Source organism: Variovorax atrisoli 110B (assembly GCF_000382045.1).
Taxonomy (GTDB): domain Bacteria; phylum Pseudomonadota; class Gammaproteobacteria; order Burkholderiales; family Burkholderiaceae_C; genus Variovorax; species Variovorax atrisoli.
Genome location: NZ_KB907452.1, coordinates 509,667 through 567,337, shown reverse-complemented (window position 1 = coordinate 567,337; position 57,671 = coordinate 509,667). Strand labels below are relative to the sequence as shown.

General features: G+C 69.0%; 44 protein-coding genes and 2 pseudogenes (2 of these 46 cut by a window edge). 28 read left to right on the top strand and 18 right to left on the bottom strand.

All coding sequences use genetic code 11. The features are described 5' to 3' along the window. A protein-coding gene (gene glmS / locus G369_RS0113675; RefSeq protein ID WP_019654569.1) for a glutamine--fructose-6-phosphate transaminase (isomerizing) crosses the window boundary here: on the top strand, positions 1 to 1,215 show its 3' portion. It extends 666 nt beyond the left edge of the window; only the last 1,215 of its 1,881 coding nucleotides appear in the window; the start codon falls outside the window, past its left edge; the stop codon is at positions 1,213 to 1,215. A gap of 234 nt (positions 1,216 to 1,449) precedes the next feature. Further along, positions 1,450 to 1,905 (top strand): carboxymuconolactone decarboxylase family protein, encoded by a 456-nt coding sequence (locus G369_RS0113670; protein WP_019654568.1) that lies wholly within the window; start codon positions 1,450 to 1,452, stop codon positions 1,903 to 1,905. A 45-nt stretch (positions 1,906 to 1,950) separates the two neighbouring features. Here G369_RS0113670 and G369_RS0113665 read toward each other — a convergent pair whose 3' ends face one another. Then, positions 1,951 to 2,889 carry a LysR family transcriptional regulator gene (locus tag G369_RS0113665; protein WP_019654567.1) on the bottom strand — a complete coding sequence of 313 codons (939 nt, stop codon included), beginning with the start codon at positions 2,887 to 2,889 and terminating at the stop codon, positions 1,951 to 1,953. A 151-nt stretch (positions 2,890 to 3,040) separates the two neighbouring features. On the opposite strand from G369_RS0113665, the gene G369_RS0113660 reads away from it, so the two are divergent. From G369_RS0113660 to G369_RS0113645, 4 genes and pseudogenes are all read left to right on the top strand, one after another. After that, positions 3,041 to 3,775: an SDR family NAD(P)-dependent oxidoreductase gene (locus G369_RS0113660; RefSeq protein WP_019654566.1), complete on the top strand. Its 735-nt coding sequence runs from the start codon at positions 3,041 to 3,043 to the stop codon at positions 3,773 to 3,775. A 36-nt stretch (positions 3,776 to 3,811) separates the two neighbouring features. Further along, positions 3,812 to 4,060: pseudogene (locus G369_RS0113655) on the top strand (tautomerase family protein); the annotation flags it as partial. A gap of 138 nt (positions 4,061 to 4,198) precedes the next feature. Next, entirely contained in the window at positions 4,199 to 6,397 is a 2,199-nt protein-coding gene (gene katG, locus G369_RS0113650; protein ID WP_019654564.1) for a catalase/peroxidase HPI, read from the top strand. Positions 6,398 to 6,498: 101 nt separating this feature from the next. Further along, on the top strand, positions 6,499 to 6,891 hold the full coding sequence (locus G369_RS0113645) for a carboxymuconolactone decarboxylase family protein (protein WP_019654563.1): 393 nt from the start codon (positions 6,499 to 6,501) through the stop codon (positions 6,889 to 6,891). Between the two features lie 18 nt (positions 6,892 to 6,909). Here the strand turns inward: G369_RS0113645 and putA are convergent, their stop codons facing one another. Next, positions 6,910 to 10,629, bottom strand: a complete 3,720-nt coding sequence (gene putA / locus G369_RS0113640) for a trifunctional transcriptional regulator/proline dehydrogenase/L-glutamate gamma-semialdehyde dehydrogenase (protein ID WP_019654562.1) — start codon at positions 10,627 to 10,629, stop codon at positions 6,910 to 6,912. Between the two features lie 170 nt (positions 10,630 to 10,799). Between putA and G369_RS0113635 the strand changes: the two genes are divergently transcribed. From G369_RS0113635 to G369_RS39425, 4 genes are read left to right on the top strand one after another with little or no spacing between them, the layout of a single operon-like run. Then, the gene (locus tag G369_RS0113635; protein WP_019654561.1) at positions 10,800 to 11,912 is read left to right on the top strand and encodes a hypothetical protein; all 1,113 of its coding nucleotides are present in this window, start codon (positions 10,800 to 10,802) and stop codon (positions 11,910 to 11,912) included. Between the two features lie 60 nt (positions 11,913 to 11,972). Further along, positions 11,973 to 12,584: a helix-turn-helix domain-containing protein gene (locus G369_RS0113630; RefSeq protein ID WP_019654560.1), complete on the top strand. Its 612-nt coding sequence runs from the start codon at positions 11,973 to 11,975 to the stop codon at positions 12,582 to 12,584. Further along, entirely contained in the window at positions 12,581 to 13,123 is a 543-nt protein-coding gene (locus tag G369_RS0113625) for a GNAT family N-acetyltransferase (RefSeq protein WP_019654559.1), read from the top strand. The genes G369_RS0113630 and G369_RS0113625 overlap by 4 nt, the downstream gene beginning before the upstream one ends. Then, complete coding sequence (locus G369_RS39425; protein ID WP_019654558.1) at positions 13,120 to 13,938, top strand: class I SAM-dependent methyltransferase; 819 nt, start codon at positions 13,120 to 13,122, stop codon at positions 13,936 to 13,938. Before G369_RS0113625 ends, G369_RS39425 begins: the two co-directional genes overlap by 4 nt. A 24-nt stretch (positions 13,939 to 13,962) precedes the next feature. Here the strand turns inward: G369_RS39425 and G369_RS39420 are convergent. Beyond that, positions 13,963 to 14,228: pseudogene (locus tag G369_RS39420) on the bottom strand (CPBP family intramembrane glutamic endopeptidase). A gap of 187 nt (positions 14,229 to 14,415) precedes the next feature. Here G369_RS39420 and G369_RS39415 point away from each other — a divergent pair. Then, complete coding sequence (locus tag G369_RS39415; protein ID WP_019654555.1) at positions 14,416 to 14,592, top strand: hypothetical protein; 177 nt, start codon at positions 14,416 to 14,418, stop codon at positions 14,590 to 14,592. A gap of 147 nt (positions 14,593 to 14,739) precedes the next feature. Here G369_RS39415 and G369_RS0113600 read toward each other — a convergent pair whose 3' ends face one another. Both G369_RS0113600 and G369_RS0113595 read right to left on the bottom strand, forming a co-directional pair. Beyond that, a complete protein-coding gene (locus tag G369_RS0113600; protein WP_019654554.1) occupies positions 14,740 to 15,879 on the bottom strand; it encodes an NADH:flavin oxidoreductase/NADH oxidase in 1,140 nt (379 codons plus the stop codon). Next, positions 15,876 to 16,856, bottom strand: a complete 981-nt coding sequence (locus G369_RS0113595) for a DMT family transporter (protein ID WP_019654553.1) — start codon at positions 16,854 to 16,856, stop codon at positions 15,876 to 15,878. Before G369_RS0113595 ends, G369_RS0113600 begins: the two co-directional genes overlap by 4 nt. A gap of 141 nt (positions 16,857 to 16,997) precedes the next feature. Between G369_RS0113595 and G369_RS0113590 the strand changes: the two genes are divergently transcribed. The 4 genes from G369_RS0113590 (at position 16,998) to G369_RS0113575 (ending at position 24,894) form a co-directional block, all read left to right on the top strand. Beyond that, positions 16,998 to 17,876 carry a LysR family transcriptional regulator gene (locus G369_RS0113590; protein WP_019654552.1) on the top strand — a complete coding sequence of 293 codons (879 nt, stop codon included), beginning with the start codon at positions 16,998 to 17,000 and terminating at the stop codon, positions 17,874 to 17,876. A gap of 174 nt (positions 17,877 to 18,050) precedes the next feature. After that, complete coding sequence (locus tag G369_RS0113585) at positions 18,051 to 22,844, top strand: CapA family protein (protein WP_020723067.1); 4,794 nt, start codon at positions 18,051 to 18,053, stop codon at positions 22,842 to 22,844. Beyond that, on the top strand, positions 22,841 to 23,779 hold the full coding sequence (locus tag G369_RS0113580; RefSeq protein ID WP_026346362.1) for an alpha/beta hydrolase family protein: 939 nt from the start codon (positions 22,841 to 22,843) through the stop codon (positions 23,777 to 23,779). The genes G369_RS0113585 and G369_RS0113580 overlap by 4 nt, the downstream gene beginning before the upstream one ends. A gap of 11 nt (positions 23,780 to 23,790) precedes the next feature. Beyond that, positions 23,791 to 24,894, top strand: coding sequence for an aldose epimerase family protein (locus tag G369_RS0113575; RefSeq protein WP_019654550.1), 1,104 nt, complete (start codon positions 23,791 to 23,793; stop codon positions 24,892 to 24,894). 12 nt (positions 24,895 to 24,906) lie between these two features. Here the strand turns inward: G369_RS0113575 and G369_RS35780 are convergent, their stop codons facing one another. From G369_RS35780 to G369_RS0113555, 4 genes are all read right to left on the bottom strand, one after another. Continuing rightward, positions 24,907 to 26,769 carry an ATP-binding response regulator gene (locus tag G369_RS35780; protein WP_080647834.1) on the bottom strand — a complete coding sequence of 621 codons (1,863 nt, stop codon included), beginning with the start codon at positions 26,767 to 26,769 and terminating at the stop codon, positions 24,907 to 24,909. Positions 26,770 to 26,806: 37 nt separating this feature from the next. After that, the gene (locus tag G369_RS0113565) at positions 26,807 to 27,889 is read right to left on the bottom strand and encodes a hypothetical protein (protein WP_244164315.1); all 1,083 of its coding nucleotides are present in this window, start codon (positions 27,887 to 27,889) and stop codon (positions 26,807 to 26,809) included. A gap of 284 nt (positions 27,890 to 28,173) precedes the next feature. Next, positions 28,174 to 29,301, bottom strand: coding sequence for a 3-deoxy-7-phosphoheptulonate synthase (locus tag G369_RS0113560; RefSeq protein WP_019654547.1), 1,128 nt, complete (start codon positions 29,299 to 29,301; stop codon positions 28,174 to 28,176). Positions 29,302 to 29,372: 71 nt separating this feature from the next. Continuing rightward, positions 29,373 to 30,305 (bottom strand): SMP-30/gluconolactonase/LRE family protein, encoded by a 933-nt coding sequence (locus G369_RS0113555; RefSeq protein WP_019654546.1) that lies wholly within the window; start codon positions 30,303 to 30,305, stop codon positions 29,373 to 29,375. A 139-nt stretch (positions 30,306 to 30,444) separates the two neighbouring features. Between G369_RS0113555 and G369_RS0113550 the strand changes: the two genes are divergently transcribed. After that, entirely contained in the window at positions 30,445 to 31,218 is a 774-nt protein-coding gene (locus tag G369_RS0113550) for an SDR family NAD(P)-dependent oxidoreductase (protein WP_019654545.1), read from the top strand. Positions 31,219 to 31,285: 67 nt separating this feature from the next. Here the strand turns inward: G369_RS0113550 and G369_RS0113545 are convergent, their stop codons facing one another. After that, on the bottom strand, positions 31,286 to 32,251 hold the full coding sequence (locus G369_RS0113545; protein WP_026346361.1) for a LysR family transcriptional regulator: 966 nt from the start codon (positions 32,249 to 32,251) through the stop codon (positions 31,286 to 31,288). A 155-nt stretch (positions 32,252 to 32,406) separates the two neighbouring features. Between G369_RS0113545 and G369_RS0113540 the strand changes: the two genes are divergently transcribed. The 10 genes from G369_RS0113540 to G369_RS0113495 all read left to right on the top strand — a co-directional run bounded on the left by G369_RS0113540 (position 32,407) and on the right by G369_RS0113495 (position 45,384). Beyond that, on the top strand, positions 32,407 to 33,861 hold the full coding sequence (locus tag G369_RS0113540; RefSeq protein WP_019654543.1) for an aldehyde dehydrogenase family protein: 1,455 nt from the start codon (positions 32,407 to 32,409) through the stop codon (positions 33,859 to 33,861). A gap of 77 nt (positions 33,862 to 33,938) precedes the next feature. Continuing rightward, positions 33,939 to 34,904: an ABC transporter substrate-binding protein gene (locus tag G369_RS0113535; RefSeq protein WP_019654542.1), complete on the top strand. Its 966-nt coding sequence runs from the start codon at positions 33,939 to 33,941 to the stop codon at positions 34,902 to 34,904. Positions 34,905 to 35,041: 137 nt separating this feature from the next. Next, a complete protein-coding gene (gene chvE / locus G369_RS0113530) occupies positions 35,042 to 36,112 on the top strand; it encodes a multiple monosaccharide ABC transporter substrate-binding protein (protein WP_019654541.1) in 1,071 nt (356 codons plus the stop codon). Between the two features lie 38 nt (positions 36,113 to 36,150). Next, positions 36,151 to 37,680 (top strand): multiple monosaccharide ABC transporter ATP-binding protein, encoded by a 1,530-nt coding sequence (gene mmsA, locus G369_RS0113525; RefSeq protein WP_038114688.1) that lies wholly within the window; start codon positions 36,151 to 36,153, stop codon positions 37,678 to 37,680. Next, positions 37,667 to 38,884, top strand: a complete 1,218-nt coding sequence (gene mmsB / locus G369_RS0113520) for a multiple monosaccharide ABC transporter permease (RefSeq protein ID WP_019654539.1) — start codon at positions 37,667 to 37,669, stop codon at positions 38,882 to 38,884. Before mmsA ends, mmsB begins: the two co-directional genes overlap by 14 nt. A gap of 10 nt (positions 38,885 to 38,894) precedes the next feature. Beyond that, the gene (locus G369_RS0113515) at positions 38,895 to 40,415 is read left to right on the top strand and encodes a sugar ABC transporter ATP-binding protein (protein WP_019654538.1); all 1,521 of its coding nucleotides are present in this window, start codon (positions 38,895 to 38,897) and stop codon (positions 40,413 to 40,415) included. A gap of 166 nt (positions 40,416 to 40,581) precedes the next feature. Beyond that, positions 40,582 to 41,631: an ABC transporter permease gene (locus G369_RS0113510; protein ID WP_019654537.1), complete on the top strand. Its 1,050-nt coding sequence runs from the start codon at positions 40,582 to 40,584 to the stop codon at positions 41,629 to 41,631. Next, a complete protein-coding gene (gene yjfF / locus G369_RS0113505; protein WP_019654536.1) occupies positions 41,628 to 42,662 on the top strand; it encodes a galactofuranose ABC transporter, permease protein YjfF in 1,035 nt (344 codons plus the stop codon). The genes G369_RS0113510 and yjfF overlap by 4 nt, the downstream gene beginning before the upstream one ends. Before the next feature lie 39 nt (positions 42,663 to 42,701). Next, positions 42,702 to 44,450: an IlvD/Edd family dehydratase gene (locus G369_RS0113500; protein ID WP_019654535.1), complete on the top strand. Its 1,749-nt coding sequence runs from the start codon at positions 42,702 to 42,704 to the stop codon at positions 44,448 to 44,450. Positions 44,451 to 44,466: 16 nt separating this feature from the next. Further along, positions 44,467 to 45,384 (top strand): dihydrodipicolinate synthase family protein, encoded by a 918-nt coding sequence (locus tag G369_RS0113495; protein ID WP_019654534.1) that lies wholly within the window; start codon positions 44,467 to 44,469, stop codon positions 45,382 to 45,384. A gap of 76 nt (positions 45,385 to 45,460) precedes the next feature. Here the strand turns inward: G369_RS0113495 and G369_RS0113490 are convergent, their stop codons facing one another. From G369_RS0113490 to G369_RS0113470, 5 genes are all read right to left on the bottom strand, one after another. Continuing rightward, entirely contained in the window at positions 45,461 to 45,757 is a 297-nt protein-coding gene (locus G369_RS0113490; protein WP_019654533.1) for a hypothetical protein, read from the bottom strand. A 137-nt stretch (positions 45,758 to 45,894) separates the two neighbouring features. After that, positions 45,895 to 46,356 (bottom strand): hypothetical protein, encoded by a 462-nt coding sequence (locus tag G369_RS0113485; RefSeq protein WP_019654532.1) that lies wholly within the window; start codon positions 46,354 to 46,356, stop codon positions 45,895 to 45,897. Between the two features lie 98 nt (positions 46,357 to 46,454). Beyond that, positions 46,455 to 46,865 carry a hypothetical protein gene (locus G369_RS0113480; RefSeq protein WP_019654531.1) on the bottom strand — a complete coding sequence of 137 codons (411 nt, stop codon included), beginning with the start codon at positions 46,863 to 46,865 and terminating at the stop codon, positions 46,455 to 46,457. Between the two features lie 257 nt (positions 46,866 to 47,122). Continuing rightward, a complete protein-coding gene (gene cphA / locus G369_RS0113475; protein WP_019654530.1) occupies positions 47,123 to 49,690 on the bottom strand; it encodes a cyanophycin synthetase in 2,568 nt (855 codons plus the stop codon). 44 nt (positions 49,691 to 49,734) lie between these two features. Next, the gene (locus G369_RS0113470; protein WP_240649907.1) at positions 49,735 to 51,972 is read right to left on the bottom strand and encodes a cyanophycin synthetase; all 2,238 of its coding nucleotides are present in this window, start codon (positions 51,970 to 51,972) and stop codon (positions 49,735 to 49,737) included. Between the two features lie 139 nt (positions 51,973 to 52,111). Between G369_RS0113470 and G369_RS0113465 the strand changes: the two genes are divergently transcribed. Continuing rightward, positions 52,112 to 54,415, top strand: a complete 2,304-nt coding sequence (locus G369_RS0113465; RefSeq protein WP_019654528.1) for a cyanophycin metabolism-associated ABC transporter — start codon at positions 52,112 to 52,114, stop codon at positions 54,413 to 54,415. Continuing rightward, on the top strand, positions 54,412 to 54,885 hold the full coding sequence (locus G369_RS0113460) for a cyanophycin metabolism-associated DUF1854 family protein (protein ID WP_019654527.1): 474 nt from the start codon (positions 54,412 to 54,414) through the stop codon (positions 54,883 to 54,885). The genes G369_RS0113465 and G369_RS0113460 overlap by 4 nt, the downstream gene beginning before the upstream one ends. Before the next feature lie 132 nt (positions 54,886 to 55,017). Here G369_RS0113460 and G369_RS0113455 read toward each other — a convergent pair whose 3' ends face one another. The 3 genes in view from G369_RS0113455 to G369_RS0113445 are tightly spaced (at most 32 nt apart) and all read right to left on the bottom strand, a layout consistent with a single transcriptional unit that may run on beyond the window. Beyond that, complete coding sequence (locus tag G369_RS0113455; protein WP_019654526.1) at positions 55,018 to 55,737, bottom strand: hypothetical protein; 720 nt, start codon at positions 55,735 to 55,737, stop codon at positions 55,018 to 55,020. After that, positions 55,734 to 57,269, bottom strand: a complete 1,536-nt coding sequence (locus G369_RS0113450) for an alkaline phosphatase (RefSeq protein ID WP_026346360.1) — start codon at positions 57,267 to 57,269, stop codon at positions 55,734 to 55,736. The genes G369_RS0113455 and G369_RS0113450 overlap by 4 nt, the downstream gene beginning before the upstream one ends. A gap of 32 nt (positions 57,270 to 57,301) precedes the next feature. Next, a protein-coding gene (locus G369_RS0113445) for an alkaline phosphatase (RefSeq protein ID WP_019654524.1) crosses the window boundary here: on the bottom strand, positions 57,302 to 57,671 show its end. The gene runs 1,115 nt beyond the window's last position; 370 of the gene's 1,485 nt are visible here — the last part of the coding sequence; its start codon lies off the right edge, out of view — the gene reads right to left on this strand; it ends in the stop codon at positions 57,302 to 57,304.

The following is a 57,671-nucleotide window of genomic DNA, read 5'->3' as shown; positions in this document are numbered from 1 at the left end:
GTCGACGTGCAGCCCGGCAAGTACTGGATCGTCGACAGGAACCACAAACCCGTCACCCGCCAGGTGCGCACCGTGCTCGCGCACAGCGGCGCCGCCGAACTCGGCCCCTACCGCCACTACATGCAGAAGGAAATCTTCGAGCAGCCGCGCGCCATCGGCGACACGCTCGAGGGCGTGGAAGGCATCGTGCCGGAGCTGTTCGACGGCATCGGCCAGGACGGCGCCACCGGCGCGAGCGCGCACCGCGTGTTCCAGGACATCGACAAGATACTCATCCTCGCGTGCGGCACCAGCTACTACAGCGGCTGCACCGCCAAGTACTGGCTCGAAGGCATCGCGAAGATCTCCACGCAGGTCGAGATCGCGAGCGAATACCGCTACCGCGAGTCGGTGCCCGACCCGAAGACGCTGGTCGTCACCATCAGCCAGTCGGGCGAGACGGCCGATACGCTGGCCGCGCTCAAGCACGCGCGCTCGCTGGGCATGGAGCAGACGCTGACCATCTGCAACGTCGCCACCAGCGCGATGGTGCGCGAGTGCAAGCTGGCGTACATCACGCGTGCCGGCGTGGAAATCGGCGTGGCCTCGACCAAGGCCTTCACCACGCAGCTCGCGGGACTCTTCCTGCTCACGCTCGCCATCGCCCAGGCCAAGGGCAGGTTCAGCGATGCCGACGAGGCACGCTACCTGAAGGAGATGCGCCACCTGCCGGTCGCGCTGCAGTCGGTGCTCGCGCTGGAGCCGCAGATCATCGGCTGGGCGGAAGACTTCGCTCGCAAGGACAACGCGCTCTTCCTCGGCCGCGGGCTGCACTACCCGATCGCCCTCGAAGGCGCGCTCAAGCTCAAGGAAGTGACCTACATCCATGCCGAGGCCTACGCCGCCGGCGAACTCAAGCACGGCCCGCTCGCGCTCGTCACGAGCGAGATGCCCGTGGTGGCCGTGGCCCCCAACGACGCACTGCTCGAGAAGCTCAAGAGCAACCTGCAGGAAGTGCGCGCCCGCGGCGGCGTGCTCTACGTGCTGGCCGACGGCGACACCAGGATCAAGAGCGGCGAGGGCCTGCACGTGATCCGCATGCCCGAGCACTACGGCGCCCTCTCGCCGATCCTGCACGTGGTGCCGCTGCAGCTGCTGTCGTACCACACCGCATGCGCGAGGGGCACCGACGTCGACAAGCCGCGCAATCTGGCGAAGAGCGTGACGGTGGAGTGAGCTGAGCGAGCGGCAGCGCATCATCGATCGAGCGAGCGCCTGGACGGCGCGGATGCCTCTGATCAATGCGCAGTCCCGTTGGGCGGGTCGTCCCCCCACGCCTCGACGCGCGGATGTCCCGGCGTTCAGGCGAGTTTTGCTGGACTTGTCACAACGGCCTGCGCTCGACCGTCTGGCAGTTGATGGACCGGCATGGTGCCGGCTCCTCAGCTTCTCTGAAAGGACGGTGAAAACATGAAACGCGCCAACTGGTTTGCTGTTTCTCCCGAGGGTGCCAAGGCCGTTGGCGGTCTGCATCACTTCGTCACGACAGGCACCGCGCTGCCGCCCAGGCTGATCCACCTGGTGTTCCTGCGAGTCTCCCAGATCAACGGTTGTGCCTACTGCATCGACATCCACACGCGCGATCTCATCAAGCAGGGCATGTCCGTCGATACGGTCGTGCTAGTGCCGGTGTGGCATGAGGTGCCCCGCCTGTTCTCGGATCAGGAGCGCGCTGCGCTCGCCTGGGCCGAGGAAGTGACCCGGGTCAGCGAAACGCATGCCTCCGAGGAGGCCTACGCGGCAGCGGCGGCGGCTTTCTCGGAGAAGGACCTGGTCGATCTCACGCTGACCATCGCCGCCATGAATGCCATGAACAGGATGGGCGTGAGCTTTCGCCTGAAGCCGCGCGCCATCGCCGACGCCTGAGACGGCGAGCCCTTCCCGCTGCTGCGGCTGTCTCGGAGATAGTTTTCAAGATACGGCTTCCGTCTGCGGCGGCGGCGCCGAGCCGCGCTCCACCAAGAATTCCACGAACGCCCGCACGCGCGAAGGCAGCAGCCGTGCATGCGGATAGATCAGGCTCACCGGACGTGAGCGCCCTGCATAGGGCTGCAGAACCTCGACCAGGTCGCCGCGTGCCAGGTCTTTCTCGACGACGAAGCCGTAGGTCTGGAACAGCCCGGCGCCGGCGCGGGCCAGCGTCACGCCCGCGAGCACGTCTTCGGCGCAGCTGTAGTTGCCGCCGGAGAGCATCTCCTTCTCGCGGCCTTCGTCCATGAACAGCCAGGGAATTTGCCGGCCGCTGCTGGGCAGGTCGAACTGGATGCACTCGTGGTGCACAAGATCGTCCAGCGTTTGCGGCTGTCCCGCGCGCAGAAGGTAGCCGGGGCTGGCGACCACCACGAGCTTCGCGTCTTCGAGGTGGCGCGCCACCATCGTCGAATCCGGCTGGGCGCGAAAGCGGATCGCGATGTCGAAGTTTTCCTCGTGCAGGTCGATGTTGCGGTTGCTGATGTGCGCCTCGACCTTGATCAGCGGGTAGCGCGCGCGGAACTCTGGCAGCAGCGGTAGCAGCCGGTGATGGCCGTAGGTGGTGGGTGCGCTGATGCGCAGCGTGCCCGAAGGCTGCACGTGCTCGCCGGTGAGCTTGTGCTCGGCCTCCGCCAGCTGGTGCAGGGCGGTGCGGCACTGCTCGAAGTATTCCCGGCCGCCTTCGGTGAGGCGGATGCTGCGCGTGGATCGCACGAACAGGCGCACGCCCAGGCGCTTTTCCAGTCGCGCGATGGAGCGGCTCACTGCGGCGGGCGTGACGCCCGCCGCGTTGGCCGCGGCCGTGAAGCTGCCGGCTTCCGCCGCCAGGCAGAACAGCTCGATGCTGCCCAGGAGAACGTCGTCGAATTGGCGCTGCATATTGATTACATGGCGTATCAAGACAAGTGTAGTTGCGTGTGTTTATTGCTTTTCAGGTCATCAATAAAGTTCTGTCCAACCGGTGGCGAAACGCGGATTCCGCACCGGCCATTCGAACTTTTCCTGAAACCGAACCTGATCGAGGACCACCATGAGCAAGTCTGAAAACACCGTCGTCATCACCGGAGCCACCAGCGGCATCGGCCTGGGCCTGGCAGAGGCCTTCCTGCGCGAGGGCTACAACGTCGTAGGCACCGGCCGCACCGAACAGCGCCTGCAGGCCGCGGCCGAAAAGCTGAACGCGGGCGTGCGCTTCCTCGGCGTGGCGGGCGACGTCGGCCGGTCCGAATCTGCGCGCGAGCTGTTCGCGCAGGCCATCGCGCGCTACGGCCATGTCGACGTGCTGGTGAACAACGCCGGCATCTTCACCGCCAAGCCTTTCGTGCAGTTCACGCCGCAGGAGATCGAAGAGAACATCGCGACCAACCTGAAGGGCGTGCTCTACGCGTCGCAGGAAGCGGCGAAGCACATGAGCGAGCGGCGCGCCGGCAGGATCATCAACATCACCGCCGCGATCGCGATGCAGCCCCACAGCGGCGTGCCGGCGCTGCTGGCGGTGGCGCTCAAGGGCGGCGTCAACGAGGCCACGCGCGCGCTGGCGCTCGAGCTCGCGCCGTACGGCGTGACGGTCAATGCGGTGGCGCCCGGCGTGGTCGACACGCCCATGCACAGCGCCGAGAACCACGCGGCGCTCGCGGGGCTGCATCCGCTGGGCCGCATCGGTACCACGCGCGACATCGACGAGGCCGTGCTCTACCTCGCGCGCGCCGGCTTCGTGACCGGCGCCGTGCTGCCGGTGGACGGCGGCTTCAGCGCCGGGCGCTGAGCGCCGAGCGGCGAAGAGACAAGGAAATACAGACAAGGAGATCAGGCCATGCCATTCGTCAGCATCCGCATCACCCGAGAGGGCAACACCGCCGAGCAGAAGGCGCAGGTCATCCGCGAGGTCACCGACACGCTCGAACGCGTGCTGCACAAGCCGCCCGAGTGGACGCACATCGTCATCGAGGAGGTCGACACCGACAACTGGGGCTTTGGCGGGCACACGACCACCGCAGTCCGCCAGGGGTTGGCCGCCGTGCCCGGCTCCCGGGCGAAGACGGACGGGTAGACCTTCATCGGGGGGAGGGTAGTGGGGCATAGCCCTTCGCTATTCACCCAATGAACCCAATTTGGTTGATGGATGAGCCCGGCATACCTAGACTGAGCCGGCTCCACCCCGAGCACCCGACAACCAAAGGAGAACCCCTTGTCCGATGAAGCCAAATGCCCGTTCCCGGGCCATGCAACCACCGGCACCGCCCGCCGCGCCGCGGCGAACACCGACTGGTGGCCCAACCAGCTCAACCTGAAGCTGCTGCACCAGCACTCCACCAAGTCCAACCCGATGGGCGAGGACTTCGACTACGCCAAGGAGTTCGCGACCCTCGACCTCGATGCGGTCGTCAAGGACCTCCACGCGCTGATGACCGATTCGCAGGACTGGTGGCCCGCCGACTACGGCCACTACGGTCCGCTCTTCATCCGCATGGCCTGGCACTCGGCCGGCACGTACCGCACCTTCGACGGCCGCGGCGGCGGCGGTGCGGGCGCGCAGCGCTTCGCGCCGCTCAACAGCTGGCCCGACAACGGCAACCTCGACAAGGCGCGCCGCCTGCTGTGGCCGATCAAGCAGAAGTACGGCCGCAAGCTCTCGTGGGCCGACCTGATGATCCTCACCGGCAACGTCGCGCTGGAGTCCATGGGCTTCAAGACCTTCGGCTTCGCCGGCGGCCGCCCCGACATCTGGGAGCCGGAAGACGACGTCAACTGGGGCGCCGAGACCAAGTGGCTGGGCGACGAGCGCTACAGCGGCGACCGCGAGCTCGCCAACCCGCTGGCTGCCGTGCAGATGGGCCTGATCTACGTGAACCCCGAAGGCCCCAACGGCAACCCCGATCCGCTGAAGTCGGCCCGCGACATCCGCGAAACCTTCGCGCGCATGGCGATGAACGACGAGGAGACCGTGGCGCTCACCGCCGGCGGCCACACCTTCGGCAAGGCGCACGGCGCGGGCGATCCGTCCAAGGTGGGTGCCGAGCCCGAAGGCGCCGGCATCGAGGAGATGGGCCTGGGCTGGCGCAACGCCTTCGAGAGCGGCATCGGCGTGCACGCCACCACCAGCGGCATCGAAGGCGCCTGGACGCCCACGCCCACCAAGTGGGACAACAGCTACTTCGAGACCCTCTTCGGCTACGAATGGGAGCTCACGAAGAGCCCGGCCGGCGCGCACCAGTGGAAGCCCAAGGGCGACACCGGCGCCAACACCGTGCCCGACGCGCACGACCCGTCGCGCCGCCACGCCCCGATGATGACCACCGCCGACATGGCGATGCGCGTGGACCCGGCCTACGAGAAGATCTCGCGCCGCTACATGGCCAACCCGCAGGAGTTCGCCGACGCCTTCGCCCGCGCCTGGTTCAAGCTCACGCACCGCGACATGGGCCCGCGCGCCCGCTACCTCGGCAAGCTGGTGCCGAAGGAAGAGCTGATCTGGCAGGACCCGATCCCCGCCGTCGACCATCCGCTGGTCGATGACAAGGACACCGCCGCGCTCAAGGCCAAGGTGCTGGCCTCGGGCCTGGGCATCGGCGAGCTGGTGCGTACCGCCTGGGCCTCGGCCTCCACCTTCCGCGGCAGCGACAAGCGCGGCGGCGCCAACGGTGCGCGCATCCGCCTCGCGCCGCAGAAGGACTGGGAAGTCAACCAGCCGGCAGAGCTGTCGAAGGTGCTGTCGGTGCTCGAAGGCATCCAGAAGGAGTTCAACGCGGCGCAGTCCGGTGGCAAGAAGATCTCGCTGGCCGACCTGATCGTGCTGGCGGGCAACGCGGGCGTCGAGGCGGCCGCGAAGAAGGCCGGCCAGGACGTGACCGTGCCCTTCTCGCCGGGACGCATGGACGCTTCGCAGGAGCAGACCGACGTCGAATCCTTCGCCGTGCTGGAGCCTCTGGCCGACGGGTTCCGCAACTACCTGCGCAAGGGCACCAACCCCGCGGCCACCGCCGACCTGCTGCTCGACAAGGCGCAGCTGCTGCGGCTGAGCGCGCCCGAGATGACGGTGCTCGTCGGCGGCCTGCGCGTGCTGGGCGCCAACTACGGCCAATCGCCCAACGGCGTCTTCACCAAGCGGCCCGAGACGCTGAGCAACGACTTCTTCGTGAATCTGCTCGACATGCGCACCGGCTGGAAGAGGCCGGCCGCCGACGTCGACCTGCTCGAAGGGCGCGACCGCACCAGCGGCGAGGTGAAGTGGACCGCCACCACCGCCGACCTGGTGTTCGGCTCGAACTCGCAGCTGCGCGCGATCGCCGAGGTCTACGGCGCCGGCGACGCGCAGCAGGTGTTCGTGCGCGACTTCGTGGCCGCCTGGGCCAAGGTGATGGACCTCGATCGCTTCGACCTGAAGTGATCGGCTGGGCACGGCGGCCGGCTGCGGCCGGTCGCCGTGCGCGAGCTGTGCTGCGAAGGCTGGTACCGTCGGCCAGCCTTCAACACCAGCAGGAGCCTCGCATGAAACCCCAGCCCATCGAGTACGCGGCAGCTTCGCCGGAAGTGCGCGCGGTCTTCGACGACATCAAGACCACGCGCAACGTACCCGACGTCAACAATTTCTGGAAGTACCTCGCCAACGATCCCGCCACCCTCAGGCGCACCTGGAGCAGCCTGAAGGAGGTGATGGCGCCCGGCGCGCTCGACCCCGTGGTGAAGGAGATGGTCTACCTCGCCGTGAGCGTGACCAACGGCTGCGGCTACTGCACGGCGAGCCACCACGCCGGCGCCGAGAAGGCCGGCATGACGCCCGCGATGTTCGCCGAGCTCATGGCCGTGGTCGGCATGGCCAACGAGACCAACCGGCTCGTCAACGGCTACCGCGTGCCCGTCGATCCCGCGTTCGACAAATAGCAGGCAGGGCGGGCGCGCTCAGCCGATCGTCATCAGGCTCGCGTTGCCGCCCGCCGCCGCGGTGTTGGTGCTGACGGCGCGCTCCACCACCAGGCTTTCGAGCGGGATGCGTGCCTCGCCCGGCGCGAAGCCGCGCACGCCGACGATCGGGCCCGGCCGAGCGGCGATGCGCCGCAGCACTTCCGACAGCCCCTGCGCATCGCCGTGATGCAGCGCCGCGTCGAACGCCACCGTGTCCGAACTCCAGTCGTTTGCGATCGCCACGCATTGCTGCACCTCGGCCGGCAGCGATGCGCGCAGGCTCTGCGCTGCGGCATCGGCGGGCCAGATCGCGCTGCTGCCCGCCGCGAGCACGGCGGCCAGCTGCGTCAGCCGGTCGGCCTCGGCACCGGCCAGGCACAGCACGGCCTCGCGCGGCTCCAGCTTGTAGACGTTGCGCTCGCCGGTCGGCCCCGCCAGCGTGCGCGAGCTGCCCGAGCGTGACTGGGCCACAAAGCGAGCGCACAGCGTCGACAACTCGGTGCGGCCGGTGGCATCGGCCCAGCGGGCCAGTGCAGACAGCGCGGGTTGCGCTGCCGGCGGAGCGCCAGCTACGGCGCGCGCCATCGCGTCGTCGGGCCGCGTCGCCAGCATGCGCAGCATGTACAGCGGCCCGCCCGCCTTCGGTCCCGTGCCCGACAGGCCCTCGCCGCCGAAGGGCTGCACGCCCACCACCGCGCCCACGATGTTGCGGTTCACGTAGACGTTGCCGGCCTTCGCGTTCTCCACGACCTGCGCGATGGTCTCGTCGATGCGCGTGTGCACGCCCAGCGTGAGGCCGTAGCCGGTGCCGTTGATCTGCCCGACCAGCGCGCCGAGGTCGCGGCGGCGGTAGCGCACGAGGTGCAGCACCGGGCCGAACACTTCGCGCTGCAGCTCGCCGATGCTGTCGAGCTCGATCAGCGTGGGCATCACGAAGGTGCCGTGGCGCGTGTCGTCGCCATGCTCGCGGGCCTGGCGGAACACCGCATGGCCGCGCGAGCGCATCGCCTCGACGTGGCGTTCGATGCCGTCGCGCGCCTCGGCGTCGATCACCGGGCCCACGTCCACCGAGAGGCGCGCGGGGTTGCCGATGGCGGCCTCGGCCATCGCACCCTTGAGCATCGCGACCACGCGGTCGGCCGCCTCTTCCTGCACGCACAGCACGCGCAGCGCGGAGCACCGCTGGCCGGCGCTGTCGAAGGCGGAGGCCATCACGTCGGCCACCACCTGCTCCACCAGCGCGGAGGAGTCGACGATCATCGCGTTCTGCCCGCCGGTCTCGGCGATGAGCGGCACCGGCGCGCCGTGCGCACCGAGGCGGTGCGAGAGCGTCTTCTGCAGGATGCGCGCGACCTCGGTGGAGCCGGTGAACATCACGCCCTGCACGCGCGCATCGGCCACCAGTGCCGCGCCCACCGTCTCGCCGCGCCCGGGCAGCAGCTGCACCGCCGCGCGGGGAATGCCGGCCTCCCACAGCACGCGCACTGCCTCGGCCGCGACCAGCGGCGTCTGCTCGGCCGGCTTGGCCAGCACCGGGTTGCCGGCCGCGAGCGCCGCCGCCACCTGGCCGGTGAAGATCGCCAGCGGAAAGTTCCACGGGCTGATGCAGGCCATGGGGCCGAGCGCGCGATGCGTGTCGTTGGAGAAATCGCTGCGCGCCTGCGCCGCGTAGTAGCGCAGGAAGTCCACCGCCTCGCGCACTTCCGCGATGGCGTTGGCGTACGTCTTTCCGGCCTCGCGAGTGAGCAGGCCGAGCAGGCGCGGCATCCCTTGTTCGAGGATGTCGGCGGCGCGCTCGAGCAGCGCCGCGCGTTCCGATGGCGGCGTGGCGGCCCATGCCGGCGCGAAGGCGTGGGCCTGCGTGATGGCCGATTCGACCTCGGCGAGCGTGGCCTCGCGCACGCGGCCAACGATGTCGCGATGGTCGGCGGGGTTCTGCACCTCGGCCGTTTCGCCATCGGCGGGCGCGGCTTCGGCGAGCATCGGCTCGGCGTGCCGCTGCTCGCCCGAGCTCTCGCTCAACGCATGGCCCAGCGCGCGCAGGCTGTCGTCGCTCGCGAGGTCGAGGCCGCGAGAGTTGGCGCGCTGCGTTCCGTAGAGCGCCGCCGGCAGCGGGATGGCCGGATGCGGCAGGCCGGCAGTGCCCTCCTGCGCCGCCATGCGCTCCACCGTGGCGACCGGGTCTTCCACCAGCACGTCGAGCGAGATGGTCGGGTCCGCGATGCGGTTCACGAAGGAGGTGTTGGCGCCGTTCTCCAGCAGCCGTCGCACCAGGTAGGCCAGCAGCGTCTCGTGCGTGCCCACCGGCGCATAGATGCGGCAGGGCCGCGCGAGCGGGCCCACCACCTGCTCGTAGAGCGGCTCGCCCATGCCGTGCAGGCACTGGAACTCGTACTGCCCCGGCTCGTAGCGCGATGGATCCGCCATCGTGTAGATGGCGGCCAGCGTGTGGGCGTTGTGCGTGGCGAACTGCGGATACACCGCCTCGGGCGCGTCGAGCAGCTTGCGTGCGCAGGCCAGGTACGACACGTCGGTGTAGGCCTTGCGCGTGTAGACCGGGTAGCCGTCGAGACCGTCGAGCTGTGCGCGCTTGATCTCGCTGTCCCAGTAGGCGCCCTTTACCAGCCGCACCATCAGCCGGTGGCCGCTGCGGCGCGCGAGGTCGACAACGAAGTCGATCACGAAGGGGCAGCGCTTCTGGTAGGCCTGCACCACGAAGCCGATGCCGTTCCAGCCCGCGAGTTCGGGCTCGAAGCACAGGCGCTCCAGCAGGTCGAACGAGAGCTCCAGCCGGTCGGCCTCCTCGGCGTCGATGTTCAAGCCGATGTCGTACTGCCGCGCCAGCAGCGCGAGTTCGCGCAGCACCGGATACAGCTCGGCCATCACGCGCGAATGCTGCGCGCGGCTGTAGCGCGGGTGCAGCGCCGAGAGCTTGATCGAGATGCCCGGACCCTCGTACACGCCGCGCCGCGCCGACGCCTTGCCGATCGCGTGGATCGCCTGCTCGTACGCGACGCGGTAGCGCTTCGCGTCCTCCATGGTCAGCGCCGCCTCGCCGAGCATGTCGTACGAATAGCGAAAGCCCTGCGCCTCCAGTTCGCGCGCGTTGGCGAGCGCCTGAGCGATGGTCTCCCCGGTGACGAACTGCTCGCCCATCATCCGCATCGCCATGTCCACGCCCTTGCGGATCAGCGGCTCGCCGCCCTTGCCGATGAGGCGCGTGAGCACCGTCGACAGGCTGCTCTCGCTGTGCGTGGCCACCAGCTTGCCGGTGAGCAGCAGGCCCCAGGTCGCGGCGTTGACGAACACCGAGGGGCTGCGGCCCGCGTGCGACTGCCACTGGCCGTGCGCGATCTTGTCGCGGATCAGCGCGTCGCGCGTGCCCGCATCGGGAATGCGCAGCAGCGCCTCGGCCAGGCACATCAGCGCCACGCCTTCCTGCGACGACAGCGCGTATTCCTGCAGCAGGCCCTGCACGAGGCCGGCGCGGCCGCTCGCACTCTTGCGCTCGCGCAGCTGCCGGGCGATGCGATGGGCGAGTTCCTGCGCCTCTCCCGCCTGGCCGTCGGGCAGCCGGGCCTGCGTGAGCAGCGGTGGCAGGGCTTGCGGCTCGGGCGTGCGGCATGCCGCGGTGATGCGAGCGCGCAGCGGTGGGGGCTCGGATGGCAGTCCGTCGGCGAACGTGTCGAAGGAGGAGGGAAGGGGGTCGGGGTTCATGGTGCCTGGTGGTGGAATTTGTTGGATGATCCGTGTCCCGCAGCCGAATTTGTGTTCGAAGAGTGGCGTTCCGGCAGAGTAAATCTCAGGTAAACCAGCGCACCGGTCAGGTTGATGCGAAGGGGCGGGCAGAGAATCCGCGTTCCGTCGATTCCGGGAGTGACACGAACATGCCCAGCAGCCGCAGATGGTTCCTCTCCGTGGCCCTTGCCGCTTCGTTCATCGCGCCATGGCAGGCGCATGCGGCGACGGCCGAAGCCTCCACATGCCAGGAATCGGCCGCCGCGGAGTGCTTTCGCAGCTTCACGCCGCCGGGGGCTGGAGGCGCGCTTCACTACTACTCGTCGCTCGATCCCGATGCTCCCGATGCGCCGGCAGCGGGCGGTAGCGCCGGGCCGACCAGAGCGCTCATCGCCATGCACGGCCACTCGCGCGATGCCGACAAGACCTTCGAGGCCGCGCTGCGCACCCTGCGCAACGCCGATGCGCTCGGCGACACGCTGGTGGTCGCGCCGCTCTTCCAGGTCGCGGCCGACAAGGCGGTGGCCGGCCGCTGCAACACCGTGGGCGTCCCGGTCGCGCAGCCTGGCGACCTGCTGTGGACCTGCGGCTCGTGGCTCGAAGGCGCGCGCTCCGTATCGGGCAGCAACGTCGGCTCCTTCGCGGCGATGGACGCGCTGGTCGATGAACTCGCGCGGCGCTGGCCCGGCGTGCGCACCATCACCGTCGCGGGCTTCTCGGCCGGCGGGCAGTTCGTGCAGCGCTACATCGCCTTCACGCGGCACGACGGCACGGCAGCGGGCAGGCCGGCGATGCGCTACGTGGTCGCCGACCCGAGCACCTGGCTCTACTTCGACCCGGTGCGCCCGCAGTTCTCGGCCGACGGCGCCTCGGTCACCGGCTTCGCCGTGCCCGACGCAGCGGCATGCCCGCAGATGAACCGCTGGAAGTACGGCACCGACGACCTGCCCGCCTACCTGGGCCGCACCGCCGCGCAGGCACGCCGGCAGTACGCGCAGGCCGACATCAGCTATCTCGAAGGCGCGCTCGACAGCAGCGATGCCAGGGGCACCGCCTACCGCGTGCTCGACAAGTCGTGCGCCGCGCTCGCGCAGGGCCCGTTCCGCATGCAGCGCGGACTGGCCTATGCGGCGTACGACCGCAAGCTGCTCGCGCCCGACAGGCGCCGCGAGGTCGTGGTGGTGCCGGGCTGCGCGCACGACGTGGCCTGCGTCTTCCCCTCCAAGGCCGCGCGCGCCGCGCTGGTCGGGCCGACGCGCTGACGGCAGGAGCCCGCCGGCGGGCTTGACGCGATTTCCTGAATGGTGGATATTTCATCCACTATGACGGAAATCAAGGAATCGGCCGGCACGGAAAGCCCGTCCGGTCTCAACCATCGCATCGCCCAGCGCGTGCGCGATCTGCGCGCAGCCCGGGGACTGTCGCTCGACGCGCTCGCCACGCAATGCGGCGTGAGCCGTTCGATGATCTCGCTCATCGAGCGCGGCGAGAGCAGCCCCACCGCCGTGGTGCTGGAGAAGCTCGCTGCCGGCCTCGGCGTCTCGCTGGCCTCGCTGTTCGAGGCGCCTGCGCCGGCCGCCGACCCGGTCTCGCGGCTGGCCGACCAGCTGCAGTGGCGCGATCCGCATTCCGGCTACCTGCGCAGGAACGTGTCGCCCAGCGGCTTTGCATCGCCGATCCAGATCGTCGAGGTGGAGTTTCCGCCCGGCGCGCGCGTGGCCTACGAGACCTCGGCGCGCGAGCCGCTCATCCACCAGCAGGTGTGGGTGCTCGACGGTGTCATCGAAGTCACGCTGGGCGAGGAAAGCCACCGGCTCGAAACCGGCGATTGCTTTGCCATGGTGCTCGACCGTCCCATGAGCTATCACAACCCCTCGCGCAGGAACACCCGCTACGTGGTCGTGATCGCGACCGCCCCTTCTTCCTGGAGATGAACATGACGACCGTTTCCGCCGGGACCGCCCCGGCCATCCGCCTGCTGGACAACGTTTCCGAAGCGCAGCTGCGCGGCCTTGCCGCCGTTCTGGTCGATTGCGTCGACGGCGGCGCCTCGGTGAGCTTCATGCACCCCCTGAGCGAAGAGCGCGCCCAGGCCTTCTGGCGCAACGTGGCCGCCGGTGTGGCCAGCGGCGAACGCGCGCTGCTGGTGGCCGAGGACGAAGATGGCATCCTCGGCACGGTGCAGGTGGTGCTGGCGCAACCCGAGAACCAGCCGCACCGCGGCGAGGTCGCCAAGATGCTCGTGCATCGCCGCGCTCGCCGCCGCGGCGTCGGCGGGCTGCTGATGAAGGCGGCCGAGCAGGTGGCACGCGAACGCGGCAAGACGCTGTTGGTGCTCGACACATCGAGCGCCGACGCCGAACGGCTCTACGAGCGCTCGGGCTGGGTGCGCGTCGGGTCCATTCCCGGCTTCGCGCTGCTGCCGCAGGGCGAGCCTTGCGACACCACCTTCTTCTATCGCGAGCTGAAGTGAACGCCGGCGCGACGCAGGGCCGCTTCGACGAGCTGCTGCAGCAGGCGCAGGCCAGCCCTCTCGTCGGCTGGGACCTCTCCTTCGGCGGCCGCGTCACCACGACGCCGCCGCCATGGAATTTCGAGCGCATCGTCGAAGCGCATGCGCGCCGCTCGCCCGACATGCTCGACCTGGGCACGGGCGGCGGCGAATGGCTCGGCCGCCTGGCCTTTCGTCCGCCGCGCACCGTGGCGACCGAGGGATGGGCGCCCAACGTCGTCGTCGCGCGCGAACGGCTGGCGCCGCTGGGCGTGGAGGTGGTCGAGGTCGAAGGCGCGGACGACAACGCATCGCAGCAGGATGGCGCGGAGCAGGCGCACCTGCCGCACCTGCCGCACCTGCCTTTTGCCGATGCGTCGTTCCACCTTGTCGTCGACCGGCACGAGTCCTTCGTGCCGTCCGAGGTCCATCGCATCCTTGCGCCGGGCGGGCGCTTCGTCACGCAGCAGGTCGCGTCCGACTTCAATGCCGACTGCTACGCGTTGCTCGGCCTGCCGATGCCCGCGCAGCCGCGCTGGCAGCGCGACACCGCCGCGGCGCAGCTGGAGCGCGCAGGCTTCGCCGTGGAGGACGGCGCGGAAGGCACCGAGCTGATCGCCTTCGCCGACATCGGTGCCTTCGCGTGGTACCTGCAGCAGGTGCCGTACGTCTGCCCCGAGTTCGGCATCGACGCGTGCCGGCCCGCACTGGAGCGGCTGCACCATCGCATCGAAGGCGGCGAGCCGCTGGCGATGCGGCAGAAGCTGTTCTGGCTGAGTGCCCTCAGGCCGGCCTGAGCAGCGGCTGCGCGGCAGGCTGGTTCAGAGAAAGGGCAGGGTGTCCGCGAGCATGTGCGCGAACACCACCGGCCAGAGCCAACCGGTGCGCAGGTAGAACACGCCGAACACGATGCCGACCACCGCCAGCGACAGCGCGCCGGCCCCTGGTAGAGGTGGTAGAGCACCCGCACCAGCACGCTCACTCCCAGCGCGAAGGAGGCGCCGTGGTGGCGCAGGCCCTTCTGCAGGTAGCCCAGCAGGAACACTTCCTCGTACAGGCCGTTGACCACCGACAGCGCGAGGACCATCGCCATCGACGGGCGCGCCGTCTGCATCATGCGTTCGATCGGCTGCGTCGCCGCGCCGTCGGCCAGCAGAGAGACCGCGATGAGGCTGGCCAGCACGGCGACGAGGTAGAGCAGCGCTCCCACGCCGCAGCCCTTCAGCGACGGCACGGGAAGCAGGTCGCGCACCGAGTAGCCCCGGCTGCGCAGGATGAGCAGTGCGATCGGCCCCACGAACAGCTCGAAGGCCACGATGCCGAAGAGCGATGCGTCGTCGAACGCGGCGTCGCGGAAGCCGGCGCTCACCGACCACAGCGAGCCGATGATGAACCAGCCGAAGCACAGGGTCACGATGCCCAGTGCTTCCAGCGGCGTGGCGGTCGGCTGAGGGGAGGGTTGCTTCATGCGCGTCGGATGGGGATCGATGAACGCGCTCATGCCGGCCTGCATGTTGCGCTGGCCGGCATGTTAAGGGGTCGAGGGGGCCGAGCGTCGGCGGCCCGGTCTGGCCCGGTCTGGCCCGGTCTGGCCCGGTCTAACGCGCGCCGAAGGCCGCGTTCTCGAACAGGTCCTTGAACTCGCGCGGCTGCGAGCGCCAGTACTGGTGGGGCGCCTTCACCTGGGCGCCCAGCGCCGCCGCCGCATGCCAGGGCCAGCGCGGGTCGTACAGGATCGCGCGCGCCAGCGACACCGCATCGGCCTGCCCGTTGGCGATGATGGCTTCGGCGTGCGCGGGTTCGGTGATCAGCCCCACCGCGATGGTCGGCAGGCCGACCTCGGCCTTGATGCGTTCCGCGAACGGCACCTGGTAGCCCGCGCCGAGCGTGATCGCCTGTTGTGGCGACACGCCGCCGCTGGACACGTGGATGGCCGCGCAGCCGCGCGCCTGCAGCGCGCGCGAGAAGGCGACGGTGCTGTCGAGGTCCCAGCCGCCGGGCACCCAGTCGCTGGCCGACACGCGCACCCACACCGGCCGATCGGCGGGGAACTCCTTGCGCACCGCATCGAATACCTCGAGCGGGAAGCGCAGGCGGTTCTCCAGGCTGCCGCCGTATTCGTCTTCGCGATGGTTGGCGATGGGCGAGAGGAACTGGTGCAGCAGGTAGCCGTGCGCCGCATGCAGCTCGATGCCGTCGATGCCCAGCCGCGCGGCGCGGCGGGCCGCGGCCACGAAGGCGTTGCGCACCCGGGCCAGCCCGGCGGCATCGAGCGCGATCGGCGCGTCTTCGCCCGGCGCATGCGGCACGGCCGAGGGTGCCCAGGCCTTCCAGCCGCCGGGCTCGCCGGGGCGGATCTGGCTGCCGCCTTCCCAAGGCGCTCGGCTCGACGCCTTGCGCCCCGCGTGGCCGAGCTGGATGGCGACCTTGATCGGCGAGTGCGCCCGCATCGCCTGCAGCACCTTCGCGAGGCCTTCCTCGTTGGCGTCGGAATACAGGCCGAGGTCGCCGGGCGAGATGCGGCCGTCGGCCTCCACCGCCGTCGCCTCGATGATGAGCAACCCGGCGCCCGAGAGCGCGAGGTGGCCCAGGTGGATCAGGTGCCAGTCGCCCGGCGTGCCTTCGGTGGCGGAGTACTGGCACATCGGCGCGATGACGATGCGGTTGTCGATCTTCAAGGGGCCGAGCTGCAGGGGCTCGAAAAGATGGCTTCGGGGGGTGCTGTCGCTGATGCTCATGAGGGTGTGGCTCCGCAGGTCCGGTAATTCTGCTGTGGCCGCGCGATCGGCGCAGCCGCGGCCGCGGAAGCCTTGCGGCTCGATGCGGTATGGATCAGCAGCGCCGCGATCACCATCGCCATGCCGGCGGCCTCGCCCGCCGTGGGCAGGTGGCCCAGCGCCGCGCTCATCAGCAGCGCCGACACCGGCACGAAATTGAGGAAGGCCGTGCCCGTGACCGCGCCGAGCGCGCGCACGCCGTAGTTGAAAGCCAGCACCGAGATGGCCGAAGGCACCACGCCGACGAAGAGCAGCGCATGCCACGACAGGCGCAGCCCTTGCATGCTCGGCACCGCGGACCAGCCCAGCGCCGAAGCGCCGATGGCCGCCGCCAGCAGCACGGGCCACGAGGCCAGCACCGTGAGCGCGGTGTACTCGATCACGTCGAGATCCGGAAAGCGCGTGGCGCCGCGCGTGTACCAGACCCAGCCCAGCGTGCCGACGAAGGCGATCGCGTCGCCCATCAGCATGCTCGCCCCGCCGGGGGAGCCCGCGCCGCCGGCCAGCAGCCCCGAGACGGTCGCCACGCCCAGCAGGGCGAGCGCGCTGGTCAGCAGGGTGGTGCGCGTGGGGCGCACGCCGTCGAGCAGCCAGCGCACGAGCTGCGTGGTCATGGGCGTGGTGGCGATGATGACCGCGCCGTGCGAGGGCACCGAATGCGCCAGCCCCACCAGCAGCATCACGCTGAACACGCCGAAGCCGGCGGCGCCGCGCAGGGCCAGCGGCCCGGCATGCCGCCGCAGCTTGCGCCAGGGCGCCGCCCCGCGCGGCAGGATCAGCAGCACGAACAGCAGCGCCGACAGCGTGTAGCGGATCAGCGTGAACCACACCGGTTCGACGTGGTGGAGCACGCCCTTGCTCACGAGGAACAGGGAGCCCCACCCGGAGGTGGCGAGCAGCAGCGCGGCGGTGCCGGCGATGCGTTGGCGAGTGGACATGGGGAGCCAGCCTTTTCTTTGCGATGGATCGATGCCTCAAGAATCGTGGCTGCGGGCCGCCATTGCCATTCGCATCTTTGGACAGGGGGCTCCAAAAAAGCGAACGGACTCCCTCGGCGCCGGAGCTCACAATCGGCAGCCATGGAGCTCTACCAACTGAAGACCTTCGTCGCCATCGCCCGCGAGGGCAGCCTGACCCGCGCCGCCGAGCGCGTGTTCACCAGCGCGCCCGCGGTGAGCGCCCAGCTCAAGGCACTGGAGGACGAACTCGGCGTGAAGCTGTTCGAGCGCACGCCGCGCGGCATGTCGCTCACCGAGGCCGGCGTGCGCCTGCTCGACGAGGCCGAGCGCACGCTGGCCTCAGCGATGCGCATGCGTTCGGCCGCCGACCAGCTGCGCGGCGCGGCGCAGGGCGTGGTGCGCTTCGGCACGGTGGTCGATCCGGTCGCGCTGCGGCTCGGGGAGGTGCTGGTGAAACTGGCCCAGCGCCATCCGCAGGTGACGCTGCAGCTGAAGCAGGGGCTGTCGTACGAGACGCTGTCGGCCGTGCAGCGCGGCGATCTCGACTGCGCCTACGTGCTCAGCGACGCCGAGCACATCGAGGGAATGGAGCTGCACCGCCTGGGCGCGGTCGACCTCGTCGTGGCGCTGCCGCCGCCGGTGGCCGAAGCGCATCCCGATCTGTCGCTCGACGAGCTCACGAACCTGCCGTGGGTCGGCACGCCGCCCTCGTGCATCCTGCGCGTGCATCTCGAGAAGCTCTTCGCGGGCGCGGGCCGCGAATACCGCCAGGGCCGCACGGCCGACGGCGAGAGCGCCATCCGAAGCATGGTCGCCAGCGGCATGGGCGCGGGGCTGATCCGGCTCGACCAGGCGGAGCAGGGCGAGCGCAACGGCGAGCTCGCGATCTGGAAGGGCTGGCGCTCGCACACGTGGTTGTGCTGGGTGGCGCCTGGCGGTGCCCGGCAGGCCGTCGCGGTCGAGGCGGTGAAGGAGTCCGTGATGGAGGCCTGGGCCTGACGCTGCGCCTCGCGCCGCACCCGGCATGCGCAGGCAGTGCTGCGCCAAGAACCGGCGCGCTGAACCGCTGAAGCGCCGGGCGGCAACATGCCGGCCGTGGCGCGGTCAGCCCACGGTCAGGCTCGGCGCAGATCCCATGGATTGACGGGATGGCGGCCCGTGCCGGGGCCTGTCATGATTCGCGGCTGCATGAATCACGACGCGAAGAATCCTCTTGCAGATCTGTTGAACCGCGCCAGGCAGGCCCTGGCGGATCCGGCGGGCGCGATGCCCGCCGCGGCTGCGGCCACAGCGGAAGCGGGTTGCGTGGTCTTCTTCGCCATCGGCGAGGACGGCAGCCGGGCCCGCGTGGCCTCGGGCCGCGGCGCCGACGTCGGTGCGGCATGGCGGGCCGCCGCCGAAGCCATCGCCACGCAGGCCAGGCGAGGCGCGCAGCCTCCGCAGCGCTTGCGCGCGGAGATCGTCGACAAGGTCGTGCCGATGAACTGGGGCGAGCTGAAGGCCAGGCTCGCGCGGACCAAGCGCAACTACTTCAATGAGGGCATCGCCTTCGACGCGCGCTTCGAGTTCGCCCTGCTCGCGCAGGAGATGCACGGCAGCGCCGTGCTCTACAACGGCGACGTGGACCATGCCGAGCCCAACACCGGCAACCTGCGGCTGCACACCAGGAGGCGCTTCGGCCGCGAGCTCGACTTTCCTTCGGACGACGCGGCGCCGGTGTGGTGCTTCACCACGCGGGCCGTGTACGTCGATGCGAAGGGCGCGTGGCCCATCACCGCCGAAGGGCAGGCCGCGGGCTTTCGCGAACTGAGCGACTGGAACGCGCAGCAGGTGCATGCGCTGATCGACGACGCGGGCAACTACCTCGCCGCGCAGGTCAAGCCCACGGGCGAGTTCCACTACGGCTGGTTCCCCTGCTTCGACCGCACCATCCCGACCTACAACACGCTGCGCCACGCGAGCTCGACCTACGCGATGCTGGAGGCCTGGGAGCTCACGCGCAACGACACGCTCAAGGCCGCCATCGACCGCTCGCTGGCCTTTCTCACCGGCACGCTGATCCGCCCGGCCAACCTGCCCGACGGCACGCGCGCGGCCTACCTGCTGGACATCGGCAGCGAGATCAAGCTCGGCGGCAATGCCGTGTGCCTGCTCGCGCTGGTCAAGTACACCGAGCTCACCGGCGACGAGCAGTACCTGCCGCTGCTGGAGCAGCTCGCGCTGGGCATCCGCCACATGCAGGATGCGCAGACCGGCAGCTTCGTGCACGTGCTTAATGCGCCCGCGCTCGACGTGAAGGACAGGTTCCGCGTCATCTACTACGACGGCGAGGCCGCCTTCGGGCTGATGCGCCTGTACGGCCTCACGCGCGATGCGCGCTGGCTCGCGGTGGTGGAGAAGGCCTTCGAGCACTTCATCGCCGCCGAGCACTGGCGCGCGCACGACCACTGGCTGAGCTACTGCGTCAACGAGCTCACGCGCTACCGGCCCGAGCTGCGCTATTACCGCTTCGGCCTGCAGAACGTGGCGGGGTATCTCGACTTCGTGCTCGAGCGCATCACCACATTCCCCACGCTGCTCGAGCTGATGATGGCCGCGCGCGACATGGTGCTGCGGCTGGAGGCCGACCCCGAGCTTCGCCCGCTGCTGGCCGGGCTCGATCGCGACCGCTTCGACCGCGCGCTCGAATACCGCGCGCGCTACCTCGCCAACGGCCACTTCTGGCCCGAGCTGGCGATGTTCTTCCGCAACCCTGCGCGCATTGCGGGCTCGTTCTTCATCAAGCACCACAGCTTCCGCGTGCGCATCGACGACGTGGAGCACTACCTCTCGGGCTATGTGGCGTACCACCGCATGCTGAAGGCGGGCGAGGCCGCCGCTGCAGCAACAGATGCCGATGCCGTGGGCGGTGCCACGGGCACCGTCGCATGGGGCGGCGACGTGAACCTTGCGCGCCGCCAGCACTACCGGCTGAAGGACCTCGGCGGTGCGCACAGGATGCTCGGCGACATCGCCGCGCTGCGCGAGGCCGACCTGGGCATCGTGAACCTCGAATGCGTGGTCGCCACCGTTGGCGAGCAGGGCGTGGACAAGGGCGAGACCGGCCCCTACTACTACCGCGCGCGCCCCGAAATGCTCGCGGTGCTGACCGATGCCGGCATCGGCATGGTGGCCACCGCCAACAACCACAGCGGCGACTACGGTCCCGAAGCGTTGATGGAACAGCAGGCCCTGCTGGCGGTCGCGGGCATCGCGCACGCAGGCACAGGCCGCACGCCCGAGGCCGCGCTGCGCCCGGCCTTCCGTCGCGCGGGCGGCGTGCGCGTGGCGCTGTTCTCGCTGGACGCCACGCAGCCGAGTTTCGCCGCGACCGCGGAACGCGCGGGTGCCGCATGGCTGTCGCTCGAAGACCCCGCCGCATGGACCGCCACGCTCGCGCCGCGCATCGAGGCCGCGCGCCGCGAGGCCGACGTGGTGCTGGTGGCGGTGCACTGGGGCGCCAACCTCGAGACCGAACCCTCGCCGGCCGAGATCGCGGTCGGCCATGCCATCGTCGATGCGGGGGCGGATGCCATCCTCGGCACCTCGGCGCACGTGCTGCAGGGCATCGAGATCCACAAGGGCCGGCCCATCCTGCACGACGCCGGCGACCTGCTCTTCGACTCGGTGCGCAACGACTTCGCCGACTCCGGCGTGTTCACGCTGAAGCTGAGCACGCGCGGCGTGGAGGAAGTGACGTTCACGCCCGTCGGCGTGGGCTTCGGTTTCTCGCGGCAGCTCGAAGGCGACGAGGCACGCGCCCTGAGCGAGCGCTTCGCCGCGCAGTGCCTTGCGCTCGGCACGCAGATGAGCCCGCTGCCGGACGGCCGTTGCTCGGTGCGCCTGTCGCCGCCCGCGCGGCCCGCGTTCCATGCAGGCCCCGTAGGTGCCGCCGCCCGGCACTTCGAGCCAGCGCGCGCCACAGCACCCCTGATGGCGGCCCTGCCGGCGCCGCGGCCCGAGTGGCTGGTGGACGAGGTGCCCGCGCCAGCGCGCATCGCGCCGCTGCAGTTCGGCCCCCTGCGCCTGGTGGGGCTGCGCTGCATGCCGCGGCAGATCGTCGGTCGTCGCATGTTGTGGGTCGAATCGTTCTGGAGCGCCGACACGCCCGTTTCCGCCGACCTGCGCCTGCACTTCCGCGCACTGCCGATGCGCAGCACCCGCATGCCGCCATGGGGCGAGGGCATGGACCACGACCCCTGCGACTGGATGTGGCCCACCAGCCGCTGGGAGCCCGGGCGCATCTACCGTGACCGCTACGGGCTGCGCCCGCCGCGCGCGGGGCTGCTCGAAAGCGACGTGCTGCAGATCGAGGTGAGCGTGCGCGGCGACTGGCCGGGGCTGCCGCCCGCGCGGCGTCTCGCGCTGTGGTGCGGGCTGCGCGTGCCCGATGCGCCCGTGCCGCTGCCTCGGCGCCCGGCGCCTGTGCTCTCGGCCGATCGCCCCGGCGCGGGCCCCGAGGCCGCGCCCGTGTGGACCGCCGAAGAGCTGCAGCGCGTCACCGGCGGTCGCTGGCTGGTCGAGCCGCCGCCGGGCTGGTTCGCCAACTCGGTGGTGCGCGGGCCCCTGCACATGTCGCTCCTGCCCAGGCCCTCGCTCTTCATCGCTTCCGACTACCGCACGCTGGCCGTGCACGAGAGCTACAGCAAGCCGCGCCCCGACAACTGGGACCGCCACCTCGAACTGCCGCGGCTGCAGTCCGCGCTGGCCGGCGCCGTGGTCGCGCACCCGGTGGAAGGGCTCGACCCGGCCTTTCCGCTGCTGCAGGCGAACGACCCCATCGCCGCGATGATCGCCATGGGCGCCGCGGCGCGGGCGCGCTACAAGGGCATGGTCGTGGGCGTGACCGGCACGGTCGGCAAGTCGTCCACCATCTCGATGCTGCGCGACCTGCTGCCCGAGCGCGCGCGGGTGCACACCACCATCGACAACTACAACTCGCGCGTCGGCGTGCCTGCCATGCTCGCGAACCTCGGTCCCGACGTGGACGTGTGCATCCTCGAGATGGCGCAGAGCGGCCTGTGGATGGACCGCGGCCCGATCTCGCTGATGGCCCGCCCGCACGTGGCCATCGTCACCGAGATCGGCCTGTCGCAGACCCGGCAGGCGTCGACCGTCGAACTCACGGCCATGTACAAGTCGCGCATCTTCCTCGGGCTGGAGCCCGGAGGCGTGGCGATCGTGCCCGACCACATTCCCTGCCTGCGCCAGGTGGTGGACGCCGCAGCGCTCACGGCGGGCGCGATCTGGGTGGTGGGCAGCGGACCCGACGCCGACGTTCGCATGCTCGAGGCGCGGCCCGAGCCCGGCGGCGGCTGCCGCGTGCGCGTCGCCGTGCCGGGGCGCACCTTCGAGTACCTGTTCCCGGTCGAGAGCGCGGGGCTGGTGCGCAACTCGCTGCTCGCCTTCGCGGCGCTGCTGGCCATGGGCTTCGACGGCGAGGCCGCCTGCGCGCGCATGCCGCGGGTGCGCCTGCCGGCCTCGGTGATGCAGGTGCGCGCGCTGCGCACGCAGGCCGGCGTGCAGGCCACGCTGATCGACGACAGCTGGAACGCCGAGATCATGTCGATGCGCAACGCGATGGAGTTCGTGCGCACCTGGCAGCGTGCCGACAGCGGTCCGGTGCTGCGCAAGATCGGCGTGCTCGGGCGCATCGTCAACCTCGGCAACGATGCCGAGGCCATGCACCGCAGCCTGGGCCCACCGCTGCTGGCCTCGGGCATCCAGCACCTCGTGACGCACGGCGAGGAGATGCGCTGGCTGCGCGAGGAAGTGCCTGCCGAACTGCTCGGGCCGCACTTCGACGATGCCGCGCAGCTCGCGCTCTACCTCGGCGGCGTGCTGCGAAATGGCGATCTCGTGCTGGTGAAGGGCGACCGCGTCGGCTCCGACTTCGGCAGCATCCCGGAGCTCCTGCAAAGGCTATGACGCTGCTGCACACGCTTCGAAGACTGCGCTTCGTGCTGCTGCTCGTGGCGCTGGCGCAGACGGCCTGCGCGCAGCGCACCGGGCCCGACGTGCCCCGCGTCTTCGCCGCCGGCGCCGACGAGGTGCTGTACTGGAACCAGCCCGCCGACCGCGCGCACTGCCCCGACCGCATGGGTTTCCTGTGGGTGCAGGCCGCGGAGGGGCCGTCGTGCATCCGCTACTTCGCGAGCGACGACATCGACGGCGCGCGCATCGCCATCGTGCAGTTCTCGGGCGACCGCGACGGCGTGATGGACCAGGCCCCCACGCGCATTCCCGGCAACACCGAGGAGCTGCGCACGCTCGACGCGCAGCGCAGCCGCGACCGGGCGGGGGTGCCGTGGATCTTCATGGCGCGCCCGGGCACCTACGGCTCCTCGGGCGACCACCGCAAGCGCCGCCAGCTCGTGGAGTTCCACGCGCTCGATGCCGCGCTCGACGCGCTCATGCAGCGCCACCGGCTGCAGCGCATCGTCATCGTCGGCCACAGCGGCGGCGCCACCGCGGGAGCCGCGCTGCTCACGATGGGGCGCACGCGCATCGCCTGCGCGGTGCTCACCTCGGGCGCCTACGGCCTGCTGGAGCGTGCGCGCATGCTGGGCCGCTCGAGGGACGGCCGCACCGACACCACCGGCAGCGCGGAGTTCTACGATCCGCTCGACCACGTGGGCGGCATCGCGCGCGACCCGGCGCGGCGCATCGTGCTGATCGGCAGCCGCGAAGACCGCAACACGCCCTTCGTGCTGCAGCAGCGCTTCGCCGATGCCGTGGCCAAGGCCGGCCACCGCATCGAGCTGCGCACCCACGCGGCCGAGCCGCCCGACTTCCACGACCTCAAGGACCGCATCGCGCTGCAGACCGCCTCGCAGTGCGCGCGCGAGGCACTCCTTCCCTGATCGCCGGACACATGAGCAATCGAGAACAGAAAAGCAGCATCGCATCGCGCGAGTACGGCCGCATGCCCGACGGCCGTGTGGTCACCGAGTACACCCTCGACAACGGCCTCGGGCTGAGCCTGAGCGCCATCAACGTCGGCGGCATCGTCACCGCGCTGCACGTGCCCGACCGGCACGGGCGCAGCGGCAGCGTGGTGCTGGGCCTGCCCTCGCTGGCCGACTACCTGGGGCCGCATCCGCACCTGGGAACCATCGTCGGGCGCTACGCGAACCGCATCGCGGGCGGGCGCTTCACGCTCGACGGCAGGGTGCATCAGCTGGGCCTGAACGACGGCCCCAACTCGCTGCACGGCGGCGCTGCGGGCTTGGGCAAGCGCTACTGGGAGATCGAGCCGCTTCCGGCGCAGCAGGCAGGCGCCGACGGCATCGCCCTCGAACTGCGCTACACCAGCGCCGACGGCGAGGAGGGCTATCCGGGCGAAGTGCGGCTCACGGTGCGCTACACGCTGAGCACCAGCGCGAACACCTGGCGCATCGATTACAGCGCCATCGCCGACAGCCCCACCGTGCTGAACCTGAGCCACCACGACTACTTCAACCTCGCGGGCAGCGGCTCGGTGATGGACCACCGCCTGATGCTTCCCGCGAGCCGCTACTGCCCCGTGGACGAGACGCTGATCCCGCTGGGTACCGCCGACGTGGCCGGCACTCCCTTCGACTTCCGCACCGCGACGCACATCGGCGAGCGCATCCGCGAGGGCCACGAGCAGCTGATGCGCGCCCATGGCTACGACCACAACTGGGTGCTCGATCGCACTGTTGCCGCCGGTGCCGCACAGGGCCTCGCGCTCGCGGCCCGGCTGGAGCACGATGCCTCGGGCCGCGTGATGGAAGTGCACACCAGCGAGCCGGGCGTGCAGTTCTACTCGGGCAACTTCCTCGACGGCAGCCTCTTCGGCAGTGCGGGCGCGAGCATCAGGCAGGGCGACGGGCTGTGCCTGGAGACGCAGCACTTCCCCGATTCGCCGAACCGGCCGGAGTTTCCGTCGACGGTGCTGCGGCCGGGCGAACGCTTCCACAGCGCGACCGAGCACCGGTTCGGATTGCTGGGCTGACGCGGCGGCCGGTCAGGCCCGCTCTCTCGCCTCGCTGCGGATGATCTGGTGCAGCGTGCGCAGCAGCACCTCGGGCTGCACCGGCTTGAACATCACCACCAGGCCGCTGGCATAGGCCGCGCGCACGCGCTCGGGGTCGGTGTCGCCCGTGACGAGGATGGTGGGCACGCGGCGGCCCGCGAGCTGGCGCAGCTCGGCGGTGGCCTGGATGCCGTCCTGAGGATCGGCCAGCCGGAAGTCGACGATGAAGGCGTCGAAGCCCTCGGGCGTGGCCCGCACCTGCGCGCAGGCATCGGCCAGCCGGCTGGTGATCTCGATGCGCTCGCAATAGGGCGCGAGCCACATGCGCACGGCTTCGCCAACGGGCTGCTCGTCGTCCAGCAGCAGCACGCGTGGGGGCACGAGCGGTGTTTCCGCCGTGTCGGCACTGGCAGTGTCCGGGGCGGCCGCCGGGGCGAGGGCCAGCGGCGCCGGTGCAGCAGGCGGCCTGCGCGGCAGGTCGACCCAGAACACGCTGCCGCGGTCCTGCTGCGAGCGCACGCCGATCTCGCCGCTGAGCAGGTCGACCAGCCGCTTGACGATCGCCAGCCCGATGCCCAGCCCGCGCGCGACGTCGCGCTGCGGGTTGTCGACCTGGTAGAACTCGTCGAACACGTGCGGCAGGTGCTCGGGCGCGATGCCCAGGCCCGTGTCCCACACGGCCAGCCGCAGGCGGTCGCCGCGCGGCCGGGCGCTCACGAGGATGCCGCCGCTTCGGGTGTACTTGAGCGCGTTGTCGACGAAGTTGGTCAGCACGCGCAGCAGCAGGTCGGGGTCGGTCTGCAGCCATTCGGGCGCGGTGTGGAAGCGCAGCGAGAGGCCCGCCTGCTGGGCGCGGGGCTCGAAGAGCTGCGCGAGCCGCAGGAACAGCGGGTCCACCGCGATCTCCGTCGGCCGGGGCACCACGGTGCCCGCGTCGATCTTGGAGATGTCGAGCATCGCATTGAGCAGGCCGCTGACCGCATCGGTCGCCTGCACCACGCGGCCTGCCACGGGGGCCAGCGGGTGCTCGGCGAGGTCGCGTTCCAGCGAGCGCGAGAACAGCGCCAGCGCATGCACCGGCTGGCGCAGGTCATGGCTGGCCGAGGCGAAGAAGCGGCTGCGCTCGCGGTTCAGGCGCTGCAGCTCGAAGGACTGGCGCATCAGCTGTTCGCTCAGCAGCTCCTTGTCGATCTGGTCCGAGAGGCTGCGCCGGATGAGCTGGTGCTGCGACAGCGCATAGCGCGCCATCGAGCCGCCGAAGAGCAGGCCGACCACGCAGGCGAACCAGCCGTCGGTGCCGCCCATCCACGCGAAGCGCGTCACCACGCCCAGCGTGAGCGGAATGGTGACCACCGGCACCATCGCGCGCCAGGTGGCGATCACCGGCACCGAGCCCATCAGCACGGCGAACATGCCCAGCAGCAGGATCAGGATGCGCGAGGGCGATTCGGTGCCGGGCGGCATCAGGGCCCAGGGCGCCAGCGTCCACATGGCCATGTAGGTGCCCAGCGGCAGCATGAAGCGCCATGCGCCGTCGGGTTGGCGCAGGGTGAATTCGGGTTCGGGATAGAGGCGCGCGTTCCAGCGCATGAACAACAGCCGCAGGCCGAGCAGCGCGCAGGTCGCGATGCCCCAGGTCAGCGCGCCGATGCCTCGCGTCATCCAGAAGAACACGGCCGCCATCGCGATGGCGGCCGCAAGCGCCGTCAGCACCGTGGGCGGGCCCATCACGAACATGCGCCGCAGCAGGCGTTCGCGGACCAGCTGCGCATGGGAGTCGGCGATGCCGGGCGGGGCGTCGGTGCCCGCGATCGTGCCGTCCGCCACGGAGGAGGTTGAGCCCTGCGTACTCATGGGCGGCAGTGTAAGGGGGCGGTGTGTGCCTTCCGGGTCAATAGAGGCTGTAGTGGTAGTCGTAGCTGCGCATCCACAGCCGCGGCTTTCGAGGCTCGTCGAAGCTCAGCTGCAGGAGATTGCGCGGGTGCGCCGTGTCGATCAGCAACTGCTTTTCGCTTTCGGGGGAGGCGGCCTGCGAAAGGGCGAAGCGCTTGAAGACGCTGGTCAGGGCGGCTTGCGCGGTCTGCGGCCTGTAGTCGTCGTCCAGCAGCAGTTCGGGCTCGGCGATGCGCTCCTGATGCAGCCAGTACCAGACGCCCTCGTTGGGCGTCGCGGGCCGCGCGCCGGGGTTGCCATTGTCGCCCGTGGTGTTGGGCGGCTCATCGGCGATCACGCCCTCAGGGTCCCAGGCCAGCGCGCCGAGGCCGTCGCCGATTTCGACGAACACCGCCACGCTGCGGCGGTAGCGGGCGAGCACGGGCGGCGGCAGCAGCTCGTCGAGGCTGAGCGCTCCACCATCGCCGCTGCTGTAGCCCCCGAGTCCGAGCAGCAGGCCCGCAGCCGTCTGCAGGTCGTGGGGCTGCAGGAAGTACGAGTTCCCGATCTCGATGTGGATCTCTGACAGCACCTCGCGCAGCGGCGAGGGCAGCGAGGTGCCCAGGCGGCCTTCGGCTTCGAGCAGGGCGGCTTCGGCCGTGGTGCCGACTGGCAGGGTGGTCGCGCCGAGTTCCACCAATGGGGAGAGATCGGCAAAGGCGCGGATCCGGTCGACCAGGGACTTGCCTTGGTCGTAGAGAGGATGGGAGAGCCGGGCCATGTCGAGCACGGACCAGCGCCTCTTGAACGAAGCGGATTTCCCTTGCGTGTCGACGTGCGAGCCGCGCAATTCGAGCTGCTGGAGTCCTGCAGGCAGGTCGAACGTGACGGCGGGATGCTTCTTCAGGCCGGGCAGCGCGGCCGTGTGCTCCAGCCGGGCGATGGCCCTGCCATCTGCAAGCACGTCGGCATGTACCTGCTCGCCGACCTGCAGCCAGGGGTGGATGCCTGCCCGCCCCTTCACCGCCCGCTGGGACGGCGTGGTCTTCGTGAAGATTCTCGAGAAGAGATTGCCGAGGGCAGAAGATGGAGTCGCTGGCATGTTCGATGTCTGGATGTCGCCCCCGCAGTCGATGCGCAGGTGCCGTGAAGCGGGACGCAGAGTATCGTTTCACGAAACTTCCCCATGCACTTCACTTCGACTTCACCGGCCGGGGGCACACTGCGTCCCGACAGCGGTTCGGCGCTGGTAGAGGCAAAAAAAGGGAGGGGGGAACAACACCGCTCAGGGACCGCCTCGATGCCAGCCGCTGTCGCCATTCACCCGGCGTGTTCAAGGCCCTCGAGCCTTGAACACCGCCACAACCACTCGAGCTCCCGTTCTCCTCAGGCCGTCGGCGACAGGCGCCGCCGCGCCTTGACAGCCGATGCCAGCCCTTCGAGCACCGGCACCGTCTGCGCGAAGCCGATGCAGGCGTCGGTGATCGACACGCCGTGCTTCAGCGGCACGCCGGGCTTCAGGTCCTGCCGTCCTTCTTCCAGGTGGCTCTCGATCATCACGCCGGTGATGCGGCGCTCGCCGGCGGTGATCTGCGCCGCCACGTCCTCGGCCACCACGATCTGGCGCTGGTGCTGCTTGCTGCTGTTGCCGTGCGAGACGTCGATCATCACCTGCGGGCGCAGGCCGTTGGCCAGCAGCGCCTCGCAGCTGGCGGCGACGTCGGCGGCCGAGTAGTTGGGCGCCTTGCCGCCGCGCAGGATCACGTGGCAGTCGTCATTGCCGCGGGTTTCGAAGATCGCGGACATGCCCATCTTGGTCATGCCCATGAAGGCGTGCGGCGCGCGGGCCGCGAGGATGGCGTCGGCCGCGACCTTCACGCTGCCGTCGGTGCCGTTCTTGAAGCCCACGGGGCAGCTCAGGCCCGAGGCCAGCTGCCGGTGGCTCTGGCTCTCGGTGGTGCGCGCGCCGATAGCGCCCCAGGCGATCAGGTCGGCGATGAACTGCGGGCTCAGCAGGTCGAGGAACTCGGTGCCGGTCGGCAGGCCCAGCGTGGTCAGCTCCAGCAGCAGGCGGCGCGCGCGCTCCAGTCCTTCGTTGATCGCGAAGCTGCCGTCCAGGTGCGGGTCGTTGATGTAGCCCTTCCAGCCTACGGTGGTGCGCGGCTTCTCGAAGTAGGCGCGCATCACTATGAGCAGGTCGTCCTGCAGCGAATCGGCGACCTTCTTCAGGCGCTGTGCGTATTCGATGGCCTGGTCGTGGTCATGGATGGAGCAGGGGCCGACCACCACCACCAGCCGGTCGTCGCGCCCGTGCAGCACGTCGGCGATCTCCGCGCGGCTGCGCTCGACCAGCGCCAGCGTGTTGTCGCGAACCGGCACGCGCTCCTGCAGCAGCGCGGGCGTGATGAGCGGCCGCACCGCGCCGATGCGCACGTCGTCGATGCGCGTGGTGTCGAGCGTGCTGTCGCGGGAGCCGATTTCGGCATCGTGGAGGGGGTCGTCGAGGCGGGGCATGGTCGTTGTTGCGGTTTCCGGTGGATGCCTCGATTGTCCCCTCGACGTGGCCCGGCCTTTCCGGAAGCTGCTCAGGCCGCGAACAGCGCAGCCGGCACGCCCGGGCTGTCGATGCGCACCCTGAAGAGCCCACCCGCCAGCGGTTCGGCCGCTTCCTGCTCGGGCGTGAGGCCGTTGCGCGCGGTCGTGATGTAGAGCGTGCGCAGGTCGGCGTCGCCGAAGGCGCAGTCGGTGACGTGGCTCGCGGGTATGGCGATGCGGCACAGCTCGGCCGCGCTCACCGGGTCGTGGCAGGTGACGCAGGAGCCGCCCCAGTGCGCGATCCACAGGCGGCCTGCGGCATCGGTGGTCATGCCGTCGGGCAGTCCGTCGGGCCTGGGGAAGCGGTGCCATACGCGGCGGTTCGACACGGTGCCTGCTTCCATGTCGAAGTCGTAGGCGTACAGGTTGTTGAGCACCGTGTTGTTGAAGTACATGGTGCGGCCGTCGGCCGACCAGGTCGGGCCGTTGGTCACCTCGAAGCCGTCGTCGTGCTTCGCGCAGCGGCCGTCGGCGTCGTAGCTGTAGAGCGCGCCGGTGGGGGCCTTGCAGTCGAAGTCCATGCTGCCGGCCCAGAAGCGGCCGCGCGCGTCGCACTTGCCGTCGTTGAAGCGGTTGCCGGTGCGTTCGGGCTCTGGCTGGTGCAGGTAGCGCGGCTTCGCCTCGTCGCCGGGCGCGGTGGTGTCGACGAGCGCGAAGCCGCGGCGCAGCGTGACGAAGAGGCCGGGCGCCGATGCGCGCTCGGCGATGGCGGTGATCTCCTCGTCGAAGTGCCAGGTGCGCTGCGCGCCGGTGGCCGGGTCGTAGCGGAAGAGGCGCGGCGTGAGGATGTCGATCCAGTACAGCGCCTGCTCGCGCTGCGACCACATGGTGCCTTCGCCAAGGTTGGCGCCGGCGGGCCAGATGCATTCGGCCTGGCCGATGACGGAAGGAGAGGGAACGGGGCTGCTTGTCTCTTTGCTCATTGGTCTTCTTTCCTGTTCGTGTCTGTCTTCTTGACGCGGCGGATCGTATCAAGGCATATTGATAACCGAAATCGAAAATCACGGCATCGATTGATATCTGTATTGCAATATCTCTCGATGCCCATTCCGGAGACTTTTCTTGAATTCCCCCCAGCTTTCCATTCATCCGAGCTTGAAGGGCCGCACCGTGTTCGTCACCGGCGGAGGCAGCGGCATCGGCGCAGCGATCGTCACCGCTTTTGCGGAACAGGGTGCGCGCGTGGCCTTCGTCGACATCGCCGAAAGTGCCAGCGCGGCACTCGCGCGGCAGATCGAGGAGTCCGGCCATGCCGCGCCGTGGTGGCGCGCCTGCGACGTGCGCGACATCGCCGCGCTGCAGAAGGCCATCGCCGATGCGGCGGCCGAGCTCGGCGACTTCGCGGTGCTGGTCAACAACGTGGCGAGCGATGACCGCCACACGCTCGAATCGGTCACGCCCGAGTACTACGACAACCGCATGGCCATCAACGAGCGGCCCGCGCTCTTCGCCATCCAGTCGGTGGTGCCGGGCATGCGCAGGCTGGGTTTCGGGTCGGTGATCAACCTGGGCTCCACCGGCTGGCAGACCAAGGGCTCGGGCTACCCCTGCTACGCGATCGCGAAGTCGTCGGTGAACGGCCTCACCCGCGGCCTCGCGGTGGACCTGGGCCGCGACCGCATCCGCATCAACACCGTCTCGCCCGGCTGGGTGATGACCGAGCGGCAGGTCAAGCTGTGGCTCGACGACGAAGGCGAGCAGGCCCTCAAGCGCAACCAGTGCCTGCCCGACAAGCTGATGCCGGAAGACATCGCACGCATGGTGCTGTTCCTCGCGTCCGACGACTCGAAGATGTGCACGGCCCAGGAGTTCACCGTCGACGCCGGTTGGACCTGAGGTATCGGAAGAGATCGGACAGGCGTACGCGAAGAGCGCAAGGGCTGCTCGATCCCGCATCCGGAGATCAGTCGATCTCCATCTCCAGCTTGCGCCCGTAGACGCTGACGCTCGCCGTTTTCAGCGCCTTCATCATCACCTTCGCCGCCGGTGACAGAAGCCGGTCGGTGCGCGTGATGATGCCGAAGGCGTCCATGTGGCAGGGCATGTCCAGCGGCAGCAGCGACACGATGCCGTGCGAGGCGTAGTAGCGCGCCACGTCGGTCGCGAGCACCGCCACCATGTCGCTCTGCTGCAGCATGCGCGTGATGAAGAGCAGTGCCGGGCTCTCGATGGTGTTGGTGGGCGGAGCGAGGCCTTCCTCCTGGAACATGAGCTCGAAGCGGTGGCGCAGCACGCTGCCTGCGGGCGGCACGATCCAGCCGGCGCCCACCACGTCGCGCAGCGTGAGGCCGCTCACGCCCAGCAGCGGATGGCCGGGGCGCACCAGCGCGCACACGGGCTCCTCGCTGAGTGCCTCGTAGCGCAGCTGCGACTTGTCGTGCTCGGCGAAAAGGCGCGCCACCAGGATGTCGAGCTTGCCCTGCTCCAGCCGCTCGATCAGCACCGGACTGGTCTCGATCTCCAGCGAGACGCGCAGGTCGGGGTGCTCGCGCTTCACCATCGCCACGGCCGGCGGCATCAGCGTGAGGCCGGGCGCGGTGATGGCGCCCACGCTCACCTGGCCGAAGCGGCCGGCCTTGAGCGCGGTGAGCTCGTCATGCGCCTGGTTCAGGCTCGCGAGGGCCACGCGGGCGTGGCGGATCATGGTCTCGCCGTACCAGGTCGGGCGCATGCCGCGCGGCAGGCGTTCGAACAGCGGCACCTCCAGCACGTCCTCCAGGTCTTTCAGCAGTTTGGAGGCCGCGGGCTGCGTCATGTTGAGCACCTGCGCCGCGCGATGGATGTTGCCCTCTTCCGACAGCGCCACGAGCAGCAGCAGCTGGCGGGTCTTGAGGCGGGCGCGGATGAACCAGTGGTTGTAGTTGGTCATGTCTCCGAAGCTCTTGTTCAAACAAAGGACTGATCGGGTTTTCCAGAATCCGGCGATCGATATCTATTTTGCTTAAAAAACGATTGGATCGATATCAAATCTGTTCCTAGACTTCGGACACTCCAATAACAAAAGAGACAAGGTCCAGGCCTGCGGTGATCCACGGCGAGCTTCATCAGAACGTGCGGCAGTACATCAACGGCCGCTGGGAAACCAGCGCGACCACCGGTGTGAGCGCCAATCCCTCGGACACCAGCGAGGTGGTGGCCGAGTACGCACGTGCTGATCGCCGCCAGGCGGAGGCGGCCATCCGCGCCGCCACCGAGGCCTTTCCCCACTGGAGCCACAGCACGCCGCAGCGGCGCGCCGACGTGCTCGACCGCATCGGCACCGAGCTGCTCGCGCGCAAGGACGACCTGGGCATGCTGCTGGCGCGCGAGGAGGGCAAGACGCTGACGGAGGCGGTGGCCGAGGTGGCCCGCGCCGGCCAGATCTTCAAGTTCTTCGCCGGAGAAGCACTGCGCGGCGGTGGCGGCGAGAACGTGGCCTCGGTTCGCGCGGGGGTGCAGGTCGACGTCACGCGCGAGCCGGTGGGCGTGGTGGGCCTCATCACCCCGTGGAACTCGCCCTTCGTGGTGCCCGCATGGAAGATCGCGCCCGCGCTGGCCCACGGCAACAGCGTGGTGTTCAAGCCGGCCGAGCTGGTGTCGGGCTGCGGCTGGGCGCTGGCCGAGATCATCAGCCGCGCCGCGTTGCCGGCCGGCGCATTCAACCTGGTGATGGGCAGCGGCCGCGAAGCGGGGCAGGCGCTGGTCGACAGCCCGCTGGTCGATGCTTTGAGCTTCACGGGCTCCATGGCCAACGGCGAGCGCATCCTGCAGGCTGCGGCCGCTCGCCGCGCCAAGGTGCAGCTGGAGACCGGCGGCAAGAACGCGCTCGTGGTGCTGGCCGATGCCGACCTCGACCGCGCCGTCGATTGCGCGGTGCAGGGCGCGTATTTCTCCGCCGGCCAGCGCTGCACGGCCTCGAGCCGGCTCATCGTCGAGTCGGCGGTGCACGACGCCTTCGTGGCGAAGCTGCGCCAGCGGCTGAAGACGCTCAAGATCGGCCACGCGCTGGAGCGCGGCGTCGACATCGGCCCCGTGGTCGACGAAGAACGCCTCGCGCAGGACCTCGCCTGGGTCGACACCGCACGCGAGGAGGGCGCCGAGCACGTGTGGGGCGGCGAGGCGCTGGAGCGCGCCACCACCGGCCACTACATGAGCCCCGCGCTCTTCCTCGCGAAGCCCTCGCACCGCATCGCGCGCGAGGAGATCTTCGGCCCGCTGGCCTGCGTGCTGCGCGCCGACGACTACGACGAGGCGCTCGCGCTGTGCAACGACACGCCATTCGGCCTGTGCGCCGGCATCTGCACCAACTCGCTGAAGCACGCGATGCATTTCAGGCGCCATGCCGTGGTCGGCATGACGATGGTCAATCTGCCGACCGCGGGGGTGGACTTCCACGTGCCCTTCGGCGGCCGCAAGGGGTCGGGCTACGGGCCGCGCGAACAAGGGCGCCACGCCGCGGAGTTCTACACGACGGTCAAGACCGGCTACATGCTGGCCTGAGCCGGATGGGGTTTCAGTACGTCAACAGCCAACGCCGACAGGCAAATCCTCGGAAACATCAAGAAGGAGACATTCCCATGACCATGAATCGCCGCACCCTCAACACCGCCCTGGCTGCCGCCGCGCTCGGCGGACTGCTGCCCGCTTCCGTGCTCGCGCAGAAGAAGCTGGTGCTCGGCTTCGCGCAGGTGGGCGCCGAGAGCGAATGGCGCACCGCCAACACCGAGTCGATCAAGTCGTCCGCCAAGGACGCCGGCATCGAGCTCAAGTTCTCCGACGCGCAGCAGAAGCAGGAGAACCAGATCAAGGCCATCCGCTCGTACATCGCCCAGAAGGTGGACGTGATCGCCTTCTCGCCGGTGGTCGAGTCGGGCTGGGAGACCGTGCTGCGCGAGGCCAAGGCCGCGAAGATTCCGGTGGTGCTGACCGACCGCTCCGTCAACACCAAGGACGACTCGCTCTACGTGACCTTCATGGGCTCCGACTTCACCGAGGAAGGCCGCAAGGCCGGCCGCTGGCTGGTGGAGAAGATGAAGGACCAGAAGGGCGACGTGAACATCGTCGAGCTGCAGGGCACCGTGGGCTCGGCACCGGCCATCGACCGCAAGAAGGGCTTCGAGGAAATCATCAAGGCCGACCCGAAGTTCAAGATCATCCGCTCGCAGACCGGCGACTTCACGCGCGCCAAGGGCAAGGAGGTGATGGAGGCCTTCCTGAAGGCCGAGGGCAAGAAGATCAACGTTCTCTACGCGCACAACGACGACATGGCCATCGGCGCCATCCAGGCCATCGAGGAAGCCGGCCTGAAGCCCGCGAAGGACATCGTGATCATCTCCATCGACGGCGTGAAGGGCGCCTTCGAGGCCATGATCGCCGGCAAGCTCAACGTGTCGGTTGAGTGCAGCCCGCTGCTCGGCCCGCAGCTGATGCAGGCGGTGAAGGACATCAAGGACGGCAAGACGCTGCCCAAGCGCATCGTGACGGTCGAGAGCATCTTCCCCATGGAAGTCGCAGCCAAAGAGTTTCCCAACCGGAAGTATTGAGTACTCCCCAGGCTGCGCGGCACTTCGTGTCCGCTTCGCCAACCCCCTCGCCGGGGGCAACACCTGCGGCCCGGCGAAGCCGGTTCCGCGGTGTTCCTGGAAAAGATACAGCACCCATCGAAAAAAACGGATCGAACATGAAACGCAACTTCCTCAAGGCATCGCTCGCAGGCGTCGCACTGGCCATCGTCGGCTTCTCGCCGCTGGCCAGCGCGCAGGACAAGGGCCTGATCGCCATTTCCATGCCCACCAAGTCGTCGGCGCGATGGATCGCGGACGGCGCCAACATGGTCAAGTACTTCAAGGACAAGGGCTACAAGACCGACCTGCAGTACGCCGAAGACGACATCCCCAACCAGCTCGCGCAGATCGAGAACATGGTGACCAAGGGCTCGAAGGTGCTGGTCATCGCCGCCATCGACGGGACCACGCTGTCGGACGTGCTGCAGAAGGCGGCCGACAAGGGCGTGAAGGTCATCGCCTACGACCGGCTCATCAAGGGCTCGAAGAACGTCGACTACTACGCCACCTTCGACAACTTCCAGGTGGGTGTGCTGCAGGCGCAGTCGATCGAGAAGTCGCTCGACCTGAAGGGCGGCAAGGGTCCGTTCAACATCGAGCTCTTCGGCGGCTCGCCCGACGACAACAACGCCTTCTTCTTCTACAACGGCGCGATGTCGGTGCTCGACCCCTACATCAAGAGCGGCAAGCTGGTGGTGCGCAGCAAGCAGATGGGAATGGACAAGGTCGGCACGCTGCGCTGGGACGGCGCCGTGGCGCAGGCGCGCATGGACAACCTGCTGTCGGCCTTCTACACCAAGGACCGCGTCGATGCGGTGCTGTCGCCGTACGACGGCCTTTCGATCGGCATCCTGTCGTCGCTCAAGGGCGTGGGCTACGGCTCGGCCTCGCAGCCGATGCCGGTGGTCACGGGGCAGGACGCCGAGATTCCTTCGATCAAGTCGATCCTGCGCAAGGAGCAGACTTCCACCGTGTTCAAGGACACGCGCGAGCTGGCCAAGGTGACGGTGGCGATGGTGGACGCGATGCTCTCGGGCAAGACGCCCGAGGTGAACGACACCAAGACCTACAACAACGGCATCAAGGTCGTGCCCTCGTACCTGCTCAAGCCCGTGAGCGTGGATGCGTCGAACTGGAAGCAGGTGCTGGTCGACAGCGGCTACTACAAGGAAAGCCAGATCAAGTGAGCGTGCACGGTCGCACTGCCGATGCCGCCATCCTGGAGATGCGCGGCATCACGAAGACGTTCCCCGGCGTGAAGGCGCTGAGCAACGTCAACCTCAGCGTGCGCGCGGGGGAGATCCACGCGGTGGTCGGGGAGAACGGCGCGGGCAAGTCGACGCTCATGAAGGTATTGAGCGGCGTCTACCCGTGCGACTCCTACACCGGCGAGATCTTCTTCGAGGGCGAGGAGCGCCGCTTCAGGGGCATCGCCGACAGCGAGAAGCTCGGCATCATCATCATCCACCAGGAGCTGGCGCTGGTGCCGCTGCTGTCCATCGCCGAGAACATCTTCCTCGGCAACGAGCTTGCCAACGGCGCCGGCGTGATCGACTGGTTCGCCGCCTATGCGAAGACGCGCGAGCTGCTCGCCAAGGTAGGCCTGAAGGAGCCGCCCACCACGCTGGTGACCGACCTGGGCGTGGGCAAGCAGCAGCTCGTCGAGATCGCGAAGGCGCTGGCCAAGGAGGTGAAGCTGCTGATCCTCGACGAGCCCACCGCCAGCCTCAACGAGAACGACAGCGACGCGCTGCTGATGCTGCTGCTGGAACTCAAGCGCCAGGGCATCGCGTCGATCCTCATCTCGCACAAGCTCAACGAGATCGCCAAGGTGGCCGACGCCATCACCGTGCTGCGCGACGGCGCGACCGTGGAGACCATGGACTGCCGCGGCCAGCCGATCAGCGAGGACCGCATCATCCGCGGCATGGTGGGACGCGACATGGCGCACCGCTATCCGCAGCGCGACCCGAAGATCGGCAGCACCGTGTTCGAGGTGCGCGACTGGCGCGTGCACCACGCGCTGCACGCCGACCGCGAGCAGATCAAGGGCGTGAGCCTGGACGTGCGCCAGGGCGAGATCGTCGGCATCGCGGGCCTCATGGGCGCGGGCCGAACCGAGCTGGCGATGAGCATCTTCGGCCGCTCCTACGGCCAGCGCATCAGCGGCTCGGTGTTCATGCACGGCAAGCCGGTGGACGTGAGCACGGTGCGCAAGGCCATCGACCATGGCATCGCCTACGTCACCGAAGACCGCAAGGGCCTCGGGCTGGTGCTGGAGGAAGACATCCGCAAGAACATCAGCCTCGCGAACCTCGATGCGATCGCCGACAGATCGGTGATCGACCACGGGCGCGAGTTCAAGGTGGCCAACGAGTACCGCAAGGCGCTCAACATCCGCTGCTCGGGCATCGAGCAGCTGGTGGTCAACCTCTCAGGCGGCAACCAGCAGAAGGTGGTGCTGAGCAAGTGGCTCTTCACGAAGCCCGAACTGCTGATCCTCGACGAGCCCACGCGCGGCATCGACGTGGGCGCCAAGTACGAGATCTACACCATCATCGACAGGCTTGCCAGCGAGGGCAAGGGCATTCTCATGATTTCTTCCGAACTGCCGGAGCTGCTCGGCATGTGCGACCGCATCTACGTGATGAACGAGGGGCGCTTCGTCGCCGAGTTTCCGGCTGCAGAAGCCTCGCAGGAGCGCATCATGCATGCCATCGTGAGTTCAGGGAGTTCCGTCCATGTCGCATCCTGAAGTCAACGTGGCGAAGCCGGCAGTGCCGGCGCAGGAAGGGGCTGCGGCGCGGCTGCACGCGGGTTTCCTGAAGAACAACCTGCGCGAGTACGGCATGCTGATCTCGCTGGTCGCGATCATGGTGCTGTTCCAGGTGCTGACCGACGGCACGCTGCTGCGGCCGCTCAACCTCACCAACCTGCTGCTGCAGAACAGCTACGTGGTCATCATGGCGCTGGGCATGCTGCTGGTGATCGTGGCGGGGCACATCGACCTGTCGGTGGGCTCGGTGTGCGGCTTCATCGGCGCGCTGGCTGCGGTGCTGATGGTGGAGTACGACTGGCATTTCGTGCCGACAGCGCTGGTGAGCATCCTCGCGGGCGCGGTCATCGGCGCGGCGCAGGGCTGGTTCGTGGCCTTCCGCAAGATCCCGTCGTTCATCGTCACGCTCGCGGGCATGCTGGTGTTCAAGGGGCTGACGCTGGCGCTGCTTGCGGGGCAGTCGGTGGGGCCGTTCCCGGTGGAATTCCAGCGGCTGAGCTCGGGCTTCATTCCCGACCCGCTGGGCGGCGACACCTTCCGCACCACCTCGCTGATCGTGGGCGCGCTGGCCGCCGTGGCGCTGGTGTTCTTCAAGATGCGCGGGCGCGCCAAACTGGCGGCGCACGGCATGGAGCAGGAGCCCTACGCCTTCTTCCTGGTGAAGAACCTGTTCTTCGCGGCCATCATCCTGTTCTTCAGCTACCTGCTGTCGACCTACAAGGGCCTGCCCAACGTGCTGATCGTGATGGCGGTGCTGATCGTGGTGTACGACTTCGTCACCAGCCGCACCACCGTCGGCCGGCGCATCTACGCGCTGGGCGGCAACGAGAAGGCGGCGCGCCTGTCTGGCGTGAAGACGCAGCGGCTCGCGTTCCTCACCTTCGTGAACATGGGCGCACTCGCGGCGCTGGCTGGCCTCGTGTTCGCGGCGCGGCTCAACACAGCCACGCCCAAGGCCGGCCTGGGCTTCGAGCTCGACGTGATCGCGGCCTGCTTCATCGGCGGCGCCTCCGCCTCGGGCGGGGTGGGCAAGGTGATGGGGGCGGTGATCGGCGCCTTCATCATGGGCGTGATGAACAACGGCATGTCGATCCTGGGCATCGGCATCGACTACCAGCAGGTCATCAAGGGACTGGTGCTGCTGGCCGCGGTGTTCATCGACGTCTACAACAAGAACAAGTGAAGCACGGCACATGGCAGACGCAAGCGCCAGCCCCGTTCTCCAGCTCAGGGGCATCCACAAGCAGTTCGGCGGCATCCCGGTGCTGCGCGACGTCCGGCTCGATCTTTATCCGGGCGAGATCCACGCGCTCATGGGGCAGAACGGCGCGGGCAAGTCGACGCTGATCAAGGTGCTCACGGGCGTGCTGCCGTCCAGCGGCGGCGAGATGCTGCTCGAAGGCAAGCCGATCCGCGCGCATTCGCCGCTGGAGGCGCAGAAGCTGGGCATCAGTACCGTCTACCAGGAAGTGAACCTGTGCCCGAACCTTTCGGTGGCGGAGAACGTGTTCGCTGGGCGCTATCCGCGCAAGGGCGCGGCGCAGGGCTTCCGCATCGACTGGGCCGCGGTGAACCGGCGCGCCGAGGAGCTGCTGGCGCGCATCGGGCTCGACATCGACGTGACCCGGCTGCTGTCGAGCTACTCGGTGGCGGTGCAGCAGATGGTGGCCATCGCGCGGGCGCTGGGGGTGTCGTCGAAGGTGCTGATCCTCGACGAGCCTACTTCCAGCCTCGACGACGACGAGGTCGAGAAGCTCTTCGACGTGCTGCGGCGGCTGCGCGCCGAGGGGTTGGCCATCGTCTTCGTGACGCACTTCCTGAACCAGATGTACGCGGTGTCGGACCGCATCACCGTGCTGCGCAACGGCGCATGGATCGGCGAGTGGAAGGCGGCCGATCTCGGGCCGCAGGCGCTGATCGCCGCGATGCTCGGGCGCGAGCTCGCTGCGCAGTCGGCGAGGCCGGCCGCGCTGCCTTCGTTCGACGAGGCCGCCCCCGCGCTGCTCCAGATCGAGGGCCTGGGGCAGGCGGGCCAGCTGCAGGCGACCGACCTGCGCGTGCGCGCGGGCGAGGTCGTCGGCATCGCGGGACTGCTCGGCGCCGGCCGCACCGAGCTCGCACGGCTGCTGTTCGGGCTGGAGATGCCGGACCGCGGCGTGCTCAAGGTCGACGGCCGCAGCCTCAGCTTCTCGAACCCGGCCGATGCGATCCGCGAAGGGCTGGCGCTGTGCCCCGAGGAGCGCAAGACGGACGGCATCGTCGCCGAGCTGTCGGTGCGCGAGAACATCGCGCTGGCGCTGCAGGCACGGCTGGGCACCAGGCGCTTTCTCTCGCATGCGGAGCAGACGGCGATGGCGGAGAAGTTCGTCGCGTCGCTCGGCATCAAGACCGCGAGCGTCGAGACACCGATCGGGCTGCTCTCGGGCGGCAACCAGCAGAAGGCCGTGATCGCGCGCTGGCTCGCGACCGAGCCGCGCCTGCTGATCCTCGACGAGCCCACGCGGGGCATCGACGTGGCGGCCAAGCAGGAGATCATGGAGGAGATCCTTCGGCTGGCGAAGGCCGGCATGGCGGTGATCTTCATTTCCTCGGAGATGAGCGAGGTGGTGCGCGTGGCGCATCGCATCGTGGTGCTGCGCGACAGGAAGAAGGTGGGCGAGCTGCCGGGCGGCTCGACCGAGGATGAGGTGTACGAAATGATTGCGGCGACGTGATGGCGACCCTGTTTTCGTGTTGTCCCCTCTCCCGCTTGCGGGAGAGGGCTAGGGTGAGGGCATCGGCTTTTGAAAAGCAAGGTACTCCGGCTCAGGCCACACCCTCACCCCAACCCTCTCCCGCAAGCGGGAGAGGGGGCAAGACCGCCTCGGTGGAGCAACTCTCATGACCAACGCCGAAGACAATCGCCTGGCGGCTGCGATGCGCCATCGCCTCGCGTGGCCCATCGTCACGCTGCTGCTCCTTCTGGCGGTGAACACCGCCTTCAACGCCAGCTTCCTGCACCTCGAATGGCGCGAAGGCCATCTCTACGGCAGCCTCGTCGACATCCTCAACCGCGCCGCGCCGCTGGTGCTGGTGTCGCTCGGCATGACCCTGGTGATCGCCACCCGCGGCATCGACATCTCGGTGGGCGCCGTGGTGGCCATCGCGGCGGCGCTCGCGGCCTGGATGATCGGCGGCTCGGTCTCCAGCGACACGAGCCGCTTTCCGATGCCGCTCGCGATCCTCGCGGCCATCGGCATCGCGCTGGTGTGCGGGCTGTGGAACGGCCTGCTGGTGGCGAAGGTGGGCATGCAGCCCATCATCGCGACGCTGATCCTGATGGTGGCGGGGCGCGGCATCGCGCAACTGATCGCCGACGGGCAGATCATCACCATCTACTACAAGCCCTTCTTCTTCCTCGGCAGCGGCTACCTGCTGGGGCTGCCGTTCTCGCTGTTCATCGTGGCGGCCGTGTTCGTGCTGCTGTACCTGGCCATCACGCGCACGGCGCTGGGGCTCTTCATCCAGGCGGTGGGCATCAACCCGACGGCGGCGCGCGTGGCGGGCGTGCAGGCGCGGCGGCTGATCGTCGGCGCCTATGCGTTCTGCGGCGCCTGCGCGGGCGTGGCGGGCTTGCTCATCAGCTCCAACGTCAAGAGCGCGGACGGCAACAACGCGGGCCAGCTCATCGAGCTCGACGCGATCCTGGCGGTGACGCTGGGCGGCACCGCGCTCACCGGCGGACGCTTCAGCCTCGTGGGCAGCGTGATCGGCGCGCTCATCATCCAGACGCTGACCTACGCGATCTACTCGCTGGGCGTACCGCCGGAGATCAACCTGGTGGTGAAGGCGGGCGTGGTGTTCGTGGTGATGCTGCTGCAGTCGCCGGAGTTCAGGTCGCAGGTGCGCACGCTGGTGCAGCGGCCGGCGCATGAAGGAGCGAAGGCATGAGCGCGGTGATCGAGACTGCACGCCCGGCCCAGCCCGCTTCCGCAGACGGAAGGCGCGGCAGAGGGAGCAGGGGGCTCAATCCGAAATACCTGCCGCTGGCGGCGACCATCTCGCTGTTCGTGCTGGTGGCGACGCTGGGCTCGGTGTTCTACGACGGCTTCTTCTCGGCGCAGGTGTTCCTCAACCTGCTGATCGACAACGCCTTCCTCATCGTCGTGGCGGTGGGCATGACTTTCGTGATCCTCTCGGGCGGCATCGACCTCTCGGTGGGCTCGGTGATCGCGCTCACCACCATGGTGTCGGCCTCCCTGGTGGAGAAGCACGGCTGGAGCCCGGCCATCGTGATTCCGCTGGTGCTCGTCATGGGCACGGCATTCGGCGCCTTCATGGGGGTGCTCATCGAGCGCTTCAGGCTGCAGCCCTTCATCGTCACGCTGGCGGGCATGTTCCTGGCGCGGGGGCTTTGCTACCTCATCAGCATCGACTCGATCAGCATCACCAACGAGTTCTACTCCGAGGTCTCGCAGATCCGCATTCCGGTGTGGGGCGAGGCCTCGGTGTCGATCAGCGCGGTGATCGCCATCGCGGTGCTGCTGGCGGCGATCTTTCTCGCGCACTGCACCCCGTTCGGGCGTGCGGTGTATGCCATCGGCGGCAGCGAGCAGTCGGCGGTGCTGATGGGGCTGCCGGTGCGCCGCACCCTGATCGGCGTGTACACGCTCTCGGGCTTCTGCTCGGCGCTGGCGGGCGTGATCTTCACCTTCTACATGCTCTCGGGCTACGGCCTGCATGCGGTCGGGCTGGAGCTCGACGCGATCGCGGCGGTGGTGATCGGCGGCACGCTGCTGACCGGCGGCGTGGGCTACGTGGCGGGCACGCTCTTCGGCGTGCTGATGCTGGGCATCATCCAGACGCTCATCTCCTTCGACGGCACGCTGAGCTCGTGGTGGACGCGCATCGTCGTCGGCGCGCTGCTGTTCGTGTTCTGCCTGCTGCAGCGCTTCTTCACATCGCGCGCACCGCGGCGCTGACCTTCCTTTTTTCCCCTCTCTCCCCTCAGGACAACTCGCATGCCGGACACCCCTCCGAAGAAACTGCGCTCGACCGAATGGTTCGGCTCGGCCGACAAGAACGGCTTCATGTACCGAAGCTGGATGAAGAACCAGGGCATCCCGGACCATGAATTCGATGGCCGCCCGATCATCGGCATCTGCAACACCTGGTCGGAGCTCACGCCCTGCAACGCGCACTTCCGCAAGATCGCCGAGCACGTGAAGCGCGGCATCTCGGAGGCCGGCGGCTTCCCGGTGGAATTCCCGGTGTTCTCCAACGGCGAATCGAACCTGCGGCCCACCGCGATGCTCACGCGCAACCTCGCGAGCATGGACGTGGAAGAGGCCATCCGCGGCAACCCGGTCGATGCGGTGGTGCTGCTCACCGGCTGCGACAAGACCACGCCCGCGCTCCTGATGGGCGCCGCGAGCTGCGACATCCCGGCCATCGTGGTCACCGGCGGGCCGATGCTCAACGGCAAGCTCGAGGGCAAGAACATCGGCTCCGGCACGGCCGTGTGGCAGCTGCACGAATCGCTGAAGGCGGGCGAGATCAACCTGCACCAGTTCCTCTCGGCCGAAGGCGGCATGTCGCGCTCGGCGGGCACCTGCAACACCATGGGCACGGCCTCGACCATGGCCTGCATGGCCGAGGCGCTGGGCGCCTCGCTGCCACACAACGCGGCGATTCCCGCAGTGGATGCGCGCCGCTACGTGCTCGCGCAGATGTCGGGCATGCGCGCGGTGGAGATGGCGAAGGAGGGGCTCACGCTGTCGAAGATCCTCACGCGCGAGGCCTTCGAGAATGCGATCCGCGTGAATGCGGCCATCGGCGGATCGACCAACGCGGTGATCCACCTGAAGGCGATCGCCGGGCGCATCGGCGTCGATCTGGAACTGGAGGACTGGACGCGCATCGGCAGCCACACGCCGACCATCGTCGACCTGATGCCCTCGGGCCGCTTCCTGATGGAGGAGTTCTATTACGCGGGCGGCCTGCCCGCGGTGCTGCGCCGCCTGGGCGAGGCCGGCCTGCTGCCGCACCCCGGCGCGCTCACGGTGAACGGCCAGTCGCTCTGGGACAACGTGCGCGAAGCGCCCAGCCTCGACGACGAGGTGATCCGTCCGCTCGACAGGCCGCTGATCGCCGACGGCGGCATCCGCATCCTGCGCGGCAACCTGTCGCCCCGCGGCGCGGTGCTCAAGCCCTCGGCGGCCTCGCCGGAGCTGCTGAAGCACCGCGGCCGTGCGGTGGTGTTCGAGAACCTGGAGCACTACAAGGAGCGCATCGTCGACGAAGACCTCGACGTCGACGCGAGCTGCGTGCTGGTGCTCAAGAACTGCGGCCCCAAGGGCTACCCCGGCATGGCCGAGGTCGGCAACATGGGGCTGCCGCCGAAGCTGCTGCGCCAGGGCATCAAGGACATGGTGCGCATCTCCGACGCGCGCATGAGCGGCACGGCCTACGGCACCGTGGTGCTGCACGTCGCGCCCGAGGCGGCCGACGGCGGGCCGCTGGCGGCGGTGCGCGACGGCGACTGGATCGAGCTCGACTGCGATGCCGGCCGCCTGCACCTCGACATCAGCGACGAGGAGCTCGCTTCGCGCCTGGCTTCGCTCGCCGCGTCCGACAAGCAGCCGATGAGCACGCGCGGCGGCGGCTACCAGAAGCTCTACGTCAACCACGTGCTGCAGGCAGACGAAGGCTGCGACTTCGACTTCCTGGTCGGCTGCCGCGGCGCGGCCGTTCCCCGTCATTCACACTGATCCATCCCCCGACACCATGACCCCCAGATACCGCGGCATCTTCCCGGTGGTGCCCACCACCTTCACCGAACAGGGCGCGCTCGATCTCGAAAGCCAGAAGCGCTGCGTCGACTTCATGATCGACGCGGGCTCCGACGGGCTGTGCATCCTGGCGAACTTCTCGGAGCAGTTCGTGCTGTCGGACGAGGAGCGCGAGGTGCTCACCCGCACCATCCTCGAACACGTGAAGGGCCGCGTGCCGGTGATCGTGACCACCACGCACTACAGCACCAAAGTCTGCGCCGAACGCAGCCGCCGCGCGCAGGACATGGGCGCCGCGATGCTGATGGTGATGCCGCCCTATCACGGCGCGACCTTCCGCGTGCCCGAACCGCAGATCTACGAGTTCTATGCGCGGCTGTCGGACGCGGTGGGCATCCCGATCATGATCCAGGACGCGCCGGCCAGCGGCACGGTGCTGTCGGCTCTGTTCCTTGCGCGCATGGCGAAGGAGATCGAGCAGGTGGCGTACTTCAAGATCGAGACGCCCGGTGCCGCGTCGAAGCTGCGGGAGCTGATCCGCCTGGGCGGCGATGCCATCGAAGGGCCGTGGGACGGCGAGGAAGCCATCACGCTGATGCCCGACCTCGATGCCGGTGCCACGGGATCGATGACGGGGGGCGGCTATCCGGACGGCATCCGACCGATCATCGAGGCGCACCGCGCCGGCGACCGCGACAAGGCCTTCGCGCTCTACCAGCAGTGGCTGCCGCTCATCAACTACGAGAACCGCCAGGCCGGTCTGCTGGCGTGCAAGTCGCTGATGAAGGAGGGCGGTGTGATCGCCTGCGAGGCGCCGCGGCATCCGCTGCCGGCCATGCACCCCGACACGCGCGCTGGCCTGATCGAGACCGCGAAGCGGCTCGATCCGTTGGTGCTGCGCTGGGGGAAGTAGGCGAGGAAGAGTGGGGAGGAGCAGCGCGACGGCACGGCCGCGCTGCATGAAGAGAAAGAGAGAGGGCGAAGGCCGCTCAGGCCTCGGCTTCGCTGGGGTTCGCGCCTTTGGCGCCTTTCGCGTTCTCTTCGAGTTCGCTGACCTGCAGCGACAGGTCGAACAGCTTGGACTTGCTGGCGTAGTAGCGGTCGAGGCGCCACTCCTTCAGGATGTCCATCGCAAGCTGGAAGCTCTTGTAGTCGAGCTCGTAGAGGGTGATGAGTTCGAAGCTTCGTTCGGACTCCAGGGCCAGCACGAGCTGGGCCAGGATCTTGGCCGATTCGTTGGCCGGGTCCGTTTCGATGAATCGGCGAGCGACCTTGATGGCATTCATGAAAAAGAGTTCCTTGGTGGGCAGGGACCGGGAACTATAGCTAGCACATCTCAGGCTTTTGTGACAGAAATATGACAGTAGGGGCATCGCCATCCCCGGGGAAATGGCGATGCCCCTCGCATGGAAAAGCTGTCAGGTCAGCGCATTGGAGCCGGCATCGGTCGGGGCATGGGCATCGGCCGCGGTTCCATCATGGGCGCTGGCGCGGGCATCACGGTGGTGGTGACCGACTCGCGGATCACGCCGCCGCCCATCACGCTGCCATCGACGCTGGCCGTGGTGTTGCCCATGCTGCCGAGCACGCGTGCCTCGCAGGCAGGGCGGTCGGCGGGCTGCTGAAGGGCGCAGCGCGCGAGCGCGTTGGCGCGGTAGTCGGGTGCGCTGGTCAGACCGCCCTGTGCAGCGGCCTGACGTGCGGCGCCGGCTTCGCGGATGCATGCTGCGCGGTCCTGCTGGTTGTGGCCGCAGACGGCGAGTTCCTGCTGGTAGGTGCTGTAAGACTCTCCGCGCTTGGGCGGTGCAGCCGAGGCGGCCGCCGAGACTGTCAGTGCCCCGACGGCGAGCATGGTGAAGAGCATCGAACGCTTGTTGCTTTTCATGGATGACTCCTTGAGGTGAGCTGGTTGACCAGGGAGAAGTTGGACTGTGCGAAGCGGCCCGGGTTCACACGATCGAACCGGCCGCTTGTATCGATGTATCAACGCGCCGGGGCGGGTTGCGGCGGAAGCGGCGTCACGGTCTCGCGGATCACGCCGCCGCCCATCACGCTGCCTTCGGTGGTGGTGCGCGGGCCGCCCTTGATGCGGGCCTCGCAGTCGGGCTGCTCGGCGGCGGGCAGTTCGCTGCAGCGAGCAAGCGAATTGACCTGTTCGCGGGCAGGGCTGGGGCTGGTGAGGCCGCCGCGCGAGGCTTCCTGGCGGGCCGCGCCGGCTTCGCGCAGGCATGCAGCGCGATCTTGCTGTACGCCGTCGCAGGTGGCTCGCTCCTTCTGCATGCGGGTTTCGGTGCCGGGCGCCTGTGCACCGGCCGTCTGCGCGCCGAAGACGATGAAGCCGCCGGCTGCGCAAATGGCCGTGGCGGAGAGAACGGAACGTAGGGTTTTTTTCATGCAGGCTCCTTGGTGGGCACGCCCTGCGAGAGGTGCGTGACAGGAGCCTCAGTGTGCTGCCGGCACGGGTTCCGAGTCTGTGGGACAGCCGCACGCCGCCCACCGAGCCGGACTCGCCCTTGCGTGTCGGACATGTCCGGCAGCGGACGGGCCTTCAAACAGGGCGTCGCGCAATCTGCCTTGCCGGGACGCAGACGCCGCCCCGGGAGGGGGAAGGCGCGCGCGACGCGAAGTGTGCGAAGCCTGGGGCGAGCTTCCTAGCCCGCCGCGATCCGCTGGGCCAGGTGGGCGAGTGCCTCCTCGACCTGGTCGACCAGGATCAGCGAGAGGTCGCCCGGCTGCAGGCGGGCCAGCGCGGCGTCGATGGCCACGAACTCGCCGCGGATCTCGTCGATGTAGCGCGTGCGGGCCGCGCCCTGCAGGCCCTGGCGCAGCAGCGCCATGACCTCGCCGTCGGCGCGGCCGCGCTGAGCCGCGTCCTGGTAGAGGATCACGTCGTCGAAGGCCTGCCCGAGGATGGCCGTCTGGTCGCGGATGTCGGAGTCGCGCCGGTCGCCCGCGCCGCTGATGACCACCGAGCGCTTGTTCGCCGGCATGGTGTCCACGGCCGACACCAGCGCGCGCATCGCGTCGGTGTTGTGGCCATAGTCGGCGATCACGGTCGCGCCGCGGTAGTCCATGACGTTGAAGCGCCCGGGCACGCCGGCCGCGTCGTTCATGAAGCTCGCGAGGCCGCTGCGGATGGTGTCCCAGTCGAGGCCCACGCCCCAGGCCGCGGCCACGGCGGCCATCACGTTGTCGACCTGGAAGCCGATGCTGCCGCCACGGGTGATCGGCACGTCGCGCAGCGGAATGCGTTCGCGCCACGAGCCTTCGGCGGCCACCAGCGTGTCCTGGTCGACGTACACGGTGCGCTTGCCCTGCGCGCGGTGCGTGGCCATCACAGGGTGCATGCGGTCGGCGGTGAAGAAGATCACGTTGCCGGGGCAGCCGGTGGCCATCGCGGCGACGTTGACGTCGGCCGCGTTGAGCACCGCGTAGCCGTCGGGCGCCACGTTGCGCACGATCACGCGCTTGAGCACCGCGAGGTCTTCCACGGTGGTGATGTAGTTCAGGCCGAGATGGTCGCCGCTGCCGATGTTGGTGACGACCGCCACCTGGCAGCGGTCGAAGCCCAGGCCCTCCCGCAGGATGCCGCCGCGGGCGACCTCGAAAACGGCCGCGTCCACGTCGGGGTGCATCAGCACGTTGCGTGCGCTCTTGGGGCCGCTGCAGTCGCCGCTGTCGGTCTGCCGTCCGTCGACGTACACGCCGTCGGTGTTGGTCATGCCGGTGCGCAGGCCGCTCGATGAGAGCAGGTGGTTGATGAGGCGCGCGGTGGTGGTCTTGCCATTGGTGCCGGTGACGGCCACCACGGGGATGCGGCCGTCGTCGCCGTGGGCGAAGAGCGTGTCCATCACCGCCTCGCCGACCGCGCGGCCGCGGCCGAACGACGGCGAGATGTGCATGCGAAGGCCGGGCGCGGCATTCACTTCCACCACGCCGCCGTGCTGTTCCTCGAGCGGGCGCAGCACGTTCTCGCAGACCATGTCGACGCCGCAGATGTGCAGGCCGACCATCTGCGCCGCGTCGATCGCGCGCGCCGCGACTTCGGGGTGCACGGTGTCGGTCACGTCGGTGGCGGTTCCGCCGGTGGAGAGGTTGGCGTTGTTGCGCAGCACCACGCGCTGGCCGAGCGTGGGCACGCTGTCGGGCGTGAGGCCCTGCGATTCGAGCCGGCCGATGGCGATGTCGTCCAGGCGGATCTTGGTGAGCGAGGTGGCATGGCCCTCGCCGCGGCGCGGGTCGAGGTTCACCGTGTCGACCAGCTGGCGAACGGTGGAGCTGCCGTCGCCGATCACCTGCGGCGGATCGCGGCGTGCGGCGGCCACGAGGCGGTCGCCCACCACCAGCAGGCGGAAGTCGAAGCCGGGCAGGAACTTCTCGACCATCACCTCGCCGTAGACGGCGGCCGATTCATAGGCCGCGAACAGCTCCTCGCGCGAGTTGATGTTGACCGTCACGCCCTTGCCCTGGTTGCCGTCCTGCGGCTTCACCACGACCGGCAGGCCGATCTCGTTGGCGGCGGCCCAGCCGTCTTCCGCGCTGCTCACGGGGCGGCCCAGCGGCACCGGCACGCCGGCGGCGTTGAGCAGCTGCTTGGTCAGCTCCTTGTCCTGCGCGATCGATTCGGCCACGCCGCTGGTGCTGTCGACCTCGGCGGCCTGGATGCGGCGCTGCTTCGAACCCCAGCCGAACTGCACCAGGCTGCCGCGCGTGAGGCGGCGGAACGGAATGCCGCGCGCAACCGCCGCGTCGACGATGGAGCCGGTGCTCGGGCCCAGGCGCTCGGATTCGTCGAGGTCGCGCAGCTCTGCGATGGCGGCTTCGGCGTCGAAGGGCGTGTCGTTCTGGGCGGCGGCGATCAGTTCCTCGGCCAGCTCGGCGGCGCGGCGGCCCACGGCCTCCTCGGTGTACTGGAAAACGACCTGGTAGACGCCTTCTTCCACGGTGGGAGAGGTGTGGCCGAAGTTGACCGCGCAGCCTGCCTGGGCCTGCAGCGCGACGGCGGCGTTCTCCAGCACGTGGGCGAGCGCCAGCGGCTGGCCTAGCACCATCGGGTGCAGCTCGCCGATGGTCGGGAAGCGCGCGCGCAGGCGGTCTTCGAAACCGCTCAGCTTGCTGATGGCGTTCTCGTCGCCGTGGCAGGCCACGACCGCCTCGATGGCGGTATGGCGGCTCCAGAGATTGGGCCCGCGAAGGGCTCGGGTGCGGGTGACTTTCATGGGCTGCGGGAGCTGCTGCTGTCTATCTGGCGAGGCGAAGAGCCTCAGGCGAATTGGGGTTGGAGGGGCTGGGTCTGCGAAAGCTGCAGCGAGGCCAGCGCAGCCTGCAGGTCGGCCTCGAAGGCTTCGACGCCGGCACCGATCAGGTTGAGCGGAATGCCCATGGCCCATGCCGCGGCCACGGCGGCCAGCAGGCTCTCGAGGCTCACGCCGGCATGCGTGGCGCGCCACACGGTCAGGCGGCCGAGGCCCGGCAGGAACGATTCGCTGCTGCCGTTGGCCAGCACCACGCGGTCCTGCCGCACGAGCACGGCCTTGCCGCCGGCGCTCTGGTGCGCGGAGAGCGCGGGGGCCTGCGCGTCGGCCGAATACAGAATGACTGCGCCGTCGCACAGCGGAGCCAGGCCGGCCACGCGCGGGTCGGCGGCATTGAGCACGGCCGTGCCTTCGGGCAGCACCACGTCGACCTGCGTGCGCAGCACCTTGACCATCTGGTCGCTCTCGGTGATGTCGTAGTCGGCCAGCGCTTCGCAGCCTTCGAGGTCGGTGACGATGCCGACTTCGCAGCGGTCGTATGCGAGGCCGTCGCGCAGGATGGTCTCGGCGCCGTTCTCGATCACGACGGCCTGCACCGCGCGGTTCACCAGCAGGCGGTGGCCGGCTTCCCAGTTGGCGCTGTCACGCGCGTCGACGCGGCGGCGTTCGAGGAACAGGCCGTCGCGGCAGGCCAGCCCGGTGTGGCGGCCGCCCAGGTTGATGAGCCAGGCCACCAGGCGCGCCAGCACGGCGGTGTCGCGCGAGCCGGCCACGCCGACCACGGGAATGCGCCCGGGTGCGTCGTTGGGGAACAGGTGGTCGCAGATCGCGCGGCCCACCGGACGCGGCGAGCCGACGGCCGGCTTCAGGTGCATCAGCAGGCCGGGGCCGGCGTTGACTTCGACGATCGCGCCGCCCTGCGGGCCGAGGGGCCGCGAGATATCCTGCGCCACGAGGTCGATGCCGGCGATGTCCAGGCCGACCACGCGGGCTGCCAGCACGGCGGCGTGCGCCACCTCGGGATGGACCTGGTCGGTGCAGTCGTTGGCCATGTTGCCGTTGCGCTGGATCGTGACCACGCGGCCGGCCGCGGGCACGGCTTCGGCGTTCAGGTCCTGGCGCTTGAGTTCGAGCTGCAGCTTGGCGTCGGTGTCGATCAGGATCACGTCGAGCGGGAACTCTTCCTCGGCGCCGCGGCGCGGGTCGCTGTTGAGCTGCTTGTCGATGAGTTCGCGCACGCTGGACTTGCCGTCGCCGGTGACGGTGATGATCTCGCCGCGCGCGGCAGCCACCACCTCGCCGCCCACCACCAGCAGGCGGTGCTCGTGGCCGCGGATGAAGCGCTCGACCATCACGTCGCTGCCCTCGGGCTCGGCGACCGCGAAGGCGGCCATGACTTCCTCGCGGGTCGTCAGCTCGAGCGAGACGCCGCGGCCGTGGTTGGCGTCGGAAGGCTTCACGACCACGGGCAGGCCGATGTCCTCGGCGGCTTCCCAGGCCTCTTCGGCATCGGCGACCACCTGGCCTTCGGGCACGGGCACGCCGCAGCTCGCGAGCAGGGACTTGGTCAGCTCCTTGTCGCTGGCGATGGATTCGCCGATGGCGCTGGTGTAGTCGGTCTCGGCGGTCCAGATGCGCTGCTGGTTGGCGCCGTAGCCCAGCTGCACGAGGTTGCCGCTGTTCAGCCGCATGTGGGGAATGCCGCGGTCGGTGGCGGCGGCCACGATGGCGGCGGTGCTCGGGCCGAGGTAGCAGTCTTCGACCTTGCCCTTGACCGCATCGACCGCCTTCTGCACGTCGGCGGCGGTGAACGGGTCGTTGTTGATGGCCGCCATCAGCAGGCGGTGGCCCTCGGCCAGCGCCACGCGGGCGACCTGCTCGTCACGCGCGCGGAACACCATGCGGTAGACGCCGTGCTCCGAGGTGCTGCGGGTCTGGCCGAAGCCGGTCGGCATGCCCGCCAGGTTCAGCAGTTCGATGACGACGTGCTCCAGCACGTGCCCCGACCAGGTGCCTTCGGTCAGCCGCTGGATGAAGCCGCCGCGCTCGCCGACGCCGCAGTGGTGCTCGATGAGCGCCGGCAGCAGGGTCGTCAGGCGGTCGGTGAAGCCGTCGATCTTGTTGGAGGGGTAGTCTTCGAGCTGGCCCAGGTCGAGCCAGACTTCGAGCACGGGACGGTAGGTCCAGAGATTGGGGCCGCGCAAATAATTGATGCGCAGCAGTTGGATGTCGTCGAAACGGGTCATGCAAACGTTCGATGTGCTTTGGCCGAGCACCGCGGCGCCTTCAAGCGCGCCCATGGCGATCGGTCAGAATCGGCGCCCGACCTGGGGCGCCATGACGCGGTCCAAGAGGCCCGCGACGGGCAAGAGTCAAAGAAACACAATGCAACATCACGATCCAGTCGGCACCCGGGAGGGCGAAACAGAAGCGGCATCAGCGCAAGCACTGAAAAACCGCCTCGCAGTCGCGGAAAACGTTCTGGTAACACTGACGGTTGACCTCGACGACCAACTTAGCTTCGCCTCCGCCATAGTCGCCCTGACTGACCGGAGGCTGATCGCATTCGATCCCCGCGCCGCTTCCTCGGAGCAGTGGCGTGAGTGGCCGCTAACCGACGAAGCCCTGGAATTGCGCGTTTCCGATCATGCCGGCGTCGGCACGCTCGATCTGGTGGACGCTTCGGGCCGCCTGGCACGCTGGCGCTACACCCTGGCCGGGCAGGTCGCGGCGCTGCGGCTGATGAAGCTGTTCGGACAGCGAACGGCTGGTAGTGTCGCCAAGGAGACACCGGAGTCCGCCGAGTCCGCCGACGGCGACGATTCCACCGACACCGAACTCCAGACCCCGCCCTCCACCTGGGTGCTGCTGCGCCTGGGCCGTTTCGCCAAGCCATACCGCAAGCAGCTGATCGTCGGGTTCTTCCTGACGCTGCTCTCCACGGCCGCCACCCTGGTTCCGCCGTACCTGACCATCCCGCTGATGGACGACATCCTGATCCCGTTCCAGAACGGCCAGAAGATCGACACCATGCGCGTGGGCTTCTACCTGGGCGGCCTGCTGCTGGCGGCGCTGGTCGGCTGGGGGCTGGGCTGGGCCCGAACCTATCTGCTGGCGCTGGTGTCCGAGCGCATCGGCGCCGACCTGCGCACCACCACCTACGAGCACCTGCTGACCCTGCCGCTGGACTACTTCGGCGGCAAGCGCACCGGCGACCTGATGGCGCGCATCGGCTCCGAGACCGACCGCATCAACGTCTTCCTGTCGCTGCACGCGCTCGATTTCGCCAACGACGTGCTGATGATCGTGATGACCGCGGTCATCCTGATCTCCATCAATCCGCTGCTGGCGGTGGTCACGCTGGTGCCGCTGCCCTTCATCGCCTGGATGATCCACGTCGTGCGCGACCGCCTGCGCACCGGCTTCGAGAAGATCGACCGCGTCTGGTCCGAGGTGACCAACGTGCTGGCCGACACCATCCCCGGCATCCGCGTGGTGAAGGCCTTCGCCCAGGAGCGCCGCGAGGCCGAGCGCTTCCGCATCGCCAACACCTACAACCTGCAGGTCAACGACAAGCTCAACCGCACCTGGTCGCTGTTCACGCCGACCGTGTCGCTGCTCACCGAGATCGGCCTGCTGGTGGTCTGGGCCTTCGGCATCTGGCAGGTGGCGCGCGGCAGCATCACGGTGGGTGTGCTCACCGCCTTCATCGCGTACATCGGGCGCTTCTACACCCGGCTCGACTCCATGAGCCGCATCGTCTCGGTCACCCAGAAGGCGGCGGCGGGCGCCAAGCGCATCTTCGACATCCTCGACCACGTGAGCAACGTGCCCGAACCGGCCAATCCGGTGAAAGTGGAGCGCGTGCAGGGCCGCATCGAGATGAGCGGGCTGGGCTTCCGCTACGGGTCGCGCGCGGTCATCCACGACCTCGACCTGACCATCGAGCCCGGCGAGATGATCGGCCTCGTGGGCCACAGCGGCTCGGGCAAGAGCACGCTGGTCAACCTGATCTGCCGCTTCTACGATGTGACCGACGGCGCCATCAAGGTCGACGGCACCGACATCCGCCGCTTCGCCGTGGCCGACTACCGCCGCCACGTCGGCCTGGTGCTGCAGGAGCCGTTCCTCTTCTTCGGCACCATCGCCCAGAACATCGCCTACGGCAAGCCCGACGCCACTCGCGAGGAGATCGTCGCCGCCGCGCGGGCCGCGCATGCGCACGACTTCATCCTGCGCCTGCCGCACGGCTACGACTCGCTGGTCGGCGAGCGCGGGCAGGGCCTGTCGGGCGGCGAGCGCCAGCGCATCAGCATCGCGCGCGCGCTGCTGATCGACCCGCGCATCCTGATCCTCGACGAGGCGACCTCCGCGGTGGACACCGAAACCGAGAAGGAAATCCAGAAGGCGCTCGACAACCTCGTGCAGGGCCGCACCACCATCGCCATCGCGCACCGCCTGTCGACGCTGCGCAAGGCGGACCGCCTCGTGGTCATGGACCGTGGCGAAGTGGTCGAAGTCGGCCCGCACGACGCCTTGATGGCGAAGCAGGGCGCCTACTGGCGGCTCTACCAGGCGCAGCTGCGCCAGGGCGACGACGACGCGAGCGAAGGCGCCGCCGACGAACGCGCCAGCGCGCAGGCGCCGGTCGCCATCACCCACGCGGCCCATCCGGCAGGTGACGCATGACAAGCAGCAACCCATTCCAACTGGAACGCGACCCCTTCGGCCGCCTCGTGCTGATCGATGCCCAGGGCGAGCGCCACGTGGGCATCGTGCCCGTGCGGGCCTTTCCGCTGAGCGCGCCCGGCCAGGGCATCTCGCTGGTCGGCAGCGAGGGGCGGGAGCTGGTCTGGATCGACAGCGTCGAGCAGCTGCCGGCGCAGGCCCGTGCATTGCTCGAGGAAGACCTCGCGGTGCGCGACTTCGCGCCTACGCTGCTGAAGCTGCACGGCGTGTCGAGCTTCGGCGTGCCCAGCACCTGGACCATCAGCACCGACCGCGGCGAGACCAGCTTCGTGCTCAAGGCCGAGGAGGACATCCGCCGGCTCGAAGGCGGTGCATTGCTGATCGCGAGTGCGCACGGCGTGCAGTTCCGCATTCCCGACGTGAAGACGCTGGACCGAGCCTCGCGCAAACTGCTCGAGCGCTTCCTTTAGCCGCCAACAGAAAAGGGCCCGAAGGCCCTTTCGTGAAACACCGCGGTACCGGCTCCGCCGGGCCGCAGGTGTTGCCCCCGGAAGGGGGCGGCGTAGCGACACGAAGTGCGCGACGCCTCGGGGTGGACCGGGTCAGTCGAGCAGGTCGGAATATTCGCCGCGCTCGTAGGAGTCGGCGGCCTTCCAGGGCAGCGTCTTCGGCGCGGGAATGGACGATGCGGTCATCACGTTGAGCGAGGTGCCGTGCTCGTTGCGCTGTTCGATCTTGCGCGCGTAGCGGCCGACCGTGTCCCACTCGATGCGCAGCGTGCTCTCGCCCTGCTGCAGCTCGTAGCGCTGCACGCCCTTGCCCGCGGCACCCAGCGGCTTCATGCGCGGCAGGCTGGCCGGGTCGACGAGCCAGTAGGCGTTCGCCCACGAGCCGCCGTAGCCCACGTTGCCGTAGTTCGCCTTGTCGACCTCGATCAGCTTGCGCTGCTGGCGCAGCACCATGTTGACCTGCACCTTGCCGGCCTGGTCGCGGCTCAGCCACAGCGGCGCGGCCGTGTTGTCGGCGTGCGAGTGGCCGATGTGCACCTTGCCTTCGGTGGCCTCGTGGTCGTGGTCGGCGCGCAGCGCGGGCGGCAGCTCGCGCTCGATCCACACCGTGCCGGCGCGGCGGAACATCAGGTCGGCGTAGCGGCTCTCGCGCTGCACGCCGTCCTTGCCGATCGTCATCACATGGTGCTGGATGCGCAGGTTCTGATCGGGCGCCTCGGCATCGCCTGCGGCGGTGGCTGCCGGCGGAAGGGCCGCGAAGGCCCCGAAGGCCGTCGCTGCCAGCAGCGTTTTCAGTGCCACGGATTTGCTCACAGCCCGGCCGCTTCCTTGACCTTGTTGAACACCTTGATGTTCTCCATCGTGCCCTTGAAGATCTTCGAGCCCGCGCCGCCCGCGAACAGCATCACGTCGCCGCCGCCGTGAGTTTCGGCGCCGGGCGAACCGAGGTTGATGCCGACTTCCTGCAGGAAGTTGTCGTCGGTGGTGTCCATCGCGGTCTGGTCGTCGCGCGAGGCTGCGCGCGCCGGGGCGATCCACGGCTTGTTGCCGTCTTCCGCGTTCACCTGGCTGGAACCCGTCGCGTTGGGGCGGCCGCCGTTGCCGAACACCAGCGTGGTGTAGGGGTTGCCGTCCGCCGCCTTCGCGAGCTTCCCGTCGGCATAGCCGTTGACCTTGCCCAGGATCGGATTGCCGATCTTCGGATAGCCGTTGAAGGCGATCGCGTGATCGTGGTCGGCGGTGACCACCACCAGCGTGTTCTTCAGGCCGGGGTCCTTCTTGTTCATGAAGTCGAGCGCAGTCTGGATGGCGGTGTCGAAGGCCAGCGTGTCTTCCAGCGCGCGCTTGGCGTTGGTGCCGTGCAGCGCGTGGTCGATGCGGCCGCCTTCCACCATCAGGAAGAAGCCCTTGTCGTTCTTGCTGAGCACGCCGAGGGCCTTCTCGGTCATCTCCGAGAGGCTGGGCTGGTCGAGGCTCTGCTTCACGCGGTCGAGCTCGTAGGCCATCTCGCTCTGGGAGAACAGGCCCAGCAGCTTGCCGGTGGCGGCCGTGTCGATGGCCTTGAGCTTGGTGCCGGTGTCGACGTAGGTGTAGCCCTTGGCCTTCATCGCGGCCACCAGGTCGACGCCGTCGGTGCGCTTGCTGCCGGGGTTGGTCGCCACCGGCAGGTAGTTGCGCTGGCCGCCGCCCAGGAGCACGTCCACGCCGTCGAGCAGCTTGGGGTTGTAGTTGGCGTGGCCCGGCACGCTCTGCTCGGCGATGGTGTTGTAGCCGTTGCGGTTGCAGATGTGCGAGTAGGTGGTGGCCGGCGTGGCGTGGCCCACGCGCGTGGTCGACACGGCACCCACCGAACGGCCCTTGGCCTTGGCGAGTTCGAGCAGCGTGTCGACGGCCTTGCCGTTGGTGGGCGGGCAGGTGGTGTCCTCGCCGTTGATGTACTGCTTGCCGGTGCCGTCGACTGCGGTGGTGTCGCTGGACATCGAGATGACTTCGTTGCGCATCTTCACGCCGGTCATGTACGCGGCCATGGAGGGCGCGCTGTCGGTGGTCTGGCCGTCGAGCGAGAAGGTCTTCACGCGCGCGGCGTAGGGCAGCGACTGCATGACGAGGTTGGCGCGCTCGGGGCTCACCAGCGATCCGGGCTGGGCGGCAAGCTGCTTCTCGCCCTTGTAGATGCGCGCGGCCGTCACGGTGACGGGGCCCATGCCGTCGCCGAGGAAGAAGATGACGTTCCTGGCTTCGCCGGCGGCGTGGGCGCTGCCGGCCAGGGTGCCGGCAGCAGCGCAGACGAGGGCGGCGGCCAGGCGGGTGTTGCGGGTGATGCGGTTCATGGTCGTCGTGTTCATGGTGGTGTTCGTCGATGAGCGCTCGCTGCCCTTCACAGGCCGACCGCCTTCTTGATGAGGCCGAACACGTCGGTGTTGGTGATCACGCCGGAGAAGTTGTCGGCACCCAGGCCCTGGGCACCGAGGAAAACGTCGGCGCCGCCGTGTGTTTCGGAGTCGCTGGCCGCATCCATCGGCACCACGGCTTCCTGACGGTAGTCCTTGCTTTCCAGCTCGGCGTCGGAGATCGGGCCTCGCGTGGCGAGGCGGCGCGGGCCGTTGCCGAAGCCGATGATGGTGTAAGGGTTGCCGTCCACGTCCTTGCTGGTCTTGCTGGTGTCGACGTAGTCCTTCACGAGGCCCAGCACGCCGGGCTTGCCCGCCTCTGTCTTGCCGGTGCGCGCGGCGTAGCCGTTGAGCTGC

Excerpts from the sequence above, each read along its gene's own strand:
- G369_RS0113670 (WP_019654568.1), top strand. The coding sequence starts at position 1,450 with ATGAAACGCGCCAACTGGTTTGCTGTTTCTCCCGAGGGTGCCAAGGCC.
- G369_RS0113665 (WP_019654567.1), bottom strand. The coding sequence starts at position 2,889 with ATGCAGCGCCAATTCGACGACGTTCTCCTGGGCAGCATCGAGCTGTTC.
- G369_RS0113660 (WP_019654566.1), top strand. The coding sequence starts at position 3,041 with ATGAGCAAGTCTGAAAACACCGTCGTCATCACCGGAGCCACCAGCGGC.
- G369_RS0113645 (WP_019654563.1), top strand. The coding sequence starts at position 6,499 with ATGAAACCCCAGCCCATCGAGTACGCGGCAGCTTCGCCGGAAGTGCGC.
- putA (WP_019654562.1), bottom strand. The coding sequence starts at position 10,629 with ATGAACCCCGACCCCCTTCCCTCCTCCTTCGACACGTTCGCCGACGGA.
- G369_RS0113635 (WP_019654561.1), top strand. The coding sequence starts at position 10,800 with ATGCCCAGCAGCCGCAGATGGTTCCTCTCCGTGGCCCTTGCCGCTTCG.
- G369_RS0113630 (WP_019654560.1), top strand. The coding sequence starts at position 11,973 with ATGACGGAAATCAAGGAATCGGCCGGCACGGAAAGCCCGTCCGGTCTC.
- G369_RS0113625 (WP_019654559.1), top strand. The coding sequence starts at position 12,581 with ATGAACATGACGACCGTTTCCGCCGGGACCGCCCCGGCCATCCGCCTG.
- G369_RS39415 (WP_019654555.1), top strand. The coding sequence starts at position 14,416 with ATGAGCAGTGCGATCGGCCCCACGAACAGCTCGAAGGCCACGATGCCG.
- G369_RS0113600 (WP_019654554.1), bottom strand. The coding sequence starts at position 15,879 with ATGAGCATCAGCGACAGCACCCCCCGAAGCCATCTTTTCGAGCCCCTG.
- G369_RS0113595 (WP_019654553.1), bottom strand. The coding sequence starts at position 16,856 with ATGTCCACTCGCCAACGCATCGCCGGCACCGCCGCGCTGCTGCTCGCC.
- G369_RS0113590 (WP_019654552.1), top strand. The coding sequence starts at position 16,998 with ATGGAGCTCTACCAACTGAAGACCTTCGTCGCCATCGCCCGCGAGGGC.
- G369_RS0113585 (WP_020723067.1), top strand. The coding sequence starts at position 18,051 with ATGATTCGCGGCTGCATGAATCACGACGCGAAGAATCCTCTTGCAGAT.
- G369_RS0113580 (WP_026346362.1), top strand. The coding sequence starts at position 22,841 with ATGACGCTGCTGCACACGCTTCGAAGACTGCGCTTCGTGCTGCTGCTC.
- G369_RS0113575 (WP_019654550.1), top strand. The coding sequence starts at position 23,791 with ATGAGCAATCGAGAACAGAAAAGCAGCATCGCATCGCGCGAGTACGGC.
- G369_RS35780 (WP_080647834.1), bottom strand. The coding sequence starts at position 26,769 with ATGAGTACGCAGGGCTCAACCTCCTCCGTGGCGGACGGCACGATCGCG.
- G369_RS0113565 (WP_244164315.1), bottom strand. The coding sequence starts at position 27,889 with ATGCCAGCGACTCCATCTTCTGCCCTCGGCAATCTCTTCTCGAGAATC.
- G369_RS0113560 (WP_019654547.1), bottom strand. The coding sequence starts at position 29,301 with ATGCCCCGCCTCGACGACCCCCTCCACGATGCCGAAATCGGCTCCCGC.
- G369_RS0113555 (WP_019654546.1), bottom strand. The coding sequence starts at position 30,305 with ATGAGCAAAGAGACAAGCAGCCCCGTTCCCTCTCCTTCCGTCATCGGC.
- G369_RS0113545 (WP_026346361.1), bottom strand. The coding sequence starts at position 32,251 with ATGACCAACTACAACCACTGGTTCATCCGCGCCCGCCTCAAGACCCGC.
- G369_RS0113535 (WP_019654542.1), top strand. The coding sequence starts at position 33,939 with ATGACCATGAATCGCCGCACCCTCAACACCGCCCTGGCTGCCGCCGCG.
- chvE (WP_019654541.1), top strand. The coding sequence starts at position 35,042 with ATGAAACGCAACTTCCTCAAGGCATCGCTCGCAGGCGTCGCACTGGCC.
- mmsA (WP_038114688.1), top strand. The coding sequence starts at position 36,151 with ATGCGCGGCATCACGAAGACGTTCCCCGGCGTGAAGGCGCTGAGCAAC.
- mmsB (WP_019654539.1), top strand. The coding sequence starts at position 37,667 with ATGTCGCATCCTGAAGTCAACGTGGCGAAGCCGGCAGTGCCGGCGCAG.
- G369_RS0113515 (WP_019654538.1), top strand. The coding sequence starts at position 38,895 with ATGGCAGACGCAAGCGCCAGCCCCGTTCTCCAGCTCAGGGGCATCCAC.
- G369_RS0113510 (WP_019654537.1), top strand. The coding sequence starts at position 40,582 with ATGACCAACGCCGAAGACAATCGCCTGGCGGCTGCGATGCGCCATCGC.
- yjfF (WP_019654536.1), top strand. The coding sequence starts at position 41,628 with ATGAGCGCGGTGATCGAGACTGCACGCCCGGCCCAGCCCGCTTCCGCA.
- G369_RS0113500 (WP_019654535.1), top strand. The coding sequence starts at position 42,702 with ATGCCGGACACCCCTCCGAAGAAACTGCGCTCGACCGAATGGTTCGGC.
- G369_RS0113495 (WP_019654534.1), top strand. The coding sequence starts at position 44,467 with ATGACCCCCAGATACCGCGGCATCTTCCCGGTGGTGCCCACCACCTTC.
- G369_RS0113490 (WP_019654533.1), bottom strand. The coding sequence starts at position 45,757 with ATGAATGCCATCAAGGTCGCTCGCCGATTCATCGAAACGGACCCGGCC.
- G369_RS0113485 (WP_019654532.1), bottom strand. The coding sequence starts at position 46,356 with ATGAAAAGCAACAAGCGTTCGATGCTCTTCACCATGCTCGCCGTCGGG.
- G369_RS0113480 (WP_019654531.1), bottom strand. The coding sequence starts at position 46,865 with ATGAAAAAAACCCTACGTTCCGTTCTCTCCGCCACGGCCATTTGCGCA.
- cphA (WP_019654530.1), bottom strand. The coding sequence starts at position 49,690 with ATGAAAGTCACCCGCACCCGAGCCCTTCGCGGGCCCAATCTCTGGAGC.
- G369_RS0113470 (WP_240649907.1), bottom strand. The coding sequence starts at position 51,972 with ATGACCCGTTTCGACGACATCCAACTGCTGCGCATCAATTATTTGCGC.
- G369_RS0113465 (WP_019654528.1), top strand. The coding sequence starts at position 52,112 with ATGCAACATCACGATCCAGTCGGCACCCGGGAGGGCGAAACAGAAGCG.
- G369_RS0113460 (WP_019654527.1), top strand. The coding sequence starts at position 54,412 with ATGACAAGCAGCAACCCATTCCAACTGGAACGCGACCCCTTCGGCCGC.
- G369_RS0113450 (WP_026346360.1), bottom strand. The coding sequence starts at position 57,269 with ATGAACACGACGACCATGAACCGCATCACCCGCAACACCCGCCTGGCC.